The sequence below is a fragment of the Mycobacterium sp. NGS45 genome (assembly GCF_059812645.1).
The window spans coordinates 169,569-215,857 of sequence record NZ_JCALDB010000005.1 but is presented as its reverse complement, the minus strand read 5'-3'; the positions used below and the strand labels follow the sequence as shown (position 1 = coordinate 215,857).

46 protein-coding genes, 1 tRNA gene and 2 pseudogenes (1 of these 49 only partly in view) are annotated in these 46,289 nt (G+C 66.8%); 20 read left to right on the top strand and 29 right to left on the bottom strand.

Annotation, left to right across the window (positions count from 1 at the left end; all coding sequences use genetic code 11):
* Nucleotides 1–219, bottom strand: a pseudogene (locus tag AC5Y3P_RS07145) (hypothetical protein); the annotation flags it as partial.
* Between the two features lie 151 nt (nt 220–370).
* Complete coding sequence (locus AC5Y3P_RS07140; RefSeq protein WP_500045180.1) at nt 371–1,252, bottom strand: RDD family protein; 882 nt, start codon at nt 1,250–1,252, stop codon at nt 371–373.
* Between the two features lie 26 nt (nt 1,253–1,278).
* Between AC5Y3P_RS07140 and AC5Y3P_RS07135 the strand changes: the two genes are divergently transcribed.
* Nucleotides 1,279–2,271, top strand: a complete 993-nt coding sequence (locus tag AC5Y3P_RS07135) for a stage II sporulation protein M (RefSeq protein ID WP_500045179.1) — start codon at nt 1,279–1,281, stop codon at nt 2,269–2,271.
* An 8-nt stretch (nt 2,272–2,279) separates the two neighbouring features.
* Here AC5Y3P_RS07135 and AC5Y3P_RS07130 read toward each other — a convergent pair whose 3' ends face one another.
* From AC5Y3P_RS07130 to AC5Y3P_RS07110, 5 genes are all read right to left on the bottom strand, one after another.
* A complete protein-coding gene (locus AC5Y3P_RS07130) occupies nt 2,280–3,602 on the bottom strand; it encodes a DUF58 domain-containing protein (RefSeq protein WP_500045178.1) in 1,323 nt (440 codons plus the stop codon).
* Entirely contained in the window at nt 3,602–4,522 is a 921-nt protein-coding gene (locus tag AC5Y3P_RS07125; RefSeq protein WP_500045195.1) for an AAA family ATPase, read from the bottom strand. Before AC5Y3P_RS07125 ends, AC5Y3P_RS07130 begins: the two co-directional genes overlap by 1 nt.
* 62 nt (nt 4,523–4,584) lie before the next feature.
* On the bottom strand, nt 4,585–5,742 hold the full coding sequence (locus AC5Y3P_RS07120) for a DUF4350 domain-containing protein (protein WP_500045177.1): 1,158 nt from the start codon (nt 5,740–5,742) through the stop codon (nt 4,585–4,587).
* Complete coding sequence (locus AC5Y3P_RS07115) at nt 5,739–6,392, bottom strand: DUF4129 domain-containing protein (protein WP_500045194.1); 654 nt, start codon at nt 6,390–6,392, stop codon at nt 5,739–5,741. Before AC5Y3P_RS07115 ends, AC5Y3P_RS07120 begins: the two co-directional genes overlap by 4 nt.
* A gap of 12 nt (nt 6,393–6,404) precedes the next feature.
* Nucleotides 6,405–7,379, bottom strand: a complete 975-nt coding sequence (locus tag AC5Y3P_RS07110; RefSeq protein ID WP_500045176.1) for a DUF7847 domain-containing protein — start codon at nt 7,377–7,379, stop codon at nt 6,405–6,407.
* Nucleotides 7,380–7,523: 144 nt separating this feature from the next.
* Here AC5Y3P_RS07110 and AC5Y3P_RS07105 point away from each other — a divergent pair, with 144 nt between their 5' ends.
* Nucleotides 7,524–7,988 carry a GatB/YqeY domain-containing protein gene (locus AC5Y3P_RS07105; RefSeq protein WP_500045175.1) on the top strand — a complete coding sequence of 155 codons (465 nt, stop codon included), beginning with the start codon at nt 7,524–7,526 and terminating at the stop codon, nt 7,986–7,988.
* A gap of 9 nt (nt 7,989–7,997) precedes the next feature.
* On the opposite strand, the gene AC5Y3P_RS07100 is transcribed toward AC5Y3P_RS07105, so the two are convergent.
* The 3 genes from AC5Y3P_RS07100 to AC5Y3P_RS07090 all read right to left on the bottom strand — a co-directional run bounded on the left by AC5Y3P_RS07100 (nt 7,998) and on the right by AC5Y3P_RS07090 (nt 12,172).
* The gene (locus AC5Y3P_RS07100; RefSeq protein ID WP_500045174.1) at nt 7,998–8,789 is read right to left on the bottom strand and encodes an acyl-CoA thioesterase; all 792 of its coding nucleotides are present in this window, start codon (nt 8,787–8,789) and stop codon (nt 7,998–8,000) included.
* Nucleotides 8,790–9,086: 297 nt separating this feature from the next.
* Nucleotides 9,087–10,703, bottom strand: coding sequence for a protein kinase domain-containing protein (locus AC5Y3P_RS07095; protein ID WP_500045173.1), 1,617 nt, complete (start codon nt 10,701–10,703; stop codon nt 9,087–9,089).
* Between the two features lie 89 nt (nt 10,704–10,792).
* Complete coding sequence (locus AC5Y3P_RS07090; RefSeq protein ID WP_500045172.1) at nt 10,793–12,172, bottom strand: MBL fold metallo-hydrolase; 1,380 nt, start codon at nt 12,170–12,172, stop codon at nt 10,793–10,795.
* Nucleotides 12,173–12,315: 143 nt separating this feature from the next.
* Here AC5Y3P_RS07090 and AC5Y3P_RS07085 point away from each other — a divergent pair, with 143 nt between their 5' ends.
* On the top strand, nt 12,316–13,194 hold the full coding sequence (locus tag AC5Y3P_RS07085; RefSeq protein ID WP_500045171.1) for a sulfite exporter TauE/SafE family protein: 879 nt from the start codon (nt 12,316–12,318) through the stop codon (nt 13,192–13,194).
* A 43-nt stretch (nt 13,195–13,237) separates the two neighbouring features.
* On the opposite strand, the gene AC5Y3P_RS07080 is transcribed toward AC5Y3P_RS07085, so the two are convergent.
* A complete protein-coding gene (locus AC5Y3P_RS07080; RefSeq protein ID WP_500045169.1) occupies nt 13,238–13,495 on the bottom strand; it encodes a hypothetical protein in 258 nt (85 codons plus the stop codon).
* A gap of 243 nt (nt 13,496–13,738) precedes the next feature.
* Between AC5Y3P_RS07080 and AC5Y3P_RS07075 the strand changes: the two genes are divergently transcribed.
* From AC5Y3P_RS07075 to AC5Y3P_RS07065, 3 genes are all read left to right on the top strand, one after another.
* Complete coding sequence (locus tag AC5Y3P_RS07075; protein ID WP_011562222.1) at nt 13,739–14,230, top strand: hypothetical protein; 492 nt, start codon at nt 13,739–13,741, stop codon at nt 14,228–14,230.
* Complete coding sequence (locus AC5Y3P_RS07070) at nt 14,227–15,333, top strand: protein kinase domain-containing protein (protein WP_011562221.1); 1,107 nt, start codon at nt 14,227–14,229, stop codon at nt 15,331–15,333. Before AC5Y3P_RS07075 ends, AC5Y3P_RS07070 begins: the two co-directional genes overlap by 4 nt.
* Nucleotides 15,334–15,769: 436 nt before the next feature.
* Nucleotides 15,770–16,069 (top strand): hypothetical protein, encoded by a 300-nt coding sequence (locus tag AC5Y3P_RS07065; protein ID WP_011768395.1) that lies wholly within the window; start codon nt 15,770–15,772, stop codon nt 16,067–16,069.
* 284 nt (nt 16,070–16,353) lie between these two features.
* Here the strand turns inward: AC5Y3P_RS07065 and AC5Y3P_RS07060 are convergent, their stop codons facing one another.
* From AC5Y3P_RS07060 to AC5Y3P_RS07040, 5 genes are all read right to left on the bottom strand, one after another.
* Nucleotides 16,354–18,396 (bottom strand): ATP-binding protein, encoded by a 2,043-nt coding sequence (locus AC5Y3P_RS07060; RefSeq protein WP_011562219.1) that lies wholly within the window; start codon nt 18,394–18,396, stop codon nt 16,354–16,356.
* 705 nt (nt 18,397–19,101) lie between these two features.
* Complete coding sequence (locus AC5Y3P_RS07055) at nt 19,102–22,170, bottom strand: MMPL/RND family transporter (protein WP_094288134.1); 3,069 nt, start codon at nt 22,168–22,170, stop codon at nt 19,102–19,104.
* 93 nt (nt 22,171–22,263) lie between these two features.
* On the bottom strand, nt 22,264–22,692 hold the full coding sequence (locus AC5Y3P_RS07050) for a DUF6188 family protein (RefSeq protein WP_011562217.1): 429 nt from the start codon (nt 22,690–22,692) through the stop codon (nt 22,264–22,266).
* 75 nt (nt 22,693–22,767) lie between these two features.
* A complete protein-coding gene (locus AC5Y3P_RS07045) occupies nt 22,768–23,439 on the bottom strand; it encodes a TetR/AcrR family transcriptional regulator (protein ID WP_059161835.1) in 672 nt (223 codons plus the stop codon).
* On the bottom strand, nt 23,436–23,945 hold the full coding sequence (locus AC5Y3P_RS07040; RefSeq protein WP_059161836.1) for a PaaI family thioesterase: 510 nt from the start codon (nt 23,943–23,945) through the stop codon (nt 23,436–23,438). Before AC5Y3P_RS07040 ends, AC5Y3P_RS07045 begins: the two co-directional genes overlap by 4 nt.
* A gap of 104 nt (nt 23,946–24,049) precedes the next feature.
* Between AC5Y3P_RS07040 and AC5Y3P_RS07035 the strand changes: the two genes are divergently transcribed.
* The 3 genes from AC5Y3P_RS07035 to AC5Y3P_RS07025 all read left to right on the top strand — a co-directional run bounded on the left by AC5Y3P_RS07035 (nt 24,050) and on the right by AC5Y3P_RS07025 (nt 26,936).
* Nucleotides 24,050–24,763 (top strand): TetR/AcrR family transcriptional regulator, encoded by a 714-nt coding sequence (locus AC5Y3P_RS07035; RefSeq protein ID WP_500045168.1) that lies wholly within the window; start codon nt 24,050–24,052, stop codon nt 24,761–24,763.
* 701 nt (nt 24,764–25,464) lie between these two features.
* Complete coding sequence (locus AC5Y3P_RS07030) at nt 25,465–25,854, top strand: hypothetical protein (protein ID WP_283610861.1); 390 nt, start codon at nt 25,465–25,467, stop codon at nt 25,852–25,854.
* A gap of 200 nt (nt 25,855–26,054) precedes the next feature.
* On the top strand, nt 26,055–26,936 hold the full coding sequence (locus AC5Y3P_RS07025) for a hypothetical protein (RefSeq protein WP_500045167.1): 882 nt from the start codon (nt 26,055–26,057) through the stop codon (nt 26,934–26,936).
* 4 nt (nt 26,937–26,940) lie between these two features.
* On the opposite strand, the gene AC5Y3P_RS07020 is transcribed toward AC5Y3P_RS07025, so the two are convergent.
* From AC5Y3P_RS07020 to AC5Y3P_RS07005, 4 genes are all read right to left on the bottom strand, one after another.
* Nucleotides 26,941–27,411, bottom strand: a complete 471-nt coding sequence (locus AC5Y3P_RS07020) for a transposase (protein ID WP_500045166.1) — start codon at nt 27,409–27,411, stop codon at nt 26,941–26,943.
* A 70-nt stretch (nt 27,412–27,481) separates the two neighbouring features.
* A complete protein-coding gene (locus tag AC5Y3P_RS07015) occupies nt 27,482–29,044 on the bottom strand; it encodes an AICE element replication initiation protein (protein ID WP_234815187.1) in 1,563 nt (520 codons plus the stop codon).
* Between the two features lie 133 nt (nt 29,045–29,177).
* Nucleotides 29,178–29,375: a helix-turn-helix transcriptional regulator gene (locus tag AC5Y3P_RS07010; protein WP_082948431.1), complete on the bottom strand. Its 198-nt coding sequence runs from the start codon at nt 29,373–29,375 to the stop codon at nt 29,178–29,180.
* Between the two features lie 505 nt (nt 29,376–29,880).
* Nucleotides 29,881–30,237 carry a hypothetical protein gene (locus AC5Y3P_RS07005; protein ID WP_234815186.1) on the bottom strand — a complete coding sequence of 119 codons (357 nt, stop codon included), beginning with the start codon at nt 30,235–30,237 and terminating at the stop codon, nt 29,881–29,883.
* Here AC5Y3P_RS07005 and AC5Y3P_RS07000 point away from each other — a divergent pair.
* Nucleotides 30,148–30,555 (top strand): annotated as a pseudogene (locus tag AC5Y3P_RS07000) (tyrosine-type recombinase/integrase); the annotation flags it as partial. The gene AC5Y3P_RS07005 and the pseudogene AC5Y3P_RS07000 overlap by 90 nt on opposite strands.
* Before the next feature lie 209 nt (nt 30,556–30,764).
* Here the strand turns inward: AC5Y3P_RS07000 and AC5Y3P_RS06995 are convergent.
* Nucleotides 30,765–30,838, bottom strand: a tRNA-Pro gene (locus tag AC5Y3P_RS06995).
* Nucleotides 30,839–31,050: 212 nt separating this feature from the next.
* Between AC5Y3P_RS06995 and AC5Y3P_RS06990 the strand changes: the two genes are divergently transcribed.
* Nucleotides 31,051–31,221 carry a hypothetical protein gene (locus AC5Y3P_RS06990; RefSeq protein WP_500045165.1) on the top strand — a complete coding sequence of 57 codons (171 nt, stop codon included), beginning with the start codon at nt 31,051–31,053 and terminating at the stop codon, nt 31,219–31,221.
* Between the two features lies 1 nt (nt 31,222).
* Here the strand turns inward: AC5Y3P_RS06990 and AC5Y3P_RS06985 are convergent, their stop codons facing one another.
* Together AC5Y3P_RS06985 and ponA2 are read right to left on the bottom strand one after the other, a co-directional pair.
* The gene (locus AC5Y3P_RS06985; protein ID WP_500045164.1) at nt 31,223–32,182 is read right to left on the bottom strand and encodes a metallophosphoesterase; all 960 of its coding nucleotides are present in this window, start codon (nt 32,180–32,182) and stop codon (nt 31,223–31,225) included.
* Nucleotides 32,183–32,240: 58 nt separating this feature from the next.
* Nucleotides 32,241–34,670 carry a transglycosylase/D,D-transpeptidase PonA2 gene (gene ponA2 / locus AC5Y3P_RS06980; protein ID WP_500045163.1) on the bottom strand — a complete coding sequence of 810 codons (2,430 nt, stop codon included), beginning with the start codon at nt 34,668–34,670 and terminating at the stop codon, nt 32,241–32,243.
* Nucleotides 34,671–34,961: 291 nt separating this feature from the next.
* Between ponA2 and AC5Y3P_RS06975 the strand changes: the two genes are divergently transcribed.
* On the top strand, nt 34,962–35,318 hold the full coding sequence (locus tag AC5Y3P_RS06975; protein ID WP_500045162.1) for a WhiB family transcriptional regulator: 357 nt from the start codon (nt 34,962–34,964) through the stop codon (nt 35,316–35,318).
* Nucleotides 35,319–35,386: 68 nt separating this feature from the next.
* Here the strand turns inward: AC5Y3P_RS06975 and bagB are convergent, their stop codons facing one another.
* Both bagB and bagA read right to left on the bottom strand, forming a co-directional pair.
* On the bottom strand, nt 35,387–36,520 hold the full coding sequence (gene bagB / locus AC5Y3P_RS06970) for an ATPase BagB (RefSeq protein ID WP_500045161.1): 1,134 nt from the start codon (nt 36,518–36,520) through the stop codon (nt 35,387–35,389).
* Nucleotides 36,521–36,554: 34 nt separating this feature from the next.
* Nucleotides 36,555–37,574, bottom strand: a complete 1,020-nt coding sequence (gene bagA / locus AC5Y3P_RS06965) for an ATPase BagA (RefSeq protein ID WP_500045160.1) — start codon at nt 37,572–37,574, stop codon at nt 36,555–36,557.
* Between the two features lie 133 nt (nt 37,575–37,707).
* Here bagA and sp36 point away from each other — a divergent pair, with 133 nt between their 5' ends.
* Genes sp36 through AC5Y3P_RS06950 form a run of 3 tightly spaced genes read left to right on the top strand, consistent with a single transcriptional unit; the run spans nt 37,708 to nt 39,106 of the window.
* The gene (sp36, locus tag AC5Y3P_RS06960; RefSeq protein ID WP_500045159.1) at nt 37,708–37,869 is read left to right on the top strand and encodes a Sp36 family protein; all 162 of its coding nucleotides are present in this window, start codon (nt 37,708–37,710) and stop codon (nt 37,867–37,869) included.
* Entirely contained in the window at nt 37,866–38,321 is a 456-nt protein-coding gene (locus AC5Y3P_RS06955) for a RidA family protein (RefSeq protein ID WP_500045158.1), read from the top strand. Before sp36 ends, AC5Y3P_RS06955 begins: the two co-directional genes overlap by 4 nt.
* Complete coding sequence (locus AC5Y3P_RS06950; protein ID WP_500045157.1) at nt 38,318–39,106, top strand: MBL fold metallo-hydrolase; 789 nt, start codon at nt 38,318–38,320, stop codon at nt 39,104–39,106. Before AC5Y3P_RS06955 ends, AC5Y3P_RS06950 begins: the two co-directional genes overlap by 4 nt.
* Nucleotides 39,107–39,154: 48 nt before the next feature.
* On the opposite strand, the gene crp is transcribed toward AC5Y3P_RS06950, so the two are convergent.
* Nucleotides 39,155–39,829, bottom strand: coding sequence for a cAMP-activated global transcriptional regulator CRP (crp, locus tag AC5Y3P_RS06945; RefSeq protein WP_500045156.1), 675 nt, complete (start codon nt 39,827–39,829; stop codon nt 39,155–39,157).
* A 603-nt stretch (nt 39,830–40,432) separates the two neighbouring features.
* Here crp and nth point away from each other — a divergent pair.
* The 4 genes from nth to marP are packed head-to-tail and all read left to right on the top strand — an operon-like array spanning nt 40,433 to nt 43,747.
* On the top strand, nt 40,433–41,113 hold the full coding sequence (gene nth / locus AC5Y3P_RS06940; protein ID WP_500045193.1) for an endonuclease III: 681 nt from the start codon (nt 40,433–40,435) through the stop codon (nt 41,111–41,113).
* A gap of 8 nt (nt 41,114–41,121) precedes the next feature.
* Nucleotides 41,122–41,769, top strand: a complete 648-nt coding sequence (locus AC5Y3P_RS06935; protein ID WP_500045155.1) for a TlpA family protein disulfide reductase — start codon at nt 41,122–41,124, stop codon at nt 41,767–41,769.
* On the top strand, nt 41,766–42,560 hold the full coding sequence (locus tag AC5Y3P_RS06930; RefSeq protein ID WP_500045154.1) for an NUDIX hydrolase: 795 nt from the start codon (nt 41,766–41,768) through the stop codon (nt 42,558–42,560). Before AC5Y3P_RS06935 ends, AC5Y3P_RS06930 begins: the two co-directional genes overlap by 4 nt.
* A complete protein-coding gene (gene marP, locus AC5Y3P_RS06925; protein WP_500045153.1) occupies nt 42,557–43,747 on the top strand; it encodes an acid resistance serine protease MarP in 1,191 nt (396 codons plus the stop codon). Before AC5Y3P_RS06930 ends, marP begins: the two co-directional genes overlap by 4 nt.
* On the opposite strand, the gene AC5Y3P_RS06920 is transcribed toward marP, so the two are convergent.
* Both AC5Y3P_RS06920 and AC5Y3P_RS06915 read right to left on the bottom strand, forming a co-directional pair.
* On the bottom strand, nt 43,744–44,715 hold the full coding sequence (locus AC5Y3P_RS06920; RefSeq protein ID WP_500045152.1) for an alpha/beta fold hydrolase: 972 nt from the start codon (nt 44,713–44,715) through the stop codon (nt 43,744–43,746). The two genes, marP and AC5Y3P_RS06920, sit on opposite strands and share 4 nt — an antisense overlap.
* Before the next feature lie 7 nt (nt 44,716–44,722).
* Complete coding sequence (locus tag AC5Y3P_RS06915; protein ID WP_500045151.1) at nt 44,723–45,220, bottom strand: phage holin family protein; 498 nt, start codon at nt 45,218–45,220, stop codon at nt 44,723–44,725.
* Between the two features lie 122 nt (nt 45,221–45,342).
* Here AC5Y3P_RS06915 and AC5Y3P_RS06910 point away from each other — a divergent pair, with 122 nt between their 5' ends.
* Nucleotides 45,343–46,062, top strand: a complete 720-nt coding sequence (locus AC5Y3P_RS06910; protein ID WP_500045150.1) for a S1 family peptidase — start codon at nt 45,343–45,345, stop codon at nt 46,060–46,062.
* Between the two features lie 3 nt (nt 46,063–46,065).
* On the opposite strand, the gene acs is transcribed toward AC5Y3P_RS06910, so the two are convergent.
* Nucleotides 46,066–46,289, bottom strand: partial view of an acetate--CoA ligase gene (gene acs / locus AC5Y3P_RS06905; RefSeq protein WP_500045149.1) — the 3' end only. 1,741 nt of this gene lie beyond the right edge of the window; only the last 224 of its 1,965 coding nucleotides appear in the window; the start codon falls outside the window, past its right edge; it ends in the stop codon at nt 46,066–46,068.

Genomic DNA, 46,289 nt, shown 5'->3' with positions numbered 1-46,289 from the left:
GGCTCCGAGCTCCATGGCGGGGATGCCGGCCAAAAAACCCAGCCGTGGCGGGCCGAACCCGCCGGCCGGATTGCCCGGTCCACCGCGCCGACGGTGGCCGTGGTCGCCGCGGTCATGCGGGGGCCGGTGCTCGCGCGGGCCACAGTCGGGCCCGAATCCGAAACCGAAGCCCGAACCGCGGGAAAAGGGGCCGGGGGGTGGGGGACAGAAGTCGTTCATGGGTTTCTCCTCGATAGGCGATGTATGGGGCGGTGTGAACACGCCCCGATACGTTGACGATATATCGGAAACTATCGAGACGCAACGAATTCTTGCGATTTCGGTGCGCTAAGGGGCGCTCAGCGCCCCTGCGCGCACCGAAATCACAAGATCAGGCGGGTGGGGTGAATCCGGTGTTGAGCTGCGGGTTTGCCGGGGCGGGCGGGGTCGACGCCCAGGTCGACGGCGGCGTCGGGCTCGGGCTCTGCGAGCCGAGTTGGCGGTGCAGGCGCGCGAGTTCGCGACGGTGTCGTTCGGCCAGCACGGCGGCCAGCACCAACTGCGGTGGCGCCCCGGGCGGCGGTGGCGGCGAGATGCGCGTGGCCACCTCGCGGTAGATCCGGGCGGCCAGCTGATCGCGCACCGCCGGACGCATTTGACTGGCCCGGGACAAGAACTGGCGCGAGATCTCGGCCAGGTCCGGAGTCAGTGCCGACAGTTGCAGCGAACTCGCCCACCAGGCCAGTGTCGGCGGCATGGTCGGGGGTGGTGCCAGCCGCGGACCGCGCTCACTGATCACGATCGTGCCCGCGAACACGTCACCGATCCGCTTGCCGCGCGGCGAGATCAGGCTGCACAGCACCGCGGGGGAACCGGACAACGTCCAGATCTCGATCACCGAGGCCAACGCCCGAAACAAGGCCTGGCGGAACCGCTCCGGGCTGCCGTCGTCGGAGACCACCCGCAGACCCATCGCCATCTTGCCCAGAGTTCTTCCCCGCGTGGCGGTTTCGAAGATCATCGGATAGCCGACCAGCACCAGCACGGAGAAGATGATCAGCACCGCGGCCGAGAACGCCGGATCGAACTGCGTCAGCGTGAGCGCCCACAGCAGAATCCCGATGATGTAGGCGATCATCATCACCAGGATGTCGATCAGCGCTGACACCGCGCGCACCGGCAGTTGCGCGATGTGCACGTCGAGCACCACCGCATCACCGGTGACCACCGCGCCGGGTGCGGTGGGCTGCAGGGAGAGCGACGGGCTGACCACGCCTCGACGCTACTAGAATGCCCGGGGTGGATCTCGACGCGTTCGTGCTGGCTCATCGGCCGACCTGGGAGCGCCTCGAATCCCTGGTCAAGCGGCGCAACCAACTGTCCGGCGCCGAAGTCGACGAACTGGTGGAGCTCTATCAACGGGTCTCTACGCATCTGTCGATGCTGCGGTCGGTGTCCTCCGACGCGGTTCTGACCGGACGGCTCTCGGCCCTGGTGGCGCGGGCCCGCTCGGCGGTCACCAGCGCGCACGCCCCGCTGTGGCGGGAGTTCGCCCGGTTCTGGACGGTGTCCTTCCCGGTCGTGGCGTATCAGGCCTGGCGCTGGTGGCTGGGCTCGGCGGTGGCGTTCCTGGTGGTCGCCATCGCGATCGGCGCGTGGATCGCGCACAGCCCGGACGTGCAGGCCGCGATCGCAACCCCCAGCGAGATCGAGCAACTGGTCAACCACGACTTCGCGTCGTACTACAGCGAGAACCCGGCCGCCTCGTTCGCGCTGCGGGTCTGGATCAACAACTCCTGGGTGGCCGCGCAATGCATCGCCTTCGCGGTGCTGCTCGGCCTGCCGATCCCTTACATCCTGTTCCAGAACGCCGCCAACGTCGGGATCTCCGGCGGCTTCATGTTCGCCGCCGGCAAGGGCGACATCTTCCTGGGCCTGCTCACCCCGCACGGCCTGCTGGAGCTCACCGCGGTGTTCCTGGCCGCCGCGGTCGGCATGCGGCTGGGCTGGTCGGTGATTTCCCCCGGGGATCGGCCACGCAGTCAGGTGCTGGCCGAGCGCGGCCGCGCCGTGGTGGCGGTGGCGATCGGGCTGGTGGTCGTGCTGCTGCTCTCCGGTTTGATCGAGGCGTTGGTCACCCCGTCGCCGCTGCCCACCTGGATGCGGATCGCGATCGGGGTGGCCGCCGAGGTCGCGTTCCTGTACTACATAGTGCATTTCGGTCGCCGCGCAGCGGCCGCCGACGAGACCGGCGACGTCGAGGACGCGCCGGATTTCGTGCCGACCTCCTGAGGCCCGGCTCAGAGCCGGCCGGCCGCCTTCATCGCCAGGTACCGGTCGGCCAGCGCCGGCGCCAACTCCTCGGGTAGCGCGTCGACCACCTCGACCCCGGCGCGACGCAGCCGGGCGGCGATCGCCGCCCGGTCGTTGCGGGCGCGTTCGGCAGCGGCGGCGTCATACACCGCGGCCGCATCGCTGCGGCCGGCGGCCAGTCCGTCGATCCGCGGGTCGGCGACCGCGGCCAGGATCACCTGATGCTTGCCGGTCAGCGCGGGCAGCACCGGCAGCAGCCCTTCCTCGAGTGCGGAGGCGTTCAGGTCGGTCAGCAGCACCACCAGCGCGCGGCGGCGGGTGCGTCGGTGCACCGCGGCGATGGTGGCCGCGGCGTCGGATTCGATCAGCGCGGGCTGCAGCGGTGCCATTGCCTGCACCAGGTGCGCCAGCAACTCGGTGCGCGACGCGCCGAACACCGCGGCCCGGGTGCTGCGGTCGTGGGCCAGGAAATCGACGTGGTCGCCGGCGCGCGCGGCCAATGCGGCCAGCAGCAGCGCGGCGTCCAGCGCCCAGTCCAGCCGGGGCCAACCGCTGGGGTCGGCCGAGGTCGGGTCGATGCCGACCCGCCCGGCCGAGGTGCGCCCGGTGTCGACCACGATCACCACCCGGCGGTCGCGCTCGGGCCGCCAGGTCCGCACGACGACGTCGGCGCGCCGCGCGGTGGCGCGCCAGTCGATCGAGCGGACGTCGTCGCCCACCACGTACTCGCGCAGCGAGTCGAACTCGGTGCCCTGGCCGCGGATCAAAACCGGCACCAGACCGTCGAGTTCACGCAGTTTGGCCAGCCGGGACGGCAGATGCTTGCGGGACAGGAACGGCGGCAACACCCGAACCGTCCAGGGTGCCGGTTGCGAACCCTGCCGGCCCGCGAGGCCGAGCGGGCCGAGGGCGCGGACCGTGACCACCGCCGCCTCCTGATCCCCTCGGCGATTGGGCCGCAACCGGGTGGTCAGCGAAACAGGTTGGCTCGCACCGATGTTCACCGGGTGGAACCGAGGTGTGGCGCGCGCGCTGGGCGGCCAGGCATCGCGGCACCGGCCGCGCATCCGGCGCCGGCCGCTGTTGTGCGCGTGCAGCGTCACCTGCGCCTCCTGACCGAGCCGGATCGAGCTGTCACCCGAGCGGGTCAGCTGCAGCGCGCGCGGGCTGGCCGCCAACGCCACGTCGACCGCGATCAGTGCGATCAGCACCACCAGCACCAGCACGAAAGCCGTTGCCGGGCCCGGGGACAACGCGATCGGCAGCAGGCCCACCAGGGCCAGCAGCGCGGCGCGGGCGGTGAGTACCACTAGCGCGGGACCGGGACAGCCGACAGGATTCCGTCCAGCACGCCGTCCGGGGTGGCGCCTTCGAGTTCGGCTTCCGCACGCAGCGCGATGCGATGCCGCAGCGTCGGCCGGACCATCGCCTTGACGTCGTCGGGTGTGACGTAGTTGCGGCCGGACAGCCAGGCCCAGGACCGCGCGGTGCCCAGCAGTGCGGTGGCGCCGCGCGGTGAGACGCCCAACTGCAGCGACGGCGAAACCCGGGTGGCCCCGGCGATGTCGACGATGTAGCCGAGTACCTCGTCGGCCACCAACACCTGCCGCACGGCTTCTCGACCGGCCCGTAGATCGGCCACGCCGGCCACCGGCTGGATCATCGACAGGTCGCGGGGATCGAAACCGTGTGCGTGCCGGCTCAGGATGGCGACCTCTTGGTCACGCGGCGGCAGTGGCACCGTGAGCTTCAACAGGAACCGGTCCAGCTGCGCTTCGGGTAGCTGATACGTGCCTTCGTACTCGATCGGGTTCTGGGTGGCCGCGACGATGAACGGGTCTGGCAGTGCGCGGCTTTCGCCGTCCACGCTGACCTGACGTTCCTCCATGGCTTCCAGCAGCGCGGCCTGCGTCTTGGGTGGGGTGCGGTTGATCTCGTCGGCCAGCATCAAGTTGGTGAACACCGGCCCCTCCCGGAACACGAACGCCGCGGTGCGGGCGTCGTACACCAGCGAGCCGGTGACGTCACCGGGCATCAGATCGGGGGTGAACTGGACCCGTTTGAAGTCCAGTTGCAGTGCGGCGGCCAGTGCCCGCACCAGCAGCGTCTTGGCCACGCCGGGAACGCCTTCGAGCAGTACGTGGCCGCGGCACAGCAGGGCGATGACCAGGCCGCTGACGACGGCGTCCTGACCGACCACGGCCTTGCCGATCTCGGCGCGCAGATTCATCAGCGCGGTGCGGGCCCGGTCCGCGTCGGCGGTCGGATTGGCAGAGGTTTGCGGGGGCTGCGTCACGGGTGGGTGACCTGCCTTTCGATGTCGTCGAGTGCGTGGGCGAGTTGAACCAGGTCGTCGTCGGTTGCCGGAGCGGGTCCGAACAGGATGTGCTGCACGATGTTTGGGTCCGGTGCACCCCGGTGCCGGGCCGCGACCACGGCCACCACGGTGGCCGGCGCAGCCCCCGCGCCCAGACCCAGCCGGGGCAGTAGTCGGTGCAGTGCGGCAGCGCGCAGCGCCTCCGCGGCGCGGTCCCGGGCCCGTCGGGACCGGTACAACCGGCCCCGGCCCTCAACCGTCTCCGAAGCCCGCACCACCACCGGAAGTCGTTCTGCCACCAGCGGACCCAGCCGCCGACCCTGCCAGATCGCGAGCAGTACCACCACCAGGCACAGCTGCGCGACCAGCCAACCGACCTGCGGCGGCAGCAGATCGGTCGGGCTGGCGCCGCCGTCGCGCGCGGCCTCGGCGCGCTGCGGCGCGTACCAGACCAGGCGGGGCTGGGCGCCGGCCAGGTTCATCGCCAGCGCGGCGTTGCCCTCATGCAGCAGGGTCGAGTTGGTCAGGAACGACGAGGTACTCACCACCGTGATGGTGCGGTCGTCGGTGCGGTAGCGCACCAGTGCACCGTCGTAGCAACTCTGCAGTCCCGCCGCATCGGACTCGTAGGTGCCGGTCAGCCGGAACTGCACCCGGCCGGCTCGATTCGCTTCGGGCAGCGCACAATCGGGTTCGCCGCCGAAAGTGCCGGCCGTGCCGGAACTGAGTTCGGGGGCCAGTGCGTCGAGGGTGCGCGCGGCGGGCGCGATGATCAACCGGTCGCCGGGAGCCTGCGCCAAGGCGGCCAGCGCGTCCTCATCGAACAGGTGAAAGGTTTGGCCGATCACCAACAGGGAGTCGGCGTCGGCCAGCTGCAACGCCTGCTCGGCGGTGTGCGCAATCGCGACGTCGACGCCTTGATCGCGCAGCAGCGCCAGCAGGGCGTGGGCGCCGTCGGCCGCGGTCGATTCGGGGTCCAGCAGGCCACCGTCGCGGGGCGCGGTCAGCCACGCCGTCACCCCGCCGACCACACCGATCAACAACAGTGCCAAGGCAATCCAGCGCCACCTCACGCCGCGCCGGGCACGCTGCCGCGAGCCGGCGGTACCGGTGGCCGTCGCCGTCGACGTCATCGCAGCTCCGCCCAGTCCGGTCCGGCCGAAACCGGTGCGCCGACGGTGGTCGGCGTCGGCGCCGACGTCTGGAGCCGATCGTCGAGTGCGACGATCGCGGCGTACCCGGATTCGGTGCCGGGCCGCTCGCCGTAGGTCACGTCGTTGAAGATGGTTGCCGCAGACTGGAATTGGCCGGTTAGCGGGGGCAGCGCCGCGCCGCCGGCCCGGGCCAACTCGGTGGCGGTGCGTCCCGGCACCGCGGCCAGCACCCCGGTCTGCTCGAGCTGTCGAGCGACCGCGCGCAGCCGGTGCCGGATCGCGGCCGACCAGTCACCGGTGCCGGCGCTGGCGACGGCGGCAGCACGATGGTCGGCGGCGCTGAGCTCATGGTGGCCCAGTGCACCGATCGCGGCACCCCGCTCGGTACGCATCGCGTGGCGGGCCAGCCGCACCGCGAGCACGACCGCCGCACCCACCAGCAGTGTCAGCACCAGGATGGTCAGCAGCCCGCCGGGAATCTCGGCCGCGGTGACGGCGACGCGGTCCAGCAGGTTCTGGAACCACTCCTGGATCTGCTGGCTGATCGACCCGCGCGGGTAGATCGGCTTGGCCAACTCGCGCTGGGCAGCGTCGTGGGCGGTGTCGCGGTCGACGTCGACGAAGGGCACGGCCATCGCTCCTCAGCGCCCGATCAACCACAGGTCGTCGGGGGAGGTCACGGCGGCAGCGGCATCGGGGTCGGTGAGCAGGAACAGGTCGAAGGCCTCGGCCCGCATCCGTCGGTCGGTGTACAACAAGACGATCACCGCGGCGCCGAACGGCACCGTGATGATCTGGCCGATCACCCCACCGATGCTGGCCAGCGCGGCGCCGACCAGGATCGCCGCGGTGGAGCCGCCACCGACGTTCATCGCCAACGTCCCGCCGATGAGGAACGGAAACGCCACAGCCGTGCCCACCAGGGTGATCACCAGCCAGGTCACCAGCCGGAACCCGAGCAGTCGCCAGAAGTCGCCGCGCACCAGGGCGAACGACCGGGTGATGGCACCGAGCACCCCGCGGCGTTCCAGCACCACCGCGACCGAGGCGAACATCACCTGAACCCAGAGCCAGACCAGTCCGAGGATCAGCGGCAGTCCGAGCAGCAACGCGACCACACCCGCCGCCACCGGGCCGGCGACCGCGTCGGCGACCGCGACCAGCAGGCCGGTGGCGAGCAGGAACAGCAGCACTCCGCCGGCCAGTAGCAGGCCCACACCCAGTAAGGCCGGAATCCGGGGGCGCGCCGCCGACCAGGCCTCGGCGATCGAGGTGCCGACACCGAAGACCGCGCGGGCGATCACGATGGTCAGCAGCCCGGCCAGCACCAGCGTGGTCAGCGCGTCGATCGCGGCGCCCAGCAGCACCGAACCGAAGTAGGCCACCGGGAATTCGGTGTCCCCGCGCAGCGCGGCCAGTTCACCGAGCCCGGACAGCAGCCCGACCTGCAGCAGCAGCGAGATGGTCTGCGCGATCAACACCACCGCGGTGGTCAGTCCGAGGGTGGCCCACGGGTTGGCCCGGATCGCCGCGACCGCGCCGTTGAACACGTCGCCGAGCGTCAACGGACGCAGACTGATGATTCCCGGCTGGAGGCGCTGGGTGGGCGTGCTCACCGGCCGGGCCTCCTGTCGTCGCACCTACACAACCATCGTTGCCGACCAGTGTGGCAAATGACGCCGAGCCGGCCCGCACCAACCGGCCCGGCAGCCCGCCAATCGGCTACCGTCGCGCAGCCCGGCCGCGTAGCGTCGGTCGCTATGGCTGAGCTCAAGGAACGTTTGCGCGCGGATCTGACCGAGGCGATGAAGGCCCGCGACAAACTGCGCACCGCGACCCTGCGGATGGTGCTGGCGGCGGTCCAGTCCGAGGAGGTCGCCGGGACCTCGGCGCGCGAGCTCTCCGACGACGAGGTGCTCAAGGTATTGGCGCGGGAGTCCAAGAAGCGCGGTGAGGCCGCGCAGATCTACGTCACCAACGGGCGCGGTGAGCTGGCCGCCAACGAGCGCGCCGAGGCTCGGGTGATCGACGACTACCTCCCGACCCCGCTGTCCGACGACGAGTTGGCCAACGTGGTCAACACCGCGATCGCACAGGTGGCCGAGCAGATCGGGGAGCGTCCCAACCGCCGGCACATGGGTCAGGTGATGAAGGTGGCCACCGCGATCGCCGCCGGTAAGGCCGACGGCGCCCGGATCTCCGGGTTCGTCAAGGACCGGCTGTAGCAGCCGGACTCACAGCCGCCACAGCGCTTCCTGGGAGGTGCTGGCGATCAATCGGCCTGCGGTGTCGTAGAGCGAGCCGGCCACCAGGCCGCGGGAGTCGCTGTTGTTGCGGTTGCGCACGTCGTAGCAATGCCACTGGTGCGGGTCGAACGGCCGGTGGAACCACACCGAGTGGTCCAGGCTGGCAGCGAAGCCGGCATCCGGGGTGAGTGGCACCCCGGGCGGGCAGGCGATCGGTACCGGACCGAAGTCGGACATGAACGCCAACGTGCAGGCCCGGATCAGCGGGTCGTCTTCGATCGGGGTGCGGGTCCGGATCCAAAACGGTGGGACGGCGAACACCGAGTCGTCGTCGGGCATGGCCCGCAACTCGAACCGGTCGGCGAACTCGATGCTCGGCTCCTTGACCACCGACTCCGCGAGTCCGGCCAGGTCCGGCGCCGATGGGTGCGTGTCGGCACCCGTCTCCGGCAGGTGAAAACTGGCGATCATTTCCAAGATGACCTGGCCGTGCTGGGTTGCGGTGACGCGTCGGGTGTCGAAGGACCTGCCGTCGCGGGTGCGTTCGACGGCGTAGTGCACATCGGTGCTGTAGACCCCGCCGCGCACGAAGTACAGGTGCAGTGACTGTGCATGCTTTGCGCGGTCGACGGTGGCGCCGGCCGTCCACAGGGCCTGCGCGGCGATCAGGCCGCCGAACAGGCGTTCTCCGGGCCCGGAGCGCGGCTGCGGCATGGTGAACACGTCGCCGTCGCGCTCATATTGCAGCAGTTGGGCAATCCAGCTGGGGTGGGTGTTCATCGTGTGCCGACCCTAGCGGCCGGCCGGTGGCCGTCCAAAGTTGGCATTCAGGCCAAACTCAGGTTCTTCTTATCTTTGTCTGTCAAGCTTCCGGTACGACCTTCCCCCGGGTCGGTTTCGAACGCCTCGGCCTTGCTGCCATTCCCCCCCTTGCGGCAAGCCGGGGCGCTCGTCTTTTCTCTCCGCGGTGGTCGTTGCCACAGGTAGAACGGGTCGGTCTCGGCGATCCAGATCCGACCGCCGGCGCATGTCAGGAGAGCCGGTAGCGGAAGCCGGAAAGCCTGGGTCCAGGAACGGTCACTTCGGTTCGACGACGAACGTGGTGGGGCGGAACGGTCCGGCACCGCAAGGATTGGCCTGATCCAGCAGGATGGCGCCATCGCTGCCGTCGAGATTGAAGACGTAGCGCGTGTTTGCGTCGTGTTCGGAGCCGTCAGCGTCGCATCGGACATAGCCGGGGATCATCCGACGCATCTCGTACTGGGTACCGACCACGCGGGCTTCGCCCAGCGTGCCGTAGGTGGTGTCGGTGATCGTGATGCAGTCGGTTCCGCAGGTATCCACGCGCCAGGTGTACTCCGCGGATTGCCCGTTCGTTCCCCATGATTCGGTGACGCGGTAGAGCCCGGGCGTCAGTCCGCGCTGCTGGGTTTCGGTGGTGGTGGGCGGATCCTCCGAGACGTCGGTGGTGGAGGCGTCGGTGGTGGTGCCGTTCTGTGCCGTGGTTTCCGGGTCCTTTTGGCTGAACACGAACACCAGCACCCCGATCAACGCCAAGGCTGCGATGGCACCGATGATCGAGAGAATCAACACCGGCGAGCCGGACCGCTGCGGACCGGCGGTCGGCATGGCCAGGGGCGCGGGCGGGGAGGTGGGAATCGGTGCGGACTGCCAGGCATGCCCGTCCCAGTAGCGGTTGCCTGGTTGACCGCCGGGGTCCGGGTACCAGCCGGGCGCCATCCCGGGGGTCGACGCCAGCGGTCCACTGGTGGGTCCTCTGAGCGCCGTCGGGCCGGTCGGCGGGTAGTTCTGCACGGGCGCCGACACCTGCTGGGTGGCGGCCGTCGAACGATGTTCGACGGGATGGGCCAGCGCCTTGGCGAATTCGGTGCAGGTCGCGTAGCGCTGCGCCGGTTCCTTGGCCAGCCCCTTGGCCAGAACGTGGTCGAGTTCGGCGAGATCGGGCCGAACGCTCGACAGCCGCGGCGGCGGCGCGCTCAGATGCCGACCGATCACCACTGCCGGATTGGAATCCTGAAACGGCGGCGCGCCGCTGAGCAGTTGGTAGGCCATCGCCGCCAACGCGTACTGGTCCGCGCGACCATCCAGCGGTGCGCCGGTCAGCTGCTCAGGGGCCGCGAAGTCGACGGTGCCCAATGTCATGTTGGTCGAGGTCAACCCGGACTTGTCATCCAGGGTGCGAGCAATCCCGAAGTCGGTCAGCATGATTCGACGCTCGCTCGGATCATCGATTGAGGTGAGCATGATGTTGGCCGGTTTGACGTCGCGGTGCAGCAGGCCGCGCTTGTGCGCGTAGTCCAGCGCGGAGGCCACCGCCGTGACGGTCGCGGTCACCAGATCCAACGGCATGCCGCTGGGAAACCGGCGGCGCAGCAGGCTGGCGGCGTCCTCGCCGTCGACGTAGTCCATCGAAATCCAGAGTTGCCCGTCGTGCTCGCCGCGGTCGAGCACGCCGACTACGTGCGGATGCCATAGGTTCGAGGCCAGATCGGCTTCTCGCAGGAAACGCTTGCGGAATGCCGGGTCCGCCGAAATGTCGGCGCGCAGCAGTTTCAGCGCTACCTGGCGAGGCAGCCGTGGGTGCTGAGCCAGGTACACCTCGCCCATGCCGCCAACTCCGAGTTGCCGCACGACGGTGTATCCCGCAAATGATTGGCCCGCCCCCAACGACATGTTCGGATCGTACCGCCGCAGAAAGCAGCTATCAGCCAGTCGGTCTCGGAGTTCGGTGCCAAGCCGGGATCACCCCGCAGACCCGTCCGTCAAGCGTTCTGGCGGGATTCCACCCAGGCGCCATAGCCACCGAGGATGTCGCTGACGTCGCCGGAGCCGCGCCGACGCAGCAGACTTGCCGCTGCTGAGGACCGGTAGCCGCCGGCGCAGTACACGACCGTGCGCTGGTCCTGGTCCAGTTCGCTCAGCCGGGCGGGCAGCTGGCCCACCGGGATCGAAACGGCGCCCGGGATGGCTCCTTCGGCGACCTCGCCGGGATTGCGCACGTCGACCACCTGCAGTTCGGCCAGTTCGGCGGCGCGCTGATCGAAGGCCTGGGCGGTGAGCCGGGAGGCGACCTGCACATCCTCGGGATGCTCGAGCAACGCCTGGATCGGCCGATCCAGATGGCCGATCACCCGGTCGAAGCCGATCCGGGCCAGTCGGGTCTTGGCCTCCAGTTCCTGACCGGGCGCGGTGAACAGCACGATGTCGACGTCGGTGGGCACCACCGATCCGGCGAACTCGGCGTACCGACCTGCCAAACCGATGTTGATGGCACCCCGCAGGTGGCCCTGCGCGAACTCCTCGGGGTTGCGGCCGTCGATCAGGACGGCGCCGGACTGCACCGCTTGGCGGACCTGCTGATAAGTCAGCGCGGCCGGTGGCCGGGCTTCGTCGAGCAGCGCGCGGTCCTTGCGGTTGAGGATCGCGTCGTACCCGAAGTAGCTCGGCGCGGGCGGCTGCCCCTCGGTGACCAGGTTCAGGAACGTGGCCTTGTCGGGTGCCCGCAGCGCGTAGTTGGTCTGCTTCTGTTCGCCGATCGTGGACCACAGCTCGGTGGACAGGTTCTTGCCGCAGGCCGAACCGGCACCGTGCGCCGGATACACCCGGGTGGCGTCGGGCAGGGTCATCAGCTTGTCGTGCAGCGAGTCATACAGCTTGTCGGCCAGCTCTTCTCGGGTGAACCCGATCGAAGCCAGCAGATCCGGGCGGCCGACGTCACCGATGAACAGCGCATCTCCGGTCAGCACCCCGTACGGCACCTCGTCGTCGGGATATTCGTAGACCACGACGCTCAGTGATTCGGGGGTGTGGCCCGGGGTGTGCCGGAACTCCAGGGTGACCTCGCCCAGCGAATGGCGTTCACCATCGGCCACGCCCATCGACTCGAACTCGGTCTCGGCGACCGAGGAGTAGACGATCTTGGCGCCGGTGGCCTGGGCCAGTTCCAGGTGACCGGACAGGAAGTCGGCGTGGAAGTGCGTCTCGATGACCAGCTCGATGGTGTAGCCGTGTTCCTCGGCGTCGGCCAAGTACTCGGCCACGTCCCGCTGCGGATCGACAACCACTGCGCGGCCGGTCTTTTCGTCGGCGATGAGATAGGACGCGTGCGACAGGCAGTCCAGGTAGTACTGGATGAATTTCATGATGACGGTCCTTTCGCGGATGCCGGAGGAGACTCGCTTGCTTATACCCCTAGGGGTATGTATACCATGAAACGGTAGATACCCCCAAGGGTATGAGCCGAGACCGGGCGACAACCCCTCGAGCCCGGTGAGAGGAACCCGACATGACCCCAGCGTTGACCATCGTGTTGGCCGTCTTGGTCGGCGTCGCGCTGGGCTTGCTCGGCGGCGGCGGGTCGATTCTGACCGTGCCACTGCTGGCCTACGTGGCCGGGATGGAGGCCAAACAGGCGATCGCCACTTCGCTGCTGGTAGTCGGTGCCACCAGCGCTGTCGGCGCGGCTTCGCACGCTCGCGCCGGTCGGGTGCAATGGCGCACCGGACTGATCTTCGGTGCGGCCGGGATGGTCGGCGCCTATGCCGGTGGGCTGCTGGCCCGGTTCATCCCCGGTCCGGTCCTGCTGATCGGCTTCGCGGTCATGATGGTCGGCACTGCGGTCGCGATGCTGCGCAGCCGCAAGGACATCGGCGGCCAGGTCGACGGCCACCGCCTGCCGGTGCCGAAGATCCTCGCCGAAGGTGCGGTGGTCGGACTGGTCACCGGTCTGGTCGGCGCCGGCGGCGGCTTCTTGGTGGTGCCGGCGCTGGTGTTGCTCGGCGGGCTACCGATGCCGGTGGCGGTCGGTACCTCGCTGATCGTGATCGCGATGAAGTCGTTCGCCGGGCTGGGCGGGTATCTGTCCAGCATCCAAATCGACTGGGAGCTGGCCGGGGCCGTGACTGCCGCGGCAGTGCTGGGCGCCTTCCTGGGAGCCCGACTCACCACGATGATCGACCCCGACGGGCTCCGGCAGGGCTTCGGCTGGTTCGTCCTGGTGATGTCCTCGGTCATCCTCGGCCAGGAAATCCACGCCGGCGTCGGTATCGCCGCCGCGGTGCTCACCGGACTCGCCGCAGTCGTGACGTTCATCTGTTCCCGGGTGCCCAATTGCCCACTGCGACGCCGCCGCGCGGCGCCGCCGCTGAGCGCGGCCGCGGCATGACGCGGCCCTGACGCAAGCAGGCCCCGACCCAGGTTTCCCTAGGTCAGGGCCTTACTTGCAATGTCGGGGTGGCGGGATTCGAACCCACGACCTCTTCGTCCCGAACCACGACACCAGCGAGTTTGATTGAGTTGACGTCGTTGGGCAGCGTGAGGAACTGCAGGTCAGCGGTGTTGGTTGGGTTGGGTGTCACGGACGGCATGCGAATCAACTGCGGACTGACTGCGGACCACAGCGAATGGAGTTGATCGACAATGGCCGACGCTTTGGTGATCAGGAGAAGTCGGACAAGCAGTCCCACTTCATCCTCTGAGCCCGCAGTGTGAGGTGCACGTCACGTGCGAGACGTACGTACACGTCGAAGCAATCCGCTCAAGCCGGACTCCTAGTAGTAAGGGCGGTCGCGTCTACCGCGACAGTGATCAAAATTTCCGATGAATGATCGCGCCCGCCGGGGTGGCGTGTCAGCATCTACTCGCTCGAGCGGTGACCAGAACACGGTGGCATTTCGTTAGCCAGTCGGCACCACGGAGCGGTTGACGGCATGGACAATAGATCTGTGCGGGCTGCGGGGTTCAACGTCGAGGCAGGGACGCTGCTGCTGGCCGTCGTGGAACGCTCCGATGAAGGACCGGCGACGCCAGTGCCCGTTACGACTCCTAAGCTGACGCCTGCAGACTTGCCCGAAGCGCAGAGTCTCCGCGACCTCGCCAAGCGGGTGGAACAGGAACTCCAGGCCGCACGGGTAGATGCGGTGGGGCTCGTCCATACGCGCGCGTTCAGGAATCTGCAGTACAACCAGGTCTACGCCCGGGTAACAGCGATCTGCGCGGTCATGTTCGCGGCCGCTGAGCTGAATGTCGGCTATGAAACCCTGACCACGGAGACGATTGGAACGGCGGTCAGTTGCCCACCGAAGTCGCTCGGCACATTCAACTTCGCCGTGCTGGGCTTCGACCAACGGCCGAGGTTCTGGACGACAGGATTGGCTGAGGCGTATGCCGCTGCCTACACATTGGTCGGAGGCACGACGTGACGGCGCCTGCTCAGATGCCGAGTGAACCCAACATCCCGAGCCTCGAGCGTTCCCGTCCACTCCGTTTGGCCTTCGAGTGCCTGCAGACGCTGCCCGAAGGCTCCAACCCGGTGCGCGTCTGGTGGGATGAGAATCTGCAGTGCGAGCAGGTCGGAAAGCGGGTCGACCTCTCAAATCTCGATGACGTGCTGCCGGAGCCAGCAATCCTGCGACAGATTCGGCACGACCACGTGGTGCCGATCCTCGCTGCGCCGGTTGTAGACGGCTTTCCGCAACCGATGCGGGTGATCGAGATCGTCACCCCGTACTACAAACGGGGCAGCCTGACCGACGCGTTCATCCGCGGCGAGCGATTCGGCCCTACGGAAACAGTACGCATCGTGCAAGCCGCATTGCGCGGGTTGGGACACCTCCACGAGGTGCATGGCATCCTGCACCGCGACATAAAGAGCCCCAACATCCTGTTGACCGAGGACGAATTCCTCGCCAGGGTAGGAGACTTGGGTTGCGCAGGCCGCATCGGCGAGGACGGGCGCACCCCGGCACTGGACATCCCCACCCTGTACAGCCCGCCCGAACTGGTCGGAACAGGCATTCTTACCCGGGCAAGCGACTTGTATCCGATGGGGCTCGTGCTGCTCGAGCTGCTCAAAGGCGGATTCGACTATGACGCGTACCCTAAGTCTGACGTCGTGCGTCGTCTGCTGCGAGGCGTCTCTCCGCTGTCGATGGCCGAGCGTAGCCACCCCATCTGGGCATCGCGATCACTGCGTCGAATCCTGAACAAGTCCTTGCATTCTGTTCCCGGCCAACGCTTTCAGACTGCAAGCGAGATGGACAATGCCCTGTCTAGAGCCCGTGTCATCGACTGGGCGGAGACCGACACGCTTCGATGGGAAGCGCCGTTCCGCCACCACCGCGGCCGCCGCGTCCGCGTTGAGGCCGTTCAGCGACGCAAGGGCGGATTCCGTCTATCGACGCAGATCAACAGCGGCAATGGATGGCGCCGCTATGGCTTGGCCGACCTCGATGTCGAAGCTCTTGATTCATCCCGTGCCCGTAGCTTGTTCGACCAGGCGACAGATAGGGCCATCGTCCGCTGAGCTGCTCGCTCCACTGCTCGCCGCTCTGACTCGGTGAGCGCCGCCGACAATCCATCGATTTCATCCCGCCGGCTCCTGTCGATTTCCCACGTTGCTTGAGGGCTCACGCCTCTCGGGACGAGCCAGCCGTTCAGCGTCAAGTCGTCGAAGACGGCATCGGCGGCTGATTCGGTTACCCCGCGACTGTCAGGCTTTAACCGGCGTAACGCCCGTTGAGCAAGGCCGGAGGGAAGCGCCTGCAGCACTTCCTCGATGAGTGCTTGACGAATCCATGAATCTCGGCGTAATTCAGCGCCGACCTGTTCGGCGTGTCGCCGCAGGGCGTCGACCGCAACCAGTACGACCGCATTCGGGGTCAGAAGCGGCTGGTCCATGCGCTCAAAGTTACTACGCGTTACGCGTCACGCGTAGTTATTGCTGCAGTTACGATCTAACCGTGTCACTGGCTGAAAGCAACGAATTGCGGCAGTTGTCGCGCGTGTTGTTCGGCCAGGCCCATCGTCTGTCGGTGATGGTGGGAATTGCCCGCGGCGGGAAAGAATTCGCCCTCTCCGAGCTCGCTGACGAACTGGGATTTGAGTATCTGAGCAGCATTCAAGACCCGATCAGGGATCTTGAAGCCTCGGAGTTGATCTCGCGGATACCAAAGGTAGCCAACAAGGTTCGCTTCCGCAAGAACAAGAGCTACGCCTGGAAGTGGGCTGAGGAGCTCGCGTCCCGGTACCCCGAGCAATGATTGGCCGGATCAATGATTTCGATGCCGCGGTGATGTTTAGTTGCGGTTCGATCGAGTTCGCGTGAGTGCCCACCTAATCCCCCGAGCCGTCTTTTCAACGCGCCCATGCCGCACTCGACGCCAACTGAACGCCCGCCAAGAGAAGTTCGCGGCGGCCAGTTAACCGACGCGATGGTGTGTCGCCGTCCTTGGAGTCCGACGACACATCCGAATCCGTCTGTTTGACGGATCGTTGGAGATGGCCTGTGAGAGCTGGTGCCGCCCGACCGTGGGCTACAGGGTCGTCAACTCGAGGGTAGGCCCAGCTTGTCGAAGAAGGCGCGGTTCCGCTCGGTCGCCGCATTGACCAGCCCGTCGAAGCTCATGACTTCGATGTAGGCCTTGGCGTTGTCGTTGAAGCCGAAGTATCCGAGGCCGTCATGGGTCGGCCGCAGGTTGGAGACCTCGCACCGCTCGATCATCTTGTCCGTCAGGTCCGCGACGATGTAGCAGAACGCCGGCGGGTCCTGAGTCGGCGGGATCGGCCTCCCGGTCGCCGTTAGTACACCACCGGCGCGAACCCTCTTCACGTAGTCGAGGCACTGCTGTATCGGGTTCTTGTCCTCGGTGGCGTCCTTGCGCATGGGGCGCTTGATCTCGACCACAACGATCGACGGCAGGGGCAGTCTCTCTCCTTCAGCTGCGAGTACAGGTGAGTCGACGAGCCGCGTCGCGAGGATGTCGGGCTCTTTGGTGGACTCGTCCCCAGTGATCGGCATGCTCTTGAGCGTCTTATCAGAGGCGAGGTAGTCGTGGAAGGCAAGTCGCTCGTCGATGATCCACAGGTTGGACGCGTCGGTGGCGATGTCGTTGGACTCCGTTCGCATCGGGATGATCAGTGAATGGATTGCGTCTTCGCGGCTGTATTTCCCGTCCGTGTCCGCCCGGATCAGACGCGCGAGTAGATCCAGTACCGTCCGGCGGCGTGACACGTATGCGGCCAGGTCAGATTGATTGATCTCGCTGACGGTGCTGAGGTACGCAGCAAGACGTTCCGCGTAATCCTCCGCCGGCTCGGAATCGGCCTCTGCGGAGATCTGCTGGCCCTGCACGAACGCTTCCGCCTCGATCTTCTGTAGATGCCCATGGAGCTGGAGCTCGAGGTCCTGATCCTTCACCGAGGGGTCGACCGTAATGCCGCGCTCCTCGATCCTGGCCAGCACCGGCCGGTACCGCGGGGCGCGTGTGCTCACGAAGTCGTGGACCCGCTGCTTGCCTTGTGTGCGGGCTGAATCAAGCGGCTCCTTCAGCATGTTCCCGATTTCCTGGAGCACGGCAGCCCGGATGTCGTCCAGCGCGAGGTCGTCGCCGAGCTGGTCGCCCTCAATACGGTCGGCGATATCGAACGCCGTCCGGTCGGACCGAACGCGTTCGTCGAGGTAGCCCGACGTCAGGTAACACGCGTAGACGAACTCACCGGACTCCCCGTCCTTGAGCCTGCCATGAAGCCCTGGGACCTTCCCGTTCAAGTTCTCTTCGATGACGACACGGCTCGCCGCGCACCAGTGGAGGCGAGGGACGGAGGTGCGCGCGGAAGGCTTGAGGCGCAGGTTCAGCATGTCGAACCGTTGCCCCTCGACCTCGATTGTTGACGACGACATCTTTGAGTCCACGAACTCGTCCATCAGGTCGGCCAGGGACACCGCCTCGTCGTCGTCCGCGACCACCACCACGGGCGCGCCTCCGGGCCGGAGGAAGTACCAGATGCAGTGTTCGAGCACCTCACGCGCAATGGCATCGACACCCTTCGGCGCGTACTGCTGAAACGTCTTCTTGAACCCATCGAGGTGCACTTCAGCTCCGGGCTGTGTGAACCCGTCCGTATCGCCGTCGTCCTCAACCTCGCGGTCGATCGAGAACCTGAACTGGCGACCCCGGAGTGTGCCGGTTTCGTCCTCGTACGTGCTGCGCACCGATACCCTGTCGAATGCTTTGAGCCAGAGGAGCCGTCCCACGCCACGGCAGCCGAGGTCTGACTTATAGTCGCTGTCCAGGGTCTCGAACGAGGAGAGGTTCGCCGACGTGAATCCCACGCCGTCGTCCTTCACGGTGAATCCGACGATCGGCTTCATGGGAGCACGACCGGGACCCGCGGCGCCGAAGTCAAACTCCGCCTGGGCGTCGCGGTGCACCTTCACGTCGACCCGCCCTGGACGGTTTGGGTCTTTGGGCCGTGCGTCGATCGACTGGATGCTGTTCACTATCGCCTCAAGGAGCGGTAGCAGGGCGTGACTCTTGGGCAGGCTTGTGTTCCGGACTCGACCCGCCAGCGAGGTGGTCAGTGCCATGGTGTCCCCCTACCTCAGTCGAGCGCCTAAGCCTATAGGCGGAGTTCAGCCTCCGGCGGGGTATCGCCGCGGGGTCCAAACCCTGGCGCATGTCTGGCGCAATCGTGATCGTCTCACTGATGGCCGACAGCTCCGCACTGACATCGCTGTCGCCGGAGCGACGCTGCCTCGGCAGTGGATATCTGCGTCTGTGAACAGAGCCAAGTTTCCAGGTGCCGATGTATCAGTGGTCAACCTCGGTGTCCGACTCGGACTCAGTCGCCCGGCTGTGCGGTCATCGCCGCGTATCGGTTAAACAGCAGCTGCTGGCGGACGGTTTCGTCAACATTTCCGTCAATCCCGAATTTCCAGGACTCAGACGCCACCCATCGCATCGCTGCACCGCTCATGTCTGCGGGCGACCCTTGCGATAACGAACTCCGCGGCACCGCCCTTACAACGACGCCGGCCACGAGCACCTTCTAAATGCAAGGACCGATGCCGCTGATTGCCCTCGCAATCCTCGCAGAACAGTGTCTTGCGCAGTGCCCGATTGGGTGTGGACGCAATATCGTCCGTCGATAAGCGGCCTGCTGTACTGGCGTAGGGGTCATATTCGGGCGGGGCGAATTCCACGCTGACGGGTTTGGTTGGCAGCCGGTCGCCACCTTTTTGATTCGTATGCCTGTTGACTTCCCGCGTATGGGCGACGGCGCGAAGCGGTGTTCAGGTTGTGCTGGTGTTTGGTTTGGTGGGCCACCAGCTGGCTTCGCGTAGGAGTGTGGCGATGGCGGGCACGGTGAGGGTGCGTACGAGGAAGGTGTCGAGCAGTAGTCCGAATCCGATGATGAGGCCGGCTTGGATCATGATGGCCACTGAGCCGACCATGAGGCCGAACATGCTGGCGGCGAAGATGAGGCCGGCGGAGGTGATGACGGCGCCGGTGTTGGCGACGGTGCGTAGGACTCCGACGCGGATGTTACTTCCGGATTCTTCGCGCAGCCGGGAAACGAGCAGCATGTTGTAGTCGGCGCCGACGGCGACGAGGATGATGAATGCCAACAGAGGCACGGGCCAGGCGATTTCGTGGCCGAGGATCAATTGGAATACCAGGACGCCGAATCCGATCGAGGCGAGGTAGTTGAGCAGGACGGTGCCGAGAAGATAGATCGGTGCCAGTAGTGCGCGTAGCAGCAGCACCAGGATGATGCCGACAATGATGGTGGTGGCGAGGGCCAGTTGGGCGAAGTCTGCCCACAGGAGCCGTTGGATGTCGGAATTGACGGCTGGGAAGCCGGCGACAGAGACGGTGGCGTCAGAAAGCGAGGTGTTGGGCCGTGCGGTGTTGGCGGTGTTGGTGATGCGGTTGGCGAGGTCCATGGCTTCGACGCTGTAGGGGTCGTGGCTGGTTTCGATCATGAACCGTGCTGTTTTGCCGTCGGGTGAGAGGAATTGCTTGGCGACGTCGGTGAATTGGCGGTTCTCGAAGGCGTTGGCGGGCAGGTAGAAACCGCTTGATGAGTCGGAGTCCTGGGCCGCGCGTGCGGAGTTTTGTAGCTGGGTGGCGATCTGGCTCATCCCGGAGAGCATGTCGATGTTGCTGTCGGCCAGGGTGCGCACACCGGTGGCCAACGCTTGGGCGCCGGAGGCGAGTTGGCCGATCCCGTCTTGTAGGCGGCGCAGGTTGCCGGCCAGGTCAGCGGGGTTTCCGAGGGCCCCGAAGGCCTTGTCGAGTGAGGTGACGGCGTTCTGGACGGTGGTGAGTGTTCCGGCGACGGTGGCATTGCTGGCGGGGTCATAGCGGTCGCCGAGGTCGGCGATCTGGTTGAAGAATCCGCTGTTGCGCAGTGTGATCAGGATCTGTACTTGGTCGCGGATCTGGGCGCATTGGGGTGTGGTGGCACACCACGGCGAGGTGTTGAGGGCACCCACGAGCGGCTCCAAAGTGGTGATCGCGTGTTGTGCCTGGTCGGCCAGGGGGCGTAGTCCTGGGCCGGATTGGATGGCCTGATCGACCGCAGGGGCGGTCGCTGACAGTTGTTGCAGCAGTGGTCGGAACTGGTTGACCTGAGTGCCGGCGGATTGGGCTTGAGTGAGGATTCCCGCCAGGGGGGCTAGGGCGGTGCGCACGGTGGTGTCGAGTTGGGCCAGTCCGCCGGCGAGTTGATCGGCGCCGTCGGTGAGTTTGGTGAGGTCGTCTCGGCGGGCGTTGCCGTCGGCGACTGCGCCGGCCATCTTGTCTCCGATTTGACCGTTTTGCCAGGCCAGTTGCGCTTGATCGAGGCGTTCCCCGGTGGGGCGGGTGACACCGGAGACTTTGGTGACACCGGGAACCTGGGAGACGCGGGACGCCATTTCGTCGAGGTCGGCCAGTCCCTTGCCGGTGCGCATGTCGGTGGGGCTCTCGACGACGAGGAATTCGGTGATGACGACGTCTTTTCGGAAGTGGCGGTCCAGCAGCTGATAGCCCTGGTTGCTGGCGGTGGTGGCAGGTTGGCCTTTGCGGTCGTCGTAGCTGATTTTGATGGTCACGGCTACCGCGGACAGTGCGAGCAGGATGACGAGGCTGACGATCAGCAGCGGCACCGGGCGGCGCACCACCGCCACGGCGACACTGTTCCAGTAGCGACGGGTGCGATCGGATTTGGGTTCACCGATGCCACGTTTAGCTGCCAGCGCCAGCACTGGTGGCAGCAGGGTGACTGTGGCCAGGAAACCGAAGAGAACGGCGATGGCGCACGCCGGGCCCAGGGCGGCGAACACACTCAAGCGGGCGAACACCATCGCCAGGAAGGCGAGTGCGACAGTGGCTGCTGAGGCCAGGATTACGCGGCCGATGCTGGCGGTGGCGTGGATGATGGCCTGATCCGCCGGCACCTGTGCGCGGCGCTGCTCGTGGTAGCGGCTGATCAGGAACACGGTGTAGTCGGTGCCGGCGCCGAGCAGGATCGCGGTCATGAACGCGACGGTGAATTGGGACACCGGCATACCCATCTCGCCGAGCGCGGACAGTACGCCGCGCCCGACGGCCAGGCTCAGTCCGATGACCAGCAGCGGCAACAGTGCGGTGAACACCGACCGGTAGACGATCAGCAGGATCAGGGCGATCATGCCGGCGGTGGCGATCGAGATCAACAGCAGATCGTGCTCGGCGGAGGCGATCATGTCGCTGAACGTCGCCGGCGGTCCGGTGACGTGCGCGGTGGTGGTGGAGTCGCTGAACACCTCGGCGGTGATGTCACGCACCGCCTTGACTGACTCGGCGGCCGTGGGGTCACCCAGCGTGCCGGTCACTCCGACCGGCAGATACCACGATTTGCCGTCGGCGCTGACGGCTTGGGTTTTCGTGACCGGATCGGCCAGCAGATCCTGCACCAGCAACACGTGCTCACTGTCAGCGCGCAGCCGCTCCAGAAGGCGGTCGTAGCGCTGCTGGGCCGCAGGGGTCAGCCCGGCAGGATCTTCCATGGCCACAATCAGCACGGTTTTCGACCCTTGCTCGCCGAAGGCCGTGCTCATCCGCTCCACCGTCTGCAGGGACGGGGCGTCGCGCGGTATCAGATCCACCGACTGCTGCCGCACCACCGTCTCCAGCTGCGGGAACAGCAGCGCCAGGATGATGGCGGCGCCGATCCACACCCCGATGGTTAATGCTTTGTGCCGCACTGTGAATCGGCCCAGCGCTGCCAGCCGGGCGCTGTACTCGCGGCTGTGTGCGGGATCGGCGGAAGGGCTGTCACGCCGGCGAGTTGGGGCTGCAGGTGCTGTCGAGGAGCCTGTCGTGCGGTCGGTCACCGAACCTCCCCTGGTCGACGATACTATCAGTATCGCTACGCTACAGCATGTAGCGAAGTGGTTCGCAGTTGGTCGGCGCCAGCTGGAGCGGGCCTATCGTCGGTTCACGATGTTGGCGTCGTCGTCGTCGGGGATGTCGTGCCGGACCACACGGACTCGCCCCTGAGGTAGGCAAGCCATGTATCCATGTCGCTTTCCGTACAGCTCCCATGCGGTGACCTGCTCGTCGGGATCGACGTCGATGCGGTGCCCGCGGGAGAAGGCCAGATGCAGACCTCCGTCGTCACCAGACCAGGCCTGGGTGCACACAGCGCCGGCCAGATTGAGCAGCGGGCGCTCATGCACCGAGATCCGCAAGGGGTTGATGAGTACCGCCTCGGTGGGAAAGCGGCCGGCCGCAGGCAGGGTGAGCAGCAAGGGGCGCGAGATCACGACCTCGTTGTAGTCGTCAAGGTCCAACACCAAGCCGTCGCGCACAGAGACACGTTGCACGACACAGTCTTCAATCCATTGGGTGTACATGGCCTTCTCCTTCGACGCATCGTTGAGCCGTACCTGAAGAGTACGACAGGTATCGCTGCGATACCAGAAGTAGCGTTACGGTGCGGTTGTGCTCGGGGCCGCCCTGTCGATGACTCTGCGGGTGGCCCGGTCGATGCGATCGCGGGTATCGGCTGCCGACACGCGCCCACTGATGAAGGCAACGAGGTTGGCCAGCCAGATGTCGGAGATAACGCCGGCGACACACAGATCTGCCGGTGTCGGCTCGCCACCTCCGAGGGTGCGGGCCAGCAGGATTTCGATCGTTGCGGCGGCGCGGTCGAGCTCCGCGGCGGCGCGGGTGTCGGCAACGGCGAAGGCCCGGGTCATGGCGTCGGTCAGCAGCGGGTCGCGCTGCCACCGGTCGTGTAGATGGGCGGTCAGTCGATCCAATCGCTGTTGCGGTGTGCCGGCACCGCTTGCCCAGTCGCCGGAGACATCAAGGCGCTGAAATTCTCGGGTCAACGCCGCCACCAGCAGGTGGGTCTTCGCCGGGTAGTACCGGTACAGCGTGCCCACGGCGATACCGACTCGCTCGGCCACTGTCCGCATGTGGACCGCTTCGTAACCGCCCGTGGCAGCAACAGTCAGCGCGGCATCCATGATCGCTTCGCGGCGACGCGCCGAGGCACGCGAACGCGGCACCTCAGCTGCGTGGGCCTGGTCGGAAGCCGGACTGGCCTGATTCTGCGCGGGATTGCTGCTCACCCGAGCGCTGGCGACAGTCACGGCGTTTGGCCGTTGACGCCGCTGCGGCGCGAGAACTGCTCGAAGATCTCACCGAAACCGCTGACATCGCCGTGAGCGGCGAAATGCGCGGTGTCGACCACAACGAACACTGCGCTCGCAGTGAACCGGGTGACCCCCTCACAGGTCCCGGTCGCCGCAATATGCAGCGCCCGCCCCTCACGGGCGCTGATGTGCGCGGTGATCCGGTGGGGCTGATGCAACGGCACTGGCTGCAGGTACTCCACCGTCAGAGTGCGCGTCACCGCCGGGGTTCCGGCGATCCACAACGTAAAGCCCAGCACGTCATCGCAGGCAGCGGCCACCGCCCCACCATGCGCCAAGCCCGGGGCTCCAATGTGACGCTCGTCGAACGTGACATCGGCATACACCGAATCCGCACTGCGGTGGACCTCCAAATGCAGGCCATGTGGGTTGGCCGGGCCGCACCCCATGCACGTCGGGGTGTGCGAAGGTAGCCGTTCCGACGGCACTGCACTATCTGGCACGAGGACACTCCCGGTACATCTAGTTTCGCTGCGATACTCTTGGTACCACAACTGCTAGACTGCTGTGCGCGACATCGCCTGAAATCGACCGCCGAGGTGACCCCGTGAGCGACAGCAGTCAGCCATCCCTGCACGATGATGACGACATCGACCCGCGGCGGATACGGTCACGCAACCGGTTATTAGACGCTGCCGCAACGCTTCTGAGCACCGGAGGCGTCGAGGCCGTCACCATCGATGCTGTCACCAAAGCATCCAAGGTTGCCCGTACCACCCTTTATCGGCATTTTCAGAGCTCGTCGCATCTGCTTGCCGCGACGTTTGAGCGGCTGCTGCCGCAGGTGACCACACCGGCACCGACCAGCGGTTCCCTGCGCGATCAACTCATTGAGCTGCTCAGCCGCCAAGCCGCCCTGTTCAACGACGCCCCGCTGCACGTCACCACCCTGGCATGGCTCTCACTCGGGCCGACCGGTGCCAAAGACGAGACCGAGGATCGCCACGCATCCGGGGCTCTGCGGGCCCGAGTCGTCGACCAGTACCGACAACCGTTCGATGCGCTCCTCAAGGACGATAAAGCTCGAGCCGAACTCGACGACTTCGACCTTGAATTGGCGCTGTGCCAACTCGTCGGCCCGCTGGCCTTCGCACGCATGACCGGGATTCGCACCGTAACCCACAAGGACTGCGCGAACATCGTCGACGATTTCCTCGCCGCCCACTGTGAGACCAGGGATTACGGTGGCGACCAGGCGAAGCCCAGAACCACGCGGCGGTCAGACGGGCCGCGCCGTCCGTCTAGGCAGATAGTCACCTGATACCGGCACGGGGCGGCTCTGTCGGCAACCACAGCATCCCTCAAATGCTCAAGGTGGAGCCGTTTAACCCAACTCCGATCGCAGGCTAGAGCCGGATGCGAAGTACGTTCGACCGCGGAAAGATTTGATCCCTGAGTAGTAGCCGGGACATCAACCATATCGGCGGAGGATCCGCCCGTAGACAGCTCAGGACGTCCCCGCCGTAAGTGTCGTGACCGAGAAATGAGGAGGCGCCGGGTTCAACAGCGCCGGTACGCCGACTTCGTGTGGCAGGTTGTGCCGTTGACGTGCTCGCAGAGGGATTTCGACTGCCCGACGACTCTCGATGCGCATGGTGCGCCATGGTGTACGAATCTCGGTGCTGAACCACGGCCTCTATCCACATCGGGTCCGAGCGGTACATGAATTCGCGCCAGTCACCTGGGCCGCGTGAACCGGAGAACGAATTTCGTCCGTCGAAAATCAGCGGATCACCGCCCAGAATGCAAGAGGTGTGTGGGCGCGAGGTGGCGGCCAATGTGGTCTGTTGGGAGGACGGAGGTGGACGCGACTGATTGCGTGAGCGAGTAGACCCGTTGCGGTATCTGGCGGTTCGAGGTTCGGTACTTGAGGACGGCCCGTGCGGGCATGCGGAAATTGGTACATGTCGAATGTGGCTGAGGTGGTGGCCCGGAGGTTCGCCGTGAACCTAGTGTTCGGCCATGGCGAAGAGGTCGAAGAAAGCGAAAAGGGCGACAGCGCTTGAGGCGGCAGGGGAGTTGATGAGTTCCAGACGTGTGGTGATGGAGCGAGTCGCCCTGGTGAGCGCGATAGGCCGTATGCGGCAGGCGACTGTCCTGTCTACTGCCGACGTGTGGGATGACGTGTGGGACGACGGGCATCGCTCGGGGGCTCCGCGTGTGGCGAACGACGAGGAAGTTACTGCCGCTGTCGGGAGGCTCATGCAATCGCTGATCGACTACGGAACTGCGGTCAAGCTGGCGCACGATCACGGTGCTGATCTCGACTTCATTGCCTCGGCCGCTGCGCTTGGGGAGGACGTCTCGATCGACGAGATCCGCTGCGTGATGTCCTTTTCGGAATTGAACTAGCTCGCCTGATCACGATTGGCGACCTCGATGGCCGTGAGGATCAGGTCGACGAATCGCAGGTGCGTTCGGCACAGATGTGGTGTGGCTTCGCGACTTCTCGAGCTTGTCTACGAACACGTCTCTATTCCAAGGGTCTAAACGGATCGCCAATGTGGCTGTGGTGGTGGACTATTCCGTCCGTTGGTTCGTAGGTTGCAGGAATGGGTGCGAACGAGACGCTGAAGGCGAGACTTCGAGCGGTCGAACGACAGCGCAAGAAGAACGAGGATAGGGCCCGGCGTGATCTCGTCAATGCGGCTGACGCCGAGTCTATCCGCGCAGCGCTGCACCGAGTCGGCGCTGTCGATACGTGGGAACGTCGGCGCTTCGACCAGGCGGCGGAAAATATCCGCGCCGATGCGGTAAAGCGTCGGGCAGGTCACTTTTGTAGTCTGTTGGCGTTGGTCGGGCAGATGCGTGGCCGTGGACTGACCGTTGCGCAGGTCGCTGAGCTTGTCGGTGTCGATGTCCGCGATATCCAGTCCGAGCTACGTCGGGCGCGGGCCGAAGGCAAGGGTGGACCCGGGCCAATACGTTCGAGGGCCGCACGGTCGAAATCCGGTGATACCGAAGTCGCGGAGGCTGACGTGGGCGTTGATCCGACTTCCGACGGTGTCGAGAGGACTGCGTGCGGGGCGAGCGGGAATGGTGCTTACGATCCGACTCGGTGTGTTCGCTGCGATGCGGTGATGCTTGATGAGGAAGCTTCGCCCCGGCGTGGCCGCCGCCGGCTGTATTGCACGGATACCTGTCGTCGGGACGCATCGGCGGCCCGCATGGCGGCGGAGCGCTTCGGGGAGCCTATTCGCGTGATCGAAGTCCCGAAAGCCGCTGCACCGCAGAAGCAACCTGAAGGAACGCCCGACCCGCACCGACCCGACGCACCGATGGATGCCGCCAGCGACGTCTTGGAAGACGGTGAGGCGCTACGGAGGGTGCTCGCTCGGGTAGCAGAGCAAGCCCGACTCAAGAAGCTGGATCGTGTTACCTTGATGGCCGCCCGTGACCTGTCCAATGCTGTTCGTCCGCACCGCGATTGGTGAGAAATCACGTCGTTCGGCGAAGCCTGCGGATTGTGTTTCTATGCGATCGTCGTGCGGCGGGGCTGCATCCGGTCATGCTGGCTGCGCTACGGCCTGCAGTGTGGATCGTCAGCCGGGCGAGTTCACCTTTCATATGTTCGATGCTGGCCAGTAACTCGTAGACCATGGTCTTGCGTGCGGCGGAGATCACCTCTGATGCATCTTCACTCTGCGGTAGGTAGCCGTTCTGTCGGCCGAAGTCGTCGACCACGGTGTCGATGGTGTCGTCGAATTGGGTGGCCAGCTGTTGTGCGTCGGTGTCGGCGTGTTCCTTGATGAACTCCTCGTGTTCGTCGGGGGTCCAGGAGGGTGGGAACGGCAGATGTGTTCGGTAGAGGCCTTGGATCGCGGCATCGAGTTGGCCGCACAAGGTGATCGCGGGCCAGTCGCTGATCGCGGCGGTGGCCAGTTTCTCCAGATCGTCGTCGAGACTCATCGCGGCTGCTCCCTTACGGCTTGTCCTGATAATGCCCGTAGGCACTGACAACTCGTCGAATGTGGGATTGCTACGCGGAGAGGTCGTCGTGGCGTTCGTCGTCAGGGCGAGCCGCGTGGTTCTCAGCGACAGTGATCGAGGAAGGGGTGGGCCGTCGCAGCGAGGGGTGCGAGGATTGCGAGGCTCGGAGGACCGCGACATCTTCGGACGGCGGATAGATCGTCCAGAGCAGAACGTTGCGATGGTTGCGGGCCCCGTCGTCTTCGATCACCCATCCCAGTTTCCGCAGCGCCGGTGCGTGTCTGCGGAGCAGACTTGTCACCTCGCGGCCGTTGCGGGGCCATTCCTTCGGGCGTCGCCAATGGTCGCCAGCAGGGGTTACGGCGGTGTGTAGGTCAGCGCCGGACTGGCTGCGTAACGGTTCTCGGACGTGCTGGCGCAGCTGATCGATGAACGGGTTGCCTGCCAGGCTGTCCTCCGAGAGTTGGTCCGCGCGTGAGGTGTAGCGCCGTAAGCCATCAGTCGACAAAACCTGGTCGACCGCCGCCAGCACGCGACCGAAGTCCGCCATCCGTGGCGCATCATCTATCACCAGCGTTTCCAGACGGTGATGAACAGTCGCGGCCAGTTCGAGTAGCCCACTCAAAATGCCAGGTAGAGCCGCGTGCCACAGTTGTCGCATCGTGGCCTCCGGCTGTCGCATGTGACGCTCTATGCGTCGCAAGTCGATCATCGCCATGCGTTCGGCGAGGTCGGGTCGCACCGCTCCGACGTCGATGCCATTGATGATGACGCAGCGCCGAAACTTGACCACGGCCAAGTCAGCATCGGTGTAGAGCGCGCGTTTGACGTTGCCGTCGCCGGTGGCGGCGCGGCACAGCGAGTCCGACAACCAAGGCGGGATCGCTGACAGGTTGTCGAGGGCGACAACCCACGAGCCGGCGGCGGCGGTCACCCAGGATTCGGCGTCGCGAGGCGGCTGGCGCAGCGCAACGGGGGCGGGGTCGATGAGGTCGACCAGCATGCGCGTTGTCGTGGTCTTGGCGCTGCCTTGCTCGGCGAAGAGCGCCAGGACCGGATGCGGCACATCGCACTGAATCAATGCGGCGATGAGCGCTGCGAGCAACACGGGACGGTCTTCAAAGGCGATGTTGATGAAATCCCACAACCCGTTCACATCGCCGGATGGGGGCGGTAGCGGCATCGCCGCTGTCAGCTTGGTGCGCAAGAACCGTACCGGGGCAGTGTCGATGATCGACCAGGCGCCGCGGTGGATGCGAATGACTTTCCCGTCGGTTCGTCCGGTGTCGATGTAGCTGATTCCTCGGTGCTCAGCGATGCGGAGATGCAGCTTCTCAGGTCTCTGGTTGGCGGCCAGGCCTTCGAGGACCAGGGTGGCGTCGGTGAGGGCCTGGCCGCCGGCCACGGTGCCGGTCTCCGCGAAATAGCGGGAGGCGAGTTGGGCGCGTAGGCCGGCCTTGCCCGCGCGCAGCAGAATCGCCAGATGAGGCCGGGTTCGGTCAGCGCCGAAGGGCTCTCCGTCTTCGGAGACGCCGAGGAGGTACCGCTCTTGCGCCATGCAGACCAGGCGCGCGGCGACGGACTTCTTGTCGCTTTCGTTGTTGGCACTCATAGGGTTTCCTGCCTGCGGTGCTTCTGCGGGCGGGCATGACGGGCTATTCTCATGAGGAACTTCCGGTTGAGCGATCGGGTGGTTCGAACGAAAGACCTCGGCTAGCCCCCGGGGTCTTTCTCATATGCGGGCCTCATGCAGCGTCGCCGCCTCCGCGTCGGGTTGCGCTCTCCTGCTGCGAAATCCACCTAAGAACCTCATCGCGCCGATACACGACACGGCGGCCCAAGGTGAAGCTCGCCGGTCCGATATCCGAGTGTCTCCAGTACCGCAGTGTCCCAACCGGGACACCGATCATCTGCGATACCTGTTTAGCTCCAAGCAATTCCATCACATTCCTCCTGAATCACAGTCGGTTCAACTGAGCCAACGGTGACACCAGAGAAGTCGATCCGTCCACCACCACAGCCAACTTTGGTCTTGATTTGGTGAAATCCGTTTCTTGTCAGTAGCTGTCGGCGCTCAGTGGCACACTTACGGTGACGGAGGAGCAGACTATGCAAAGACGTAACCGCCGGGCCGGCGTCGAGGATCGTTGGCGGCGGGCAGACGGCAGCCCCACAGCGCGGGCCAACAAAGGGCGTCGCTGGCTGGCCCGCTACGTCGACGACCAGGGGCAAGAAAACACCAGGTCCTTCGATCGCAAAGTGGATGCTCAAGCCTGGCTCGATGAGATCACTGCCATGCAGGTGACGGGCGCCTATGTCGCGCCGAAGGCGGGTCGCGTCAGCGTCGGCGAACTGTATGCGAAATGGGTCGGAACGCAGAGCCATCTCAAGAAAACCACCGCGTCGACTCGGAGGTACACCTGGCCGGTGTACGTCGAGCCGCGGTGGTCAGCGGTCGCCGTCGCCGACGTCCAGACGACGGACGTGCGTGCCTGGGTCCACTCGATGACGTCCTCGGGTGCCGGGGCCGCCACCGTTGAGAATGCCGTCGGCATCTTGCGTCAGGTACTGGAGATGGCGGTCGAGGATCGACGGATCGCGCGCAATCCGTGTGCGGGGATCAAGCTTCCTCGCCGCAAGCGGCGGCCGCGCGGGTATCTGACGCACCGGCAGGTGGAGCAGCTCGCGATTGAAGTCGGGCCGGATGCGACGGTCGTGCGCTTCTTGGCCTACACCGGTCTGCGCTGGGGAGAAATGGCGGCGCTGCGCGTCGGTGACGCGAAGATGCTTCGACGTCGCATCCACGTCCGGGAGTCCGTGACAGAGGTCGAAGGGCAACTGGAGTGGTCGTCACCCAAGTCGTACGAGCAGCGGATGGTGCCTTTCCCCGCATTTCTTGCTGACGAACTGGCCGTCCTGATGATTGGGAAGAAGCCCGATGACCTCATCTTCGCCGCGCCCGAAGGCGGAGTTCTGAGAGTGTCGAACTGGCGCCGCCGAGTCTTCAACAAAGCGGTCAAGCGGGTCCTCGAGAAGGATGCGACCTTCCCAGTCGTAACTCCGCACGATCTCCGTCACACCGCCGCATCCCTTGCCATCAGTGCCGGCGCCAATGTCAAAGCCGTGCAGACCATGCTGGGGCACGCCTCGGCGGTGCTGACCCTGGACACTTACGCCGACCTGTTCCCAGATGATTTGGAGATGGTTTCCGCGGCTTTGGACGACGCGCGAACCAAGTCCCTAAAAGCTGCTGCGGACCAACTGCGGACTGGAACGAAAGAAGGCCCCGAACTGGAGAACCAGTCAGGGCCTTCTACCTGCAGTCACACGAGTCGGGGTGGCGGGATTCGAACCCACGACCTCTTCGTCCCGAACGAAGCACGCTACCAAGCTGCGCCACACCCCGTGTGAAGCCACGACAGCGTATCGCACCGGTGGCCTCCGGTGCCAAACGGTTCCGATCCAGTCGATCCGCGGGCGGCGGCGATGCGATCTCGGTCACAGCGCAAGGGGCACGCGGTGGGGTTCACTGACGGGCCCGGGATGAATCTGGTGTGTCGTTCGCGTTCTAGGTCATGAATCACTGCGAATCTGATCCTTGAGCAAAGGCAGGGAGTCATGACTGCGTTGGGCGCCAGCCTCTACGGCGGCTTCTTCGGACTGGCAGCGCTGTGGTTGTTCTTGACCGCCGAGGACGAGGGATCGGCTGCGTCAACGAACACCGAGCACGACGCCGGCGATTCGGAACCAGTATTGATCGGCTCGGTGGCGGAGCGGCAACGGGATTGAGTCAGTGCACCGCCGCCGTCGGCTGGGTCTGCCCCAGTGTCCGGCTGGAGTCCCGACCGCCGGTCGGCGCCGCGATCAGGGTCAACAGTGTGGCCTCGGGCCGGCAGCAGAACCGCAGCGGCGCGAACGGCGAGGTGCCGATGCCGGCCGAGACGTGCAGCGTGGTGTCGGCGCCCCACCGTGAGACGCCCTTGGCGCGCGAGGTGTCCAGATCGCAGTTGGTCACCAGTGCGCCCTTGAACGGCAGGCACAGCTGGCCGCCGTGCGTATGCCCGGCCATGATCAGCTGGTAGCCGTCGGCGGCGAACCGGTCCAGCACCCGGGTGTAGGGCGCATGCACGACCCCCAGACGCAGATCGGCGGCCGCGTTGGCGGGCCCGGCGATGGTGTCGTAGCGGTCCCGGTCGATGTGCGGATCGTCGACGCCGGCCGCGGCGATCGTCACCCCGCCCACCTCCAGTTCGCGACGCGTGTGGGTGAGGTCCAGCCAGCCGCGCTCGTTGAACGCCGCGCGCAGATCCTGCCAGGGCAGCGGAGTGCCGTGCGAGCGGTGGTCACGGTCGGTGAGGTACTTGGCCGGGTTCTTCAGGGTGGGCGCGAAGTAGTCGTTGCTGCCGAACACGAACACCCCGGGCACCGAGAGCAGATCGCCGAGGGCCTGCACGACGGCCGGGACCGCCTTGGGGTGGGACAGGTTGTCCCCTGTGTTGACCACGAAGTCCGGATCCCAGCGGGACAGCTCGCGCAGCCACGCCTGCTTGTGCCGCTGGCTGGGCCGCATGTGCAGGTCGGACAGGTGCAACACGCGCAGCGGTGAGGATCCCGGTGAGAGCACCGGCATGGTCACTTCACGCACCACGAACGCGTTGCGTTCGATCAGCGTGGCGTAACCGATGCCGGCCACGGCGGTACCGACTGCGGCCAGGGCGGTGCGACGCACGGCAGGGGGAACGACCAGCATGGGTACAAAGGGTAGCCCCCTTGCCGCCCAGGTGGAGCCAGAGCGTCCAGCTTGCAGGTCAGGGCGGGGGCGGTCCGAGCACCGGAACGGTGATCGGCGGCAGTCCCGGAATCTCCACCACGGTGCTGCCCACCGCCGGTGGTGGTGGTAGCGGCAGTTCCGGGGCACTGAACACCGGCGGCGGTGGCGCCGGCGCCACGCCGTTGCTGATCAACAGCGTCACGATGGTTCCCGGGATCACCTGACCAGATGGCGAGGTGCCCACCACGGTGCCTGACGACGAACTGCTGTTGACCCAGCTGGCTTGCTCGGCCACTTCGAACCCTGCCTCCTGCAACCGCTTTCGTGCGGTGTCCTCGCGCAGTCCGGATATGTTCGGCACCCGGGTGTTGGGTCCACCGTCGACGTAGCGCGGGTCGGTCGGGGGCAGCACCACTTCGCCGAAGTTGGTGGCGATCGGTTTCATCGCGGCGAACCAGGTCCGGGCCGGCTCGTTGCCGCCGTAGAGGTTGCCGTCACCGCACTGCCGCAGCGGGAACGAGCACAACTCACCGGGGTTCGGTGAATCGTCGTAGATGTAGTTGGCGGCGGCCAAGGTGTTGGTGAAGCCCAAGAATCCCGATGAGCGATGCGCCTCGGTGGTGCCGGTCTTGCCGGCCATCGGCAGATCCCAACCGACCGAACCGGCCGCACCGGCCGCAGTGCCGGGCCCCTGGTCATCCTTGCTCATGGCATTGGCCAGCGTGTTGGCCAGCCCCTCGGGCACGGCCTGCTCGCAGGTCTGCGTGGTCACCGCGACCTCGTTGCCGTGCCGGTCGAAGACCTTGTCGATCGGGTTCGGCGGGCACCACACGCCGCCGGAGGCCAACGTCGCCGCGACGTTGGACAGTTCGAGCGCGTTGACCTCGAACGGCCCCAGCGTGAACGAGCCGATGTTCTGCCGCTTGATGAAGTCGGCCAAGCTTTCGTTGCTCTGCGGGTCGTAGTCCCGCGCGGTGCCGGGATCGGCATACGAGCGCAGGCCCAGCCGGATCGCCATGTCCACCGTGCGGGACACACCGATCTGTGAAATCAGCTTGGCGAACGCGGTGTTCGGCGAAGTGGCCAATGCATCGGTGACGTTCTGTGGTGAGCGGTAGGCGCCGGCGTTCTGCACGCACCAGGTGTCCTTGGGGCAGCCGCGGGCGCCGCCGCTGCCCAGCCCCTTGGCCTCGAACCGACCGGGAACGTCCAGTTGCTGGTTGATGCCCATGCCCAGGTCCAGCGCGGCGGCGACGGTGAAGATCTTGAACACCGAGCCGGCTCCGTCGCCCACCAGCGAGAAGGGTTGCGGCTGCATGGTTTCCCCGGCTTCGAGGTCCAGCCCGTAGGTGCGGTTGCTGGCCATCGCGAGCACTGGGTGGGATTCCTTGCCCGGCCGGATCACACTCATCACGCTGGCGATGCCCTGCGCATTGGAGGACGCGTTGGCGTCGATGGCTGACTTGACCGCGTTCTGCACCGTGGGATCCAGGGTGGTCCGGATCAGGTAGCCGCCCTTGGCGATCTGATCCTTGGACAGCCCGGCACGCGCCAGGTACTCCTGTGCGTAATCGCAGAAGAACGCGCGGTCGCCGGCGGCGATGCAGCCCCGCGGCAACTCCTTGGGTTGCGGCAGCACACCCAGCGGCTCGGCCTTGGCCGCGCGGATCTCGTCGGCGTACTCCGGGACGTTCTCGATCATGGTGTCCAGCACCACGTTGCGCCGCGCCAGCGCGCCCTCGGGGTTGGTGTACGGGTTCAGTGCACTGGTGGACTGCACCAGCCCGGCCAGCAGCGCGGACTGCTGCCAGTTCAACTCGGATGCATCGATGTCGAAGTAGGTCTGTGCGGCGTCCTGGATTCCGAAGGCGCCGTTGCCAAATGACACCAGGTTCAAATACCGGGTCAAGATCTCGGGCTTGCTGAACATCTTGTCCAGGGTCAGCGCCATCCGGATCTCACGTAGCTTGCGCGCGGGCGTGGTCTCGATCGCGGCGCGCTTCTCGGCGTCGGTCTGCGCGACCACCAGCAGCTGGTAGTTCTTCACGTACTGCTGCTCGATGGTGGACCCACCGCGGGTGTCGGTGTTGCCGGACATGTACCCGGACAGACCGGTCAGGGTGCCCTTCCAGTCCACACCGTTGTGCTCGGCGAAACGCTTGTCCTCGATCGAGACGATGGCCAACTTCATGGTGTCGGCGATCTCTTCGCTCGGTACCTCGAAGCGACGCTGCGAATACAGCCAGGCGATGACGTTGCCTTCGGCGTCGACCATGGTGCTGACCGCGGGCACGTCGCCTTCGACCAGTTGGGCTGATCCGTTGGCGACGACGTCCGACGCGCGGTTCGACATCAAGCCGATGCCTCCCACGACGGGGAACATCAGCGCGGCCACCAACACGGCGGCCAGCAAGCAGCACCACGCGAGCTTGACGACCGTCGCGGCGACCGGGGGGCGGTCCGACATGCCCTACAGACTAGCCAGCCGCCCGGGCGGCTGACGTGCAGCGGTATGCCGCACTACCACACCGATCCGGTGCAGGAGGTGCAGTTCGGGGCGTTTTGCAGCCCAGGCTGCACGACCGTCCCAAAAAAGTGGCGGCTGGGGAGTTGCGCAAATGTGCCTTGACCACCTAGCTTGAACACACAGTGCGACGTAGGTAACACAAGACGGCGCAATGTGGCGTAGATCGCACATGGCGTTGGACTCGAGGACAGTGCCGCCGCCCACGGCGGACCGAGCGAAGGGGAATCGCTGGTGTCAGGTACTCGGCCCGCAGCAAGACGGACTAATTCGCCCACCGTTCCGGCTCCGCCCGCCCACGGCGCACAGGCCGAGGCCCGCATTGCCTGGGTCGCCCAGGCGCGGTGTCGCGGAGCGGATCCCGATGAACTCTTCGTGCGGGGGGCCGCCCAACGTAAGGCCGCAGTGATCTGCCGGCACTGCCCGGTGATCGTCGAATGCGGCGCCGATGCGCTGGACAACCGCGTCGAATTCGGGGTGTGGGGGGGCATGACGGAACGGCAGCGTCGGGCCTTGCTCAAGCAGCACCCCGAGGTGGTGTCCTGGGCCGACTTCTTCGCCGCGCAGCGCAAACACCGCAGCGTGAGCTGATCAGCCCGGCAGGCAGCGCCGGCCGAACTCGATGAGATCGCGGCCGTCGCCGCGACGGCTCGCCGGACTCAGGCGCTGGCCGCGGTCTCCGCGGTGATCTGATCGGCGATCGCGCGCAACGCTTCCAGATCAGAGACGTCGAACGGCAGCGACGGCACACCGACCACCGGAACGTGCGGATTGGCACCGGTGAACCGCGACAGCAGCCGAATCTCCCGCTTGGCGGTCTGCGCCCGGTTGGCGTGCACGCGCAATACGGCAGCGGCCAGCGAGCCCGGATCGTCGGCCTCCAACTGCTCGGCCCCGTCGACGGCACGCTCGATGTGCAGCGGGGTCAGCGTCGGGTGGGTGCGGTTGAGGATCAAACCGGCCAGCGGCATCTTCTCCTCGGACAACCGGTCGACGAAGAAGGTGGCTTCGCGCAGCGCGTCCGGCTCGGCCGCCGAAACCACCACGAACTGGGTGCCGCGCCGCTTGAGCAGCTCGTAGGTGCGGTCCGCCTTCTCCCGGAACCCGCCGAAGGTGGCGTCCAGCGACTGCACGAAATCCGAGGCGTCGGACAGCATCTGCGAGCCGAGCACCGTCGAGAGCGCCTTCATCGCCAAGCCCACCGCACCGGTGAGCAGTCGGCCGATGCCGCGGCCCGGGGCCAGCAGCAGTCGCCACAGCCGGCCGTCCATGAAGCTGCCCAACCGCTTGGGTGCGTCCAGGAAGTCCAGCGCGTTGCGCGACGGCGGGGTGTCCACCACGATCAGGTCCCAGCGGTCCTCGGCCAGCAGCTGGCCGAGCTTCTCCATCGCCATGTACTCCTGCGTACCGGCCAGCGAGGTGGCCACCGTCTGGTAGAAGTGGTTGTCCAGAATCGATTGTGCGCGTTCAGGATCCGAGTACTCGGTGACCATCTCGTCGAACGTGCGCCGCATGTCGAGCATCATGGCGTGCAGCTCACCGGACACCTCCGGGGCCAGCGGCACCCGCTGCGGGGTGTTGCCCAGGTCCTTGATACCCAGCGCCTGGGCCAGCCGGCGGGCCGGGTCGATGGTGAGCACCACCACGTGGCGGCCGTACTCGGCGGCGCGCAGCGCCATCGCCGCGGCCGTCGTCGTCTTTCCGACGCCACCGGCGCCACAGCACACCAGCACCCGGTTCGAGGTGTCCTTGAGGATCGCGGCCATGTCCAAGGCCGGCGGAGTAGTGCTCATCGTTGACCCACCTTCGATGTCGTGTCGTCGTTGATCAACGGACGCCCTGCTGCGCGAGCGCCTCGGCCAGCTCGTAGAGGCTGCCCAGGTCGACTCCGTCGTTGATGGTGGGCAGCTCGAGCCGCGGCACCTTGATCTCGTCGAGCAGTTCCGCGCTCTCGGCGCGGGCCTGGATCCGACTGGCGTGCTGGATGCTCTCGGTGAGCAGCCCGGCGAACTCGTCGTCGGACAACGTGATGCCCACCTTGGTCAGGTCGGCGCGCACCGCTTCGGCGTCGAGATCGCCTTCGGCGGCCTTCTTCAGGTCGTCGGACGCCAGGATCGACGGGATGGTGCGGTTGATGATCACGCTGCCCACCGGAAGCTCGAGCTCTTCGAGCTCCTTGATGGCCTCCACGGTTTCCTGCAGCGGCAACGACTCCAGCAGCGTCACCAGATGCACCGCGGTCTGGTCGGAATGCAGGATCTTGACCACGCCGTCGGCCTGCGAGTGCACCGGGCCGCCCTTGGCCAGATCCGAGATGGCCTTGGTGACGTCGAGGAAACGCGAGATGCGGCCGGTCGGCGGTGCATCCACCACGATCGCGTCGTACACCGGCTTCTTGTCCGGTCCGACCCGGATCACGGCTTCCTTGATCTTGCCGGTGAGCAACACGTCGCGCAGGCCCGGAGCAATCGTGGTGGCGAACTCCACGGCGCCGATCTTGCGCATCGCCCGGCCGGCCAGACCCAGGTTGTAGAACATGTCCAGGTATTCCAGGAACGCGGCCTCGATGTTGATGGCCAGCGCATTGACCTGGCCGCCGTTTTCGGCGGTGGCGATCTTGACTTCCTCGTAGGGCAGCGGCGGCACGTCGAACAGCTGCGCGATCCCTTGGCGCTCTTCGACTTCCACCAACAACACCTTGCGTCCCCCGGCAGCCAGGGTGAGCGCCAGGGCCGCGGCGACGGTGGTCTTGCCGGTGCCGCCCTTACCGGAGACGAAATGCAATCGGGCCTTCGTCAACCGAGAGGGCCAGCCGGCGCTGCTACCGCCGCTTGGTGTGGTTGCCATGCGTGAATGCTAACGACCCGGTCGGTGGCCCGGTGTAGCTACCCGGCGGACGGATCGTCCCGGCCGGCGGCGCGACCTCGTGGCCAGCGCGAGCGCCCCGGGGTGTCGAACAGGTCCGCGATAAGCTCGGGTCATGAGCGAACCGACCGCCTGGGAGTACGCCACCGTTCCGCTGCTGGTCCATGCCACCAAGCAGATCCTCGACCAGTGGGGAGCCGACGGCTGGGAGTTGGTGTCGGTGCTGCCCGGCCCCACCGGCGACAACCATGTCGCCTACCTCAAGCGACCGAAGTGAGCGTCACCGACCGGCTCGCCGAACTGGGCCTGAGCCTTCCCACGGTGGCCAAACCGCTGGCCGCCTATGTGCCGGCGGTGCGCACCGGCAATCTGGTCTACACCTCCGGTCAGCTGCCGCTGGTCGACGGCGAGCTGCTGCACACCGGCAAGGTGGGCGCCGACGTCGACCCCGAGGAAGCCAAGAACGCCGCGCAGGTGTGCGCACTCAACGCGCTGGCCGCCGTCGACGCCCTGGTCGGTATCGACAACGTGACCCGGGTGGTCAAGGTGGTCGGCTTCGTCGCCTCCGCGCCCGGATTCGCCGGGCAGCCCGGCGTGGTCAACGGTGCCTCGCAGCTCTTCGGCGACGTCTTCGGCGCGGCCGGTAGCCACGCCCGCTCGGCGGTCGGTGTGGCCGAACTGCCGCTGGATGCGCCCGTCGAAGTGGATATCATCGTCGAGGTGGCGTGACCGCCGAACTGCACCACCCCGCCTACGGGCTACTGCGCCCGGTGACCGACACCGCTTCGGTGCTGCTGTGCGACAACCCCGGCAAGATGACGCTGGACGGCACCAACACCTGGGTGCTGCGCGCACCCGGTGCCACCGAATGCGTCGTCGTCGACCCCGGACCCGACGACGACGCCCACTTGGACCGGTTGGCCGAACTGGGGTTGACGGTGTCGCTGGTGTTGATCAGCCACAAGCACGGCGACCATACCGACGGCATCGACAAGCTGGTGGACCGCACCTCGGCGGTGGTGCGCTCGGTGGGCAGCGGCTTCCTGCGCGGAATGGGCGGGCCGTTGAGCGACGGCGAGGTGATCGACGCCGCGGGACTGCGGATCACCGTGCTGGCCACGCCCGGGCACACCAAGGACTCGCTGTCGTTCCTGCTCGACGATGCCGTGCTGACCGCCGACACCGTGCTGGGCTACGGCACCACGGTGATCGACAACGAAGACGGCAGCCTGGCCGAGTATCTGGAGTCACTGCGCCGGCTGCGCGGTCTGACCAACCGTAAGGTGCTGCCCGGGCACGGACCCGACCTCGACGATCTGCACAACATCACCGACGTCTATCTGGCGCACCGCGCCGAGCGGCTGGACCAGGTGCGGGCGGCGCTGCGCGACCTCGGCGAGGACGCCAGTGCCCGCCAGATCGTCGAGCACGTCTACACCGACGTCGAAGAGAAGCTCTGGGACGTCGCCGAATGGTCGGTGCAAGCCCAGCTGGACTACCTGCGCCAGCTGTGATTTCGGTGCGCGCAGGGGCGCTCAGCACCCCTTAGCGCACCGAAACCGCTAACGCGCGCGGCGGGCCAGGCGTTCGCTGTCGCTGATCAGGACGCTCTTGCCCTCCAGCCGGATCCAGCCGCGGTGGGCGAAATCGGCCAGCGCCTTGTTCACCGTCTCGCGGGAGGCACCGACCAACTGGGCGATCTCCTCCTGGGTCAGGTCGTGGGTGACCCGCAGCGCGCCGCCTTCCTGGGTGCCGAACCGCTGGGCCAGCTGCAGCAGCTGCTTGGCCACCCGGCCGGGCACGTCGGTGAAGATCAGGTCGGCCAGGTTGTTGTTGGTACGACGCAGACGACGGGCCAACACCCGCAGCAGCTGTTCGGCGATCTCCGGGCGATCGGCGATCCACGCGCGCAACGCCTCCCGGTCCATCGAGACCGCGCGCACCTCGGTGATGGTGGTGGCGCTCGACGTGCGTGGACCCGGGTCGAAGATGGACAGCTCACCGAACATGTCCGACGGGCCCATGATCGTCAGCAGGTTCTCCCGACCGTCCGGTGAGCGACGGCCGATCTTCACCTTCCCCGAGGTGATGATGTACAGCCGGTCGCCGGGCTCCCCCTCGGCGAACACGGTGTGCCCGCGCGGAAAGTCCACGGGCTGCAACTGCTTGGTCAGCGCGGAAACGGCGCTGGGTTCTACCCCCTGGAAGATTCCGGCTCTTGCCAGGATCTCGTCCACGTTGCCCCTCTTAAGCTCTTCGGCTGGATGTGTGATGGCGCGCTGGCCAGCCTTCCTTGCGGTTTACCTCACAAAGTCTAAAGGGAGGGCCGTTCGCGACGTGCCAACGCTACACACCATTGGGCTGCCGAGTCGGCCGAACCTGCGGATTGGCGCCAACCGGAGCGCACAGCCGGGTCGGCAAACCTGGCTCGTCGGCAAACGAACGACCTGCGGCGCTTGGTTCGAAACGGATCGCGCGGGCCGGCACCGGGGCCGGTGCCGGCCGGGGTCGTGCCGGGGTCGCGTGCGCGACCAAGTCGTCGACGTCGTCGCGCGCGTCGGGTTGATTGGTGAGCACGGACTCCAAGCGTTCCAGACCGGAAGTTGCCAGCATGAGCAACGCGGGGACCGAAGCGGCCAGCAACCAGGACACAAGGCTGAAGTAAACACGGGGCAGGTCTCATCGGGATCACGAAATGTCATCCGCTCCGCGGCACCCGTAACCTGGTCAGCGTGACGATTCAGGACGCGCAGCGCGGCGCCGGCGGAGCCCGGCGCCCCAAGCGCGCCCGCAACTGGGACGACGAGACCGCACTGGGGTTGGTGCGGCGCGCCCGCCGGATGAATCGCAAACTGGCCGAGGCCTTCCCGCACGTCTACTGCGAACTGGATTTCACCAATCCGCTGGAGCTGACGGTGGCCACCATCTTGTCGGCGCAGAGCACCGACAAGCGGGTCAACCTGACCACCCCGGCGTTGTTTGCCAAGTACCGTACGGCCGCCGACTACGCCGGCGCCGACCGCACCGAACTCGAGGAACTGATCCGGCCCACCGGCTTCTACCGCAACAAGGCCAGTTCGCTGATCGGTCTGGGCCAGGCCCTCGTCGAACGGTTCGACGGCCAGGTGCCGCGCACACTCGACGAGTTGGTGACGCTGCCCGGCATCGGACGCAAGACCGCCAACGTGGTGCTCGGCAACGCGTTCGACATCCCGGGGATCACCGTGGACACCCACTTTGGCCGGCTGGTGCGCCGGTGGCGCTGGACCGCCGAAGAAGACCCGGTCAAGGTCGAGAAGGTGGTCGGGGATCTGATCGAGCGCCGCGAGTGGACGCTGCTGAGCCACCGGGTGATCTTCCACGGCCGCCGGGTGTGTCACGCCCGCAAACCGGCTTGCGGGGTGTGCGTGCTGGCCCCCGACTGCCCGTCCTTCGGCCTCGGGCCCACCGATCCGCTGCTGGCCGCCGCCCTGGTCAGGGGCCCGGAAACCGAACACCTACTGGCCCTGGCCGGTCTGTAGCAGCAGTCATGCGGCACTCGATTCGCTGGACCCTGGTGTTCATCGCCATCGCGGCGGTCATCGTGGTCGCCTTCGTCACCCAACTGGGCGGACCCCAGCAGCCGCCCGCCGGGCCGACCGCGGTGCCCGACGGCGCGCAGCTGCAGCCGCCCGCCGACAGCGATGAAGCGCTGGCCGCCGTACGCGCCCAGGCCGGCTTGGCCCCCTGCCCGGCGCCCGACAGCGACGCCGCCGGACCCGAGCCGCTGCGCGGGCTGACGGTGGAATGCGCCGCCGACGGAACCGACGTCGACGTCGGCGCCGCGCTGGCCGGCCGACCCACCGTGCTCAACCTGTGGGCCTACTGGTGCGGGCCGTGCGCCGATGAACTGCCCGCGATGGCCGAATACCAGCGCCGAATGGGCCAGGCGGTCACGGTGTTGACGGTGCATCAAGACCCGAACGAGGGCGCCGGGCTGAACCGGTTGGCCGAGCTCGGCGTCGAGTTGCCGACCCTGCAGGACGGTGCCCGCTCGATCGCCGGTGCGCTCGGCGTGCCCAACGTGATGCCTGCCACCGTCGTGCTGCGCGCAGACGGTAGCGTTGCTCGAATCCTGCCGCGCGCGTTCACCGACGCCGACGAGATCGAGGCCGCGGTGGGCGACGACCTGCGATGACCACGATCTGCACGGAAAGGGGTGTGGGGTTGAGCGCAGCGGTTCCGCTCTCGCCCGAGGTGAGCCCACCCTGGTTGCAGCCGCTGCTTCACAACGTGGCCGGGGTCCGCGACGCCTACCGCCGCCGCGTCCCGGCCGATGTGCTGGCGATGATCGGCGCCGCCGACGCGCACGCCACCCGGACCGGGACCAAACGCGATGCCGCCGTGCTGGTGCTGTTCTCCGGGCCGGCCGACGCGCCGGCCGAGGCGGGTCTGCCCGACGACGCCGACCTGTTGGTGCTGGTGCGCGCCGAAACGCTGCGACACCACGCCGGGCAGGCCGCGTTCCCGGGCGGTGCCAGTGATCCCGGCGATCAAGGGCCGGTGCACACCGCGCTGCGCGAGGCGGAGGAAGAAACCGGCCTGGATCCCGCCCGGCTGCACCCGTTGGCCACCCTGGACCGGATGTTCATCCCGCCGTCGGGTTTCCACGTGGTGCCGGTGCTGGCGTACTCCCCGGACCCGGGCCCGGTGGCTGTGGTCGACGAAGCCGAGACCGCGATGGTCACCCGGGTCCCGGTGCGCGCCTTCACCAATCCGGAGAACCGGCTGATGGTCTACCGCGGTACCCGCGGGGACCGGTTCGCCGGGCCGGCGTTCCTGCTGAACCAGATGCTGGTGTGGGGTTTCACCGGGCAGGTCATTTCGGCCATGCTCGATGTGGCGGGCTGGGCTCGGCCCTGGGACACCGACTATGTACTCGAACTCGATGATGCGCTGGCCCTGGTCGGCGAAGGAGGCCGGCGATGACGACGTCCCAGTGGCTCGACATCGCGATCGTCGCGATCGCGTTCGTGGCCGCGGTCTCCGGGTGGCGCTCCGGCGCGCTGGGCTCGCTGATGGCACTGGTGGGTGTGGCGCTCGGTGCGGTCGCCGGCGTGCTGCTGGCGCCGCACATCGTCGAGCACATCGAGGGACAACGTCAGCGCCTGTTCGTGGCGCTGTTCTTGATCCTGGTGCTGGTGGTGATCGGCGAAGTCGCCGGTGTGGTGTTGGGCCGCGCGGTGCGCTCCACCATCCGCAGCGCCGCGTTGCGGTTCGTGGACTCGGTGATCGGGATGGCGCTGCAGGTGGTGGTGATCCTGCTCGCGGCGTGGCTGTTGGCTGCGCCGCTGACCAAGGTCGACCAACCGAACCTGGCCTCGATCGTGCGCGGTTCCAACGTGCTGGCCCAGGTCGACAAGTTGGCGCCGAGCTGGCTCAAGCCGATCCCGGAGCGGCTCTCCGGGCTGTGGAAGACCTCCGGGATGCCCGAGGTGCTCGAGCCGTTCAGCCGCACCCCGATCGCGACGGTCGACGTGCCCGACGCCAGCCTGGTCGCGGCGCCCGTGGTCGAGCAGGTGCGGCCCAGCGTGGTGAAGATCCGTGGGGTGGCCAACGGGTGCAAGAAGGTGCTCGAGGGCACCGGGTTCGTGGTCTCCCCGGAGCGGGTGATGTCGAACGCGCACGTGGTCGCCGGCTCGGATTCGGTCACCCTGGAATCCGACGGCCAAACCTACGAAGCCTTCGTGGTGTCCTACGACCCGAACGCCGACATCTCGATCCTGGACGTACCGGGCCTGACGGCGGCGCCGCTGCCGTTCGCCGAGGGGCGCGCCGCGGCCGGCGATGACGCGCTGGTGCTCGGCTACCCCGGCGGTGGGGATTTCGCGGCCTCGCCGGCCCGGATCCGGGAGATCATCGAACTCAGCGGCCCGGACATCTACGGCACCACGAACGTGATGCGTGAGGTCTACACCATCCGGGGCACCGTGCGGCAGGGCAATTCCGGTGGGCCGCTGGTCAACCCGGACGGGAAGGTCGTCGGTGTGGTGTTCGGCGCCGCGGTCGACGACGACGACACCGGCTTTGTGCTGACCGCCGACGAGGTCGCGATCCACCTGGCCAAGGCCGGCAGTACCGAGCGGGTGCCGACCGGCAAGTGCGTCGGCGCCTAAAGCGGGTCGGAGTCCGGGTACACCTCGGCCAAGAATCGCATCAGGTGCTCGTTGACCAACTCGGGCGCTTCCTCGTGTCCGTAGTGGCCGGTCTCGGGGAGTGCCTCAAAGCGACCGTGCGGTGCGTAGCGTTGCGTCCGGGCCACCGAGTCGGCCAACACGTAGGGGTCCTGCCGGCCGCGTAGATGCAGCAGCGGGATGCCGACCTGTTTGTCCATCGAGGCCATGAACCGTCGACCCTCACCCCGGAACTGGCTGCGCACCGCCCAGCGCTGGTACTCCAACGAGCAGTGCGCCGCACCCGGGATCTGGAATGCTGTCCGGTAATGCCCGATCGCCTCCGAGAAGTCCTCGGAGGCAAGCCATTTTCCGGACGCGCGGCTGCGGATCAGGGCCTCCAACTCGGCGGCCTGGCGCTCGGTCAAACTGTGTTCAGGCCCGCGCGGCAGCTGGTAGGACAGCAGCGAGGGCAGCAGGGCGCGGCGCTGGGAGCGGTCGCGCAGCGCCGCGGCGCGCAGCGCGCGGGGATGCGGGGAACTGATCAAGGCGATCGCCCGCACCTGGCGCGGGTGCAGCACCGAGGTGGCCCAGCACACCAAGCCGCCGTCGGCGTGCCCCACCAGGGTCGCCGAGGTGTGTCCGAGCGCGCGGACCAGACCCGCGGTGTCGCCGGCCAGGGTCCACCCGTCGTAACCGCGCGGGGGTTTGTCGCTGCCGCCGTAACCGCGCAGGTCCACCGCGACCACCCGGGCGCCGCGCAGACCGCGTAACTGATGCCGCCACGAGTACCAGAACGAACCGAACCCGTGCAGCAGGATCACCAGCGGGCGGGCGGTGCTCGGGACGGCGCCGTCGTCGCCGCCCGGGATCGCCTCGACGACGTGGAACCGGATGCCGTTGGCGTGCACGTCGAGATGGCGCCAGGGCCCGGCGATGCGGGTGACCGATGGGTCGGGCCCAGCTGCCATCAAGGAATCACCAACCCGACGGATCGGCCGGGCGGGCGGTGTCGAGCGCCGGGGCGTTGTCGTGCCCGGTGAGCGCCGAGCGGGTCTCCTTGACCGATTCGATGGTCTGCTGCGGGCCGCGGATCCGGCGCACCTTCAGATAGCCGAACAGCACCAACACGATGGCGGTGAGCACCATGACGCCGAACACGATCAGGAACGACGCCCACCGCCACAGCCAGTTGTCCAGCAGTTCGGCGGCGAAGAAGAAGAAGAAGAACGTCGAATAGAACAGCACCACCAGCGCCAGGATGAAGAAGACGCTGCCGGTCAGACCCTTCTTGACGTCCCGGGTGATCTCGGCGCGGGCCAGCTCGACCTCGGCGCGGACCAGCGTGGATACCTGTGTGGTGGCTTCCTTGACCAGCTCGCCGATGGACGCATCGGGCGCCAGTTGGTGCGGGTCGACCAACGGAATCGACGTCACGGTGGTCGGGATGCCTGTGTTTCGGTCGCCTTTGCTCACGGACGTCATGTTGCCATGCCGCCGCCTACCTGCACGACCGGCTGAGGCAGGAGTTGCTGCTGAGACCCGGCTAGACTGGTCGGGCGCGCAGGTTTGCGCCGAAGTCACAGCTGGGAGAGCCAATGCGCAGCGGGCACCGCACACCTCCAACCCGACTGGCCCGGCCGCTGGCGGCGATCGCGGCGCTGCTGGCCGCGCTGGCCCTGTTGGCCGCGCCGACGGCAAGTGCCGCCGAACCGGTGGTGCTCGGTGGCGGATCCGGCATCGTCGTCGACGGTGAATCGTTTTGCACCTTGACCGCGATCGGGCACGACAACCGGGGCGAACTGGTCGGCTTCACCTCGGCGCACTGCGGCGGGCCGGGTGCCGTGGTCGCCGCGGAGGGCGCCGAGGACCGCGGCCCGGTGGGCGTGATGGTGGCGGGCAACGACCTGCTGGACTACGCCGTGATCGAGTTCGATCCGGCCTTGGTGACCCCGACCAACAATGTGCGGGGCTTCGTGATCGACGGGCTGGGGCCCGACCCGGCGTTTGGTGAGGTGGCCTGCAAGCTGGGCCGCACCACTGGCTACTCCTGCGGCGTGACCTGGGGCCCGGGCACCGATCCGGGCACCATCGTCAACCAGGTGTGCGGTCAGCCGGGCGACTCCGGGGCCCCGGTCACGGTGAACAACAAGCTGGTCGGCATGCTGCACGGCGCCTTCACCGAAGGGCTGCCCACCTGCGTCATCAAGTACATCCCGCTGCACACCCCGGCGGTCACGATGTCGTTCAACACGCAGTTGGCCGACATCGAAGCCAAGGGCCGCGCGGGCAGCAGTTTCGTCCCGATCGGCGGCTGAAACCTACTTGGCGGCCCGGATGGCCTCGAACACGCTCGGATCCACCAGCGTCGAGGTGTCACCGAGCTCACGGCCTTCGGCGACGTCCCGCAGCAGCCGACGCATGATCTTGCCGCTGCGGGTCTTCGGCAGCTCCGGGACCACATGGATCTCGCGCGGTTTGGCGATCGGCGAGATCTCCCGGGCCACTTCGGCGCGGAGCTCCTCGACCATGTCTTGGTGCGACA

Bases quoted from the DNA above. Each gene is read 5' to 3' on its own strand.
- AC5Y3P_RS07125 (WP_500045195.1), bottom strand. From the start codon at position 4,522: ATGAATCTGCGCGCCGAGATCGGCAAGGCCGTGGTCGGTCAGGACGCC.
- AC5Y3P_RS07120 (WP_500045177.1), bottom strand. From the start codon at position 5,742: ATGACGTCGACGGCGACGGCCACCGGTACCGCCGGCTCGCGGCAGCGT.
- AC5Y3P_RS07105 (WP_500045175.1), top strand. From the start codon at position 7,524: ATGGCTGAGCTCAAGGAACGTTTGCGCGCGGATCTGACCGAGGCGATG.
- AC5Y3P_RS07100 (WP_500045174.1), bottom strand. From the start codon at position 8,789: ATGAACACCCACCCCAGCTGGATTGCCCAACTGCTGCAATATGAGCGC.
- AC5Y3P_RS07095 (WP_500045173.1), bottom strand. From the start codon at position 10,703: ATGTCGTTGGGGGCGGGCCAATCATTTGCGGGATACACCGTCGTGCGG.
- AC5Y3P_RS07090 (WP_500045172.1), bottom strand. From the start codon at position 12,172: ATGAAATTCATCCAGTACTACCTGGACTGCCTGTCGCACGCGTCCTAT.
- AC5Y3P_RS07085 (WP_500045171.1), top strand. From the start codon at position 12,316: ATGACCCCAGCGTTGACCATCGTGTTGGCCGTCTTGGTCGGCGTCGCG.
- AC5Y3P_RS07075 (WP_011562222.1), top strand. From the start codon at position 13,739: ATGGACAATAGATCTGTGCGGGCTGCGGGGTTCAACGTCGAGGCAGGG.
- AC5Y3P_RS07060 (WP_011562219.1), bottom strand. From the start codon at position 18,396: ATGGCACTGACCACCTCGCTGGCGGGTCGAGTCCGGAACACAAGCCTG.
- AC5Y3P_RS07050 (WP_011562217.1), bottom strand. From the start codon at position 22,692: ATGTACACCCAATGGATTGAAGACTGTGTCGTGCAACGTGTCTCTGTG.
- AC5Y3P_RS07030 (WP_283610861.1), top strand. From the start codon at position 25,465: ATGGCGAAGAGGTCGAAGAAAGCGAAAAGGGCGACAGCGCTTGAGGCG.
- AC5Y3P_RS07025 (WP_500045167.1), top strand. From the start codon at position 26,055: ATGGGTGCGAACGAGACGCTGAAGGCGAGACTTCGAGCGGTCGAACGA.
- AC5Y3P_RS07020 (WP_500045166.1), bottom strand. From the start codon at position 27,411: ATGAGTCTCGACGACGATCTGGAGAAACTGGCCACCGCCGCGATCAGC.
- AC5Y3P_RS07015 (WP_234815187.1), bottom strand. From the start codon at position 29,044: ATGAGTGCCAACAACGAAAGCGACAAGAAGTCCGTCGCCGCGCGCCTG.
- AC5Y3P_RS07010 (WP_082948431.1), bottom strand. From the start codon at position 29,375: ATGGAATTGCTTGGAGCTAAACAGGTATCGCAGATGATCGGTGTCCCG.
- AC5Y3P_RS06990 (WP_500045165.1), top strand. From the start codon at position 31,051: ATGACTGCGTTGGGCGCCAGCCTCTACGGCGGCTTCTTCGGACTGGCA.
- AC5Y3P_RS06985 (WP_500045164.1), bottom strand. From the start codon at position 32,182: ATGCTGGTCGTTCCCCCTGCCGTGCGTCGCACCGCCCTGGCCGCAGTC.
- ponA2 (WP_500045163.1), bottom strand. From the start codon at position 34,670: ATGTCGGACCGCCCCCCGGTCGCCGCGACGGTCGTCAAGCTCGCGTGG.
- bagB (WP_500045161.1), bottom strand. From the start codon at position 36,520: ATGAGCACTACTCCGCCGGCCTTGGACATGGCCGCGATCCTCAAGGAC.
- bagA (WP_500045160.1), bottom strand. From the start codon at position 37,574: ATGGCAACCACACCAAGCGGCGGTAGCAGCGCCGGCTGGCCCTCTCGG.
- sp36 (WP_500045159.1), top strand. From the start codon at position 37,708: ATGAGCGAACCGACCGCCTGGGAGTACGCCACCGTTCCGCTGCTGGTC.
- nth (WP_500045193.1), top strand. From the start codon at position 40,433: ATGAATCGCAAACTGGCCGAGGCCTTCCCGCACGTCTACTGCGAACTG.
- AC5Y3P_RS06935 (WP_500045155.1), top strand. From the start codon at position 41,122: ATGCGGCACTCGATTCGCTGGACCCTGGTGTTCATCGCCATCGCGGCG.
- AC5Y3P_RS06930 (WP_500045154.1), top strand. From the start codon at position 41,766: ATGACCACGATCTGCACGGAAAGGGGTGTGGGGTTGAGCGCAGCGGTT.
- marP (WP_500045153.1), top strand. From the start codon at position 42,557: ATGACGACGTCCCAGTGGCTCGACATCGCGATCGTCGCGATCGCGTTC.
- AC5Y3P_RS06920 (WP_500045152.1), bottom strand. From the start codon at position 44,715: ATGGCAGCTGGGCCCGACCCATCGGTCACCCGCATCGCCGGGCCCTGG.
- AC5Y3P_RS06910 (WP_500045150.1), top strand. From the start codon at position 45,343: ATGCGCAGCGGGCACCGCACACCTCCAACCCGACTGGCCCGGCCGCTG.